This window comes from Agaribacter flavus, from assembly GCF_042646125.1.
Classification (GTDB): domain Bacteria; phylum Pseudomonadota; class Gammaproteobacteria; order Enterobacterales; family Alteromonadaceae; genus Glaciecola; species Glaciecola flavus.
The window spans coordinates 1-53,075 of record NZ_JBHRSW010000036.1; the positions used below are offsets into that span (position 1 = coordinate 1).

Sequence of the window (53,075 nt, forward strand, 5' to 3'; positions counted from 1 at the left end):
CTTAATCAATGACCTCATTTTAGGGGCTCAACTTAGTAAAAGAAGAACGGTCTATTTTGATCGCTTACACTACGCGATTGGTTCGGTTGACCGAAGCTGGCGCGAGGTTTCTTCATGATTCTGAAAAAGTACTGGAGGTTTTGACAGAAGCAGAAGCAGCAGGGGTGTACAGTAAGCCAAAAGGTGTGTTAACTGTAACCGCTCCAGTTTTGTTTGGACAAAAGCATATTATTCCAATTGTTCAAGAATACTTGAATAACAATCCCGCGGTTTCGGTGAAAGCTATGTTCTATGACCGAGTGACTAATTTACTTGAAGAGGAACTAGATGTTGCAATTAGAATTGGACATCTAAAAGATTCTACTCTGTATGCAACGAAAGTAGGCGAAGTGCGACGAATTGTATGCGCATCGCCCAGATACATAAAGAGAAGAGGTGTCCCTAAGTATCCTTCAGAATTGTGCGAGCATGACATTATTTACCCCACTACCTTTGAAAGTAAGACGGTATGGGAATTTCAGAATAGTGGTGCCGGTACGACTGAGACTGTCAAGTTATCGCCACGATTGCGCTGCAACCAAAATATAGCTGCTTTGTCAGCTGCACTTGATGGATTTGGCATTACCAGACTAATGTCATACCAGGTCGGGGAAGAGCTTTCAAAAGGAACCCTGCGTCCTATGTTGACAGCTTATGAAGGTTCGCCACTACCGGTAAGCGTTGTCCATGTTGAAGGCCGGAGAGCGAATGCAAAAATTCGCTCATTTATAGACTTGGCTGTAGAACGACTGCGAGAAAACCCGTTTATTAACATATCCCAACAATAGACTTGTTTTACAAGTCTATCGAAAGTGTCGTTGTTCCCCGTTTGGGTGTAGCGCTGCAAAGTAATACTTTACCCTCGTCGGCGATAAATGATGGCACATTTGAATAGGTGACATCACCATTGTTTACACCACAACTGCACGCACCACAATTACCTACTCTGCAGCTATACATAGGCTTTAGCCCCTGTTTTTCTGCAAATTCAAGTAGCGAGCCTTCTTCTTGAGTCCACCTTGCTTTTATATTGCTTTTTGTAAAATGAATTTCCGTCTCTTCCGCTGTCTCTAACCCCTCGTTATTTGACTCTTCAATGCTACCTTGCCCAAAGAATTCATAAAAAATGTTAGAAGGTTTAATACCCATACCTGTCAAGCCTGAGTATAGTTGACGCATAAAGGGTTCAGAACCGCAAAGGTAAAAATCGTAGTGATCGAAAGGCAAAATTTGTTTGAGTAACTCAATATTTACTCTCCCTGAGTTTATTTTTACGTCCATATTCCTGTTATTTGGAAGAGAACGCGAAAAGATGATGTGTGTGTTTAACCATGAATAGCGAGTCGTGTATGTATTTAGTTCGTTCAAAAATGCAAGGGTTTCAGGGCTTTGCGTACCGTGTATGAACCACACTTTTTTTACTTGTTTATCTCTTTCGTACTTCTTTACCAGACTCTCTAGCATGGCTAACATTGGGGTTATACCCACTCCCCCCGACAGGAAAACAATCGAATGCTCATTTTCCGCTAAAGTAAACTGTCCTGCAGGCTGACCAGCTTGAATAGTGTCACCAACATGAAGTTCATCATGTAAAATACGCGAAACCGTTCCGTTCTTTTCTCGTTTTACGGAAATCCGGTAGCTATCATCGGCTGGAGCTCGCGATAAGGTATAACTACGATTAATTAGCTCACTCGTTCCTTCTTGCTTTACACCAATAGGTAAAAATTGCCCTGGCACGTATTGCTTCAATGTTGAGTTGATACTTTTTGGAGCGAGGTAAAAAGAAGTAATATCACGACTTTCTTTTCGTTTATTAATTATTGTAAATAAACCTGAGCTTTGTTTTGTCCCTGTATCATTAGGCCAAGTACCAGTGTTGGTTAGGGAGGGGGACATTTCTTCCAATTCACCGGTCATTTCCAAGTAATCAGGAATAAAAATGCTATTGCGTATCTTTATTGATATAACGCGTTCTGCACCTTCAACTTTTGCGCTGATGGCTTCGTCCCAAATAATAGAGGCATCTCCTGAAATAAATACGGCCTCACCATTAGAAAAATTTGGGAAAAATAGTCCTACTCGGCCATCTGATTTAATGTTGCCAAGCGTATTGAAAAATCTGTTTCCACTAAAGTCTGGAAAATATAGTGTGTCACCATCAATTTTTACAAAACCAGGTTTTCCACCTCGATGGGATGCATCGATGCCACATCGCTCATCCTCTGAAAAAATTTTTGTGCGTGATGCAATAAAGAATGTATCCGCTTGTGAAACGAGTCTCCTTGTTTGTTTTGAGGGTGAGCTATCAAGGCCTAGAGAACTGGGTATATTCCTTTTTGTGTTTATTGCTCCATTCAGATGACGTTTTTGGATATATTGCGGACAATTCCCAAAGCTTTGTTCTACACTGATAGAAAATTCTTCACTTCCTATATGTTTAATGCGCCCATTCATTCTGTTGCGTCTTCGCGTGTGTAATTCCACCCCAACTAAACCTATTTTTTTATCTTGAGTAAAATCTAAGTTGAGCGTTTCTTTCAAATTGGGGATTGAGGAAATAGTGAGTGTTTTGTCATTAGGGGATTGAATAAAACCAGCCTTGCCAAACAATGGAAGAGCCTAAGGATAGCCCTCATGGTCAACCATTGCGACAATGACCATATTGAGGTTCTCAAAGAACTCGCGATGTTGATTCGGCATTGCTGGCCTGACAAACCCCTCACTATATTGCGCAACCATGTCAGCAACGCCTAATTTTTCTTGTACTGCTATTTCAGCCCGATGAAATTGGGATTTTTTGTTGTCTGACATGTTTGTCTCCTAACAAAGGCAATATCTATTCAGTGGGTTCTGGTGAGCGTTTCATGCCAACAAATCTAGGATGTGCTTCTATCTTCGCCAACCAAGCTTGTATAGATGGATACGGTTCTAGTGATACCCCACCCTCTGGCACATGAGAGATGTAACTGTAGCCTGCCACATCTGCCAAAGTAATCACATTTCCCGCTAGAAAATCTCTATCTTGAAGTATGGGCTCCAGTACCGAAAACAGCCCAAGCGTTTTTTGTTTAGCCCCTTCATAGTCTAGTCCCGCACCGAATACTTTAACTAAACGTACGGCGCAAGGGCCATAGGCTATTTCTCCCGCAGCAACTGACAACCATCGTTGTACTTCGGCAGCTTTGACTGGATCTTCAGGGTACCATTCATACCCATCATTGTACTTGTTGTTCAAATAAATAATAATTGCATTTGAGTCAGCAAGTGTAAATCCATTGTCGTCAATGGCTGGGACTTGACCAAACGGACTGATTTTTAGATATTCGGGCGCTTTGTGAGCGCCATTTGCCATATCTAAATCGATCGTTTCGTAAGGAATATCTAAGAACGACAGCATCAGTTCCACCCTGTGGCAATGACCTGATAGTGGGTTTCTATATAACTTGATGGGGCTGTTTTCTTTTGAAAATTTAGCATTCATAGTTGTTTACTCTTAAGTTGTTTATTAAATTTTGTAAAACCGGTTTTCTCAATTAAAACCCAAGCTCGCTCAAGCTTGGAAAATCATCTGGTCGTCTACCAAGTGGCCAATCGAATTTTCTTTCTCCCTCAGAGATCGGATGCTCATTAATACTTGCTATTCTTTGTTTCATTAGACCGTCTTCATTAAATTCCCAATTTTCGTTTCCATATGCTCTAAACCATTGGTCTGAATCATCTCGGAACTCATACGCAAATCTCACCGCTATGCGATTATCTGTGTATGCCCACAATTCTTTTATTAAGCGATAGTCTAATTCGCGCGTCCATTTGCGCTGTAAGAATGCTTCTATTTCTTCCCTGCCTTGAATGAATTCAGCGCGATTGCGCCATGGGCAATCTTCGGTGTAGGCGAGAGCGACTCGCTTCGGATCTCTGGAGTTCCAGCCATCCTCGGCAAGGCGAATTTTTTCCTTTGCAGAGCTTTCTGTAAAAGGTGGGAGCGGTGGTCTTGGCATAAGAAAATCCTTGAGTATGTGGTTAGATTGAGACCACTATATCTGGAAATATCTTAGAAATAATTGATAAATTATGAAATTAATTGTTTCGATACTGGTAATAATGGCGCTTGTACTTTTAGAAAGAGCTGGCTTGGATAGTCACATTTTAGTTAGTGCTGTTTTGCAATATTCATCAATAAAACTTTGATGCGATGGTAAGGAATTAGCGCGTTTTAGTTCACGATCTTTCATCATATTGATGAATTGCTTAAGTTCAGCATCACTCATGTTGTCCACGATAGGATGATAATATTTAGGGATTAAGCCCTGTCCTATCAAAACCTGCATCCAAGAATCTTCAAAGAGCTCACCATTTTTAAGACATATATGTCCTGATTCTTCAAATAAACGCAATCTATGATGCAAATTCTTAGGCAGCTTTATGCCTTTAAAATAACGCCAGTAAGCACTGTCGTCTCGTTCAGTTACAACGTAGTGCATAATGATAAAATCGCGAATTGCCTCGATATCAACAGCGGTTTGCTGATTAAACTCATCTACATGACTCTGGAGAATACCATTTGAAGGGAATAATTTGAGTAGCCTGATTATAGAGCGCTGAATAAGGTGAATACTCGTGGATTCCAATGGTTCGAGAAAAGCTGAGGAAAGGCCAATCGCTACACAATTCTTATTCCAGTGCAGACGACGGCTCCCAGTCTTAAACTCAATCAATTTTGGTGACGTTAGGGGCTGCCCATCAATGTGTTTAAAAAGAAGCTTTTCTGCATCGTTGTCAGACATGTATTTACTACTATAGACAATTCCATTTCCAACGCGATTTTGCAGAGGAATGCGCCATTGCCACCCACAAGAATGAGCGATTGAGCGAGTGTAAGGCTTTGGTGGCTCAACTGAGGTCGATTGCAAAGCAATAGCGCGGTCATTGGGGAGCCAATTTGACCAATCTTTATACTCTGTTTTCAAAGCTTGACCAATAAGCAGTCCACGTTGACCTGTACAGTCAATAAACAAGTCTCCAGGCAGTTCTTTACCCGAGCTGAGTTTCAAAGCTCGAACCTTACCATTGTCTTTGTTCAATTCAACGCTCTGAATTTTGCCCTCTATTCTTTTCAGTCCTCGTTGTTCACATATTTTCCGTAGATATAGCGTATATTTACTTGCGTCAATATGGTATGCGTAGTTAATTCCATTGTTTTTTACCCTAGCAAATTTTCCTAGGCTGGCAGCAACCTGTTCAACACAAAAATCACCGAATTCGTTAGTCAGACCAAGCTTTTGAGCTTTTACCCAGAAATGTTGAAAATCACATGCCCAGCAGTCTTTACCTGTTTTACCAAAAGCATGGATGTAACTGTGTTCTATTTGTTTCCAATTTTCAAATTTAATTCCCAGTTTAAATGTGCCCTGAGTTTCACGTAAAAAATCAGCCTCGTTTATGTCAAGGATTTCGTGGAAAAACTGAAGCGTAGGGATAGTAGCCTCACCTACACCAATTGTTCCTATCTCTTCAGATTCGACAAGGGTTACATCTATATTTTTAATAAGTTTACACATCGCTACAGCTGTCATCCAGCCTGCAGTGCCGCCGCCTGCGATAACGACTTTAGTTGTGTTAATTTTCAAAATTGCTTCCTTGTTTAGTGCTTTACCTGAATTAGCTTTTAAAATTAAAAAAGCTCGGAATAAAAGCAAGCCGAGCTTTTTAAATAGCAACCTAAAATTGCACTGATTAATTGTTATTGTGGCACAGGGAACATCCTAATATTGTCCAACTGGAAAGTCTGACCGGCTGGTATGTCAAATTGTAGCTGTACATCTGCATTTTCCCAATCAAATTCAGGATCATAAGCATACGGCGTACCTTGCCAATCAGTAGCGACTGAAACAGTATTCAAGTGATAAGCATAGGTGTTCCAAGCCGTTGCTGAAGCCTCAGCAAAGCCTGCTTTTCTGACATATGCAGAACCGTTTTCGTCAACTATTCTAACATTTATCACTGATGGATTGGCACCAGCAGGATCAGAGTAGCTAGGGTTTCTCAAATCAAATTGAACGATATACCGCATACCTGGCTTAACAGCACCTTGCAACAATTGCGATGAGTCTAGGATGAGCTGGGCTCCTTCTGGGCCGGCAGTCACCTCAAGACCGTATTGCAAGTCATCAACATTTTGCACTCTATTGGCTTCTTCTGTTACTGCAAGCGTTCCATCTCCAATTACTTGCCATCCGCCTGCTACGCCTTGGCTGAATTGGCCTTCTGACACTAGATCTCTAGCACGAGTATATTCGTACTTGACCATAGAAAAATCATCAAATGAACCTTGATCAAGACGGAAAGTTAAGTCAAATATTGAATCTGTTTGGAAAAACTCGTCAGCATTAACATAAGTAAGAGTATGCTCAAACCAATCAGCCGTTCCCCTAGTTGGGGAAGTTTCAATCTGAAATGAGTCAGCCGCGTCTGCATTCTTATTGAAAGTGACCCTTGCGCCGCCCCAAGCGGCACTCTGTTTTGCAAAGAAGTTGATATAATAATCATCTCCTTCTTCTATTTTTCCTTGCTCTATACCTTCTTGTTCTAGCTCTAAGAAAGTACCACCTTGTGCGTTATTTAAACCGTATTCTCCTGAATATGCAGCTTCAGAAGTCACGCTCAATATACTTGTATCACCGCTAAAAGCAGTGCCATCCAACGAGCCTCCTTCGAATCCATTTGAGTCAGGGTTGCCGACGTGGAATAGATTGGGGTTAGCTCCTGTTAGTACAACACGTAGCTCTCGTTCATCTGAGGTTAAACCACCATCAGTTAACCTATATGTATACGAAAGTACCTTTTCTTCGCCAGGTGCGAGATTTAGGAAGCCGTATGGATCAACGCGCACTGCATTGGGGTTTGATAGATCAACACCAAATCCAGTACTTCCCTCTGCTGGAGTGAAGTCTATAATCTCAATCGGATCACCATCTAAGTCAAGTACACCTTCTTTTAAATTAAAGGTTACAGCTTCACCTGAGGTTTGTAATGATTGGGTTAAAACAGGCTCCTCGAATTCCGGTGGATTAAACAAATCAGCCCCTTTTATTGTGACGAAGAAGCTACGATCCACAAAATTTGTACCATCTGTTACTTGGAATTTGAATTCGAGTTCAACATTGTCCCCTCTCTCAAGTAAATCAGCATACGGGGATGGGTCAACTGTTACGTTATATTCAATAATTCCCCTTTCCTCTGTCCATACTCTTGTAGAATTACTGTCATTGAATACGCCAGCAGGTAAACCCTCCGGAGGCGTCATACCAATGACATTTAGTCTTTCAATTTGATAATGAATGGGTTGATAGGTATTTTCGAGGGCACCAATATTTAGTATAAGGTCTTGAACATCTTCAATGTCTTGATCGAATATTCCCTCAATAATATTGAATGTAATTGGCGACGATTTTTCAGATATTGGCATCATGACTTGGTCTATTGGCATTGATTCGCCAGTATCTGGGTCTAAAATGGGATCGCCGTTGCTATCTAGCTGAATAAATTGGGGTGCTTCGTCCTCTCCGTCAATTATTACTTTAAGTCGACGCGCAACCTCAGTTTCTCCGTCAGTGACGACATATGCCATGTGAAGTTGAGATGTTTCCCCCGTTACGAGTATTGGTTCGAACTCAGTCGGTGTAACGCGTAAAAAGTTCTCGAACAGCTCAAAACCATAAATAATACCGTTTGTGACGGGTAGATTTTGAAGCTCCCTAATTTCCAGATCTTGTGCAGGCGTAGTGTTTATGACATTACCTTCTTCGTCTAGGAAGCCTAAAGCTTCGTAGATTGGATTACATATTTCCGGATAATTAACTGAGTTGGTTGCAGTCAGTGAGCAGTCTGGGCCTTGCCACACAAATTGAACTTTTTCTACCCTAAGTACCGAAGCATTATCGGCATCACTTATTCCCGTCAGCAAATCAATATCGAAAAAGTCAACTGGATCTGAGCTGCTGGTTAATAAGTCAGGAAACTTATCTTCGCTCTCTTTAAACCGAAACTCCCATTCAAGTTGTTCATTATCATTTAGGTATGTGCTACTTAAACCCTCTACAACCAGAGCCGTTGGATCCAAAACAGGGGGAGAGTTGTTTTCTACTCTCACGATTTCGTTGTCTGTACCACTACCACAACCATAGAGTGCAGTGATTACTGCTGGTACTAATAAGTTTTTATATTTAAATTTCATCTTGATAATCCTTCACTCTAAAAATTAACGCGTAAGCCAACACGGAAGGTGCGGCCATTTGTTTGCAGTAGCTGAGTTCTGCTTTTGTTGACATTGTCTTCTAGTGCGTTACCTTCGTTGAATGGAATTTCATTACCTTGATCATCTACATCTCCCAACAAATGTTCTCTACTTGTGTAGTAGCGTCTAACACCTTCATCGGTGAGATTGATGGCTTGAAATGATATGAGGACATTCTCGTTGACTTTATAGTTTGCTGAGAAGTCGAAAGTACCATTGCCTTCTTGCCAAACAGCTCCCTCACGCGAAAATCTATTGACTAATTCGTCGGATTTTCCGCGGTAAGCTAAACGAATTTGATGCCCGTCTTGTTCCCAAAATACCGTTGCATTGTAACTATGCTTTGGTGTCCAAGCGCGCGGAAATTGCGGTAGTATTTTACCTGCTTCTATTGTGGATTCCTGTTCGTCAGTAGCACTTTCTTGGTAGGTGTAATTCATTGTGGAACCTAGGCCAGACCATATTCCCGGTAAAAAGTCATATACTTGGGAGTGAGAGAACTCAATACCTGTAATCGTTGCGCCTTTTCCGTTGATTGTCTTTCGAGCATCAAAAATTGCGCAATAATTAATTAAATCGGAATCATCGTAAAACCATTCTTCACTCACTTGACCGACAGTCGCTCTGCGAGGCATACAACCAGCATTGCCAATCGCTTCATATCCAGTTGGGAATTGCGCAAAGTATTCTCTGATTTGTTCCTCGGAGCGAATCAGATTGGCTGCATCGTAGCCTTCTAGATCCTTATCACGTAAATCATCTGCATAAACAATAGATGTCTCATTCTCAATAAAATCAGACATGTCTTTATGAAATACTGCAACCGAAAGCAAACTACTTTCGTTAAAATACCACTCAAGAGATAGATCTAAGTTAATTGACTCTTGCGGCAACAACTTAGGGTTATTTAGTGTAATATTTGAACCACGTGTTGTTGTTGCAGCGTCACCCCAAATACCTTCATTTAAATTAAACCCAGGTTTGAGGCTATCAATAGGCGGGCGTGACATCGTTTTAGATGCTGCAAAGCGGCCAATCAAGTCATCGGCGAGCTGATAATTAATGTTTAAACTCGGTAAGAACAAATCATAGGTATTTGAGCCAACTGTAGTAAATGTTCTGATGCTGTCGTCTCTGTTTACTGAGGGGTCATCATCAAAAACATTTTGCACCAAAGTTGTAATGTCACTATGACGCCAGTTCCACCACCAGCCTCCCTGAGAAGCATTCTGTGTTGTCCTTGGATCAAAACATGGGTAACCAGCCGGATCCTGGGGTAAACGCGTGGGATTGTCAGGATCAGTTATGCGGTCCCATCCGTTGCCATCTATTCTATTAAACCTTAGCTGCCCAGCGGGGTATGGGGCAAACAAATTGTCTGTGTTGCAGGTGTCCAGTTCTGGGTTTCTAAGCTGTCGCCAAACAAATGGGTCATACGTCCTGTTGAAGGTACTGCTATAAAACCTAGCCCCTGAGCTGCCAAATGTTTCAACATCGGTGCGCACGTACCTAATACCAACATCACCTGTTAGTTTACCACCAACATACTCAAAGTTGGTTTTAAAATATGTTGCGAAGTTTTCCAAGTTCACGCGGCGTGTTCTGGAATCATCGACCTCTAAATTGTTTCCATCCAAACCATAAGCAAGTTCGAGTAATTTTTCCTCGTCGACCAATGTCCAGCCATCAGTAATGTTGTTCCGAGAGACACCAAAAGCAGCCATAAAGTCGTCTACAGGAAAGGGTTCGTCCGAAATAAAGTTATCCGCGGTGATTGAGCCAATGTTAGCACCTGTAATGATAGCTTTCAGACCGATTGGATTACCCTCAGAGTCGAAGCGAGTAATTGCAATTGGTTGGGTTGTTGTTCTGAATTGGCCTAGTTGGTCGTCGACAAATTTTTCTCGTTTGGAATATTTTGCACCAAACTCAAAACTAGTGATGCCCGCGAAATCTACTTCCCAATCGAAGTCTAAAAATGCTGTACGCTGTGTATCGTCGACTTCCTGTTCGCTAAGTGCCATCCAATTTACACCTTGCGAGGCTATGTCATCTGGATTAAACGCTGAGCGTGAGAATTCATCACCGGTTACTTCGGGATCATTAAGTGAAACAAACCCGTCACCAAATACTAATTCACAAATTCCGGATGTACAGTCGTAACCCGCTGGTTGTATACCTGTGTGTGGTGTTCCGTACTCGCTAGCCCGCGCTTTTACTTGTGCCCAAACCTTGTTATTGAGCAGATTCATAGTAACGTTATTTGTAGGCTCTAAGTGAGTATTTGAATAATTTAGCCCTACCTCCATTGAAAATGAATCGGAAAAGTAGTGAGTGACATTTAAGTTGGCTACTTTATTGACAGTGGTGCCGCCGCCGTTTCTTCGTTGCATCCCTCCATCACCAAATCTTCCCAATGACTTGAGAAGGGTTCTGCTTTCTGGGTCAAAAGTAGCCCAATCTTCTTGAGGATCTGAAAATGTTGGAATGCTATCTGGGAAAACATTCACAGCATTAACGTTTACCACGCCTTCTTGGTAGTTTTTAAGATCGACTCTAGGCCTAATATTTACACTGTGATTGGTATCGATAACATCTTGATTCGCCCAGTTCAGGTTTAATACGATATCAGTCTCGTCAGTAGGTTGATACTGAAATGTCGCATCTACGCCTTGACGATTCCTTTGGTTGGTATACAAACCATATTCGACGTCTGTTGGAGCTAGCGCCATGAAATTTGTGATTATTTTACCTTCGAGGTCTCGCGCTATATCAACCTGCTCTGCGGTGTATCTGCTTATCCTAAGTTCGTCTCTTCTGATTGAACTGGTTTCGTCATATGCAGTGACTAAGAGGCCAAAGGTATTGTCGTTAAATGTTTTGGAGAAAGTGCCAGATATTTTGTAGTCTTCTTCTTCTGAAAAATCATTGTAACGCCCTTGAAGAGTTAGTCTCTTTATATCTTGGCCTACATTGAGTGGCTTGACAGTATTAAGTTGAATTGATGCGCCCAACGAACCTTCATCATGGTCAGCACTGGGTGTTTTGACAACATTGATACTGGATAGTACATCCGAAGAAAATGCACTTAAATCGACTGATTGATTGAAATCAGAACTCGTCAAAGTTACACCATTTAGCGTTATTACGTTTTGGTCAGGGTTTGCGCCCCGTACTGTAACTCTCGTACCTTCTCCGTCTTGACTCTGTATAGAAACACCAGTAACGCGGGACAACGCATCGGCAATATTTTGGTCTGTAGATTTACCAATATCCTCAGCAAAAATTGAGTCTGATACGTTTTTACTGAAGCGTTTTTCGTTCATCGCTTTTAATAAGCTACCTTTAAATCCAGATACCTTTATGACTTCAACGGTATCTTTTTCCTTTTTGCTCGAATTATCAGGACTCTGATTAACTTCTGTGTTGGCTACTTCTTCTTCGGCGGCTTGCTGATCAGCATAGACGCCTGATGAGTTGGCAAGTATTGCCAAGGTTAAAGCGCTTAGCTTAAACCTTGTTCCCGTGTTCTTCATGTGTGTCTCCCTTAGGGATAATTTTCAATTTACCGTAGTCAGACCTAACGACTAAAGATAGATATTTTTGTTCAAAGTAGGTTGAATGTTAACAATTAGCAAACAACTAAATAACACAATACACCCATTTCAACGAAGGGATCCAGAGGCTATATTTGATCTTGCTTACTGTGGGATCTTTGAAAATTTAGGTTAGTTTCGAGTTGAACAAGTAGCATTTTTGATTAAATCAATGAAATTTCAAGGGAAAATGTTTTACTCTTGAAATGGTTGTTCACCAATAAAATAAAAAACTCATGGGTAAAAAAATTAAATATCATAATCAGTAAGTTAAAAATGATAAATTTCAATATTTTCATGCAAAGTTTGAAAAAATATAATGTATACATTAACTTGGTGAAAAAAAATATTAAACACTGTCATACAACAATGAAGATGTGCATTTGGGTTAATTTGCAATACGGTGGCAAAAACAAAATGAGCGATTCAAATATCAATAAATGTAGTCAATGGCGAATGTGTGTTTTAAATACTTCTCTTAAAAAGTTAGGGTTCACGAATTGTATTTTTAATAAGACAAGCAGCGCTGAATTGTGCTATTTTGCCCAAAGCGAATATTTTATATTTGCCGACTAAACAGCCTCAAATATCGCTGAAAGTATTCAGCAAAATACTATTTGAACATGCGGGAATAATATAGAGAGTGTGAAAAAGTAGCTAAGGTTTGAAAACGAAAAAGTAATCTTTGCATTATTTTTATAGAAAACTAGACGCATTAAATAATTAGTGCTAAATTATTAACAATTCACCAAAGTAACTACTTCTTTTCTGGGTGATACACTTTTCCATTGGCAAATATCTCCTTAAAGCGATTAAGCCATCAAACTTGCAAAGATTAAGCTTCTAACAAATCGAAACAACATACAGAGAACCTAAGTCGTACGTGCTTGTACATTAAAAAGACCCCCCAACATGAATTTAACTGAACTTAAACAAAAACCTATCAGCGAGCTAGTTGAGCTAGCCGAAAAAATGGGCTTAGAAAATTTAGCCCGCGCCCGTAAGCAAGATATCATATTCTCAATTTTAAAAGCCCACGCTAAAGGCGGGGAAGATATTTTTGGGGATGGTGTATTGGAGATCCTGCAAGATGGATTCGGTTTTTTAAGGTCGGGAGACTCTTCTTATTTAGCCGGTCCCGACGATATTTATGTGTCTCCTAGCCAGATTCGCCGTTTCAATTTGCGAACGGGTGACACAATCTCCGGAAAAATTAGGCCTCCGAAAGACAGTGAGCGCTATTTTGCATTGCTCAAAATTAGAGAAGTCAATTTTGACAAGCCAGAAAATTCTCGAAATAAGATCCTCTTTGAAAACTTGACACCTCTGCATGCTAACTCTCGTTTGAGAATGGAGCGCGGAAATGGTAGTACCGAAGACATCACTGCGCGTGTACTGGATCTTGCTTCACCGGTTGGATGTGGTCAGCGTGGTTTGATTGTTGCTCCTCCAAAAGCAGGTAAAACATTACTTTTGCAAAATATTGCGCAATCGATTGCGGCTAACCATCCTGAGACGCAACTAATGGTATTGCTTATTGACGAGCGTCCTGAAGAAGTGACGGAAATGCAACGTTTGGTGCAAGGTGAGGTGGTCGCCTCAACCTTTGATGAGCCTGCCAGTCGCCATGTCCAAGTGGCTGAAATGGTAATCGAAAAAGCAAAACGACTGGTTGAACATAAAAAAGACGTCGTTATTTTACTAGATTCTATCACTCGCCTTGCTCGCGCATACAACACCGTTATCCCTTCATCCGGTAAAGTGCTGACGGGTGGTGTTGATGCAAATGCCTTACATAAACCTAAGCGTTTCTTTGGTGCGGCTCGTAATGTTGAAGAGGGTGGAAGCCTAACAATTATTGCCACGGCGCTTATTGATACTGGCTCTAAAATGGATGAGGTCATCTATGAAGAGTTTAAAGGCACGGGTAATATGGAATTACACCTGAATCGCAAAATTGCTGAAAAGCGTGTTTTCCCAGCGATTGACTTCAACCGTTCTGGTACGCGTCGAGAAGAATTGCTGACCTCACAAGATGAACTTCAGAAAATGTGGATATTACGTAAAATCGTCCATGAAATGTCTGAAATAGACGCAATGGAGTTTTTGATCAGTAAGCTGTCAATGACGAAAACCAACGACGAGTTTTTTGAATCGATGAAAAGGCAAAAGGGATAAAACTACTTTTGCACGGTTACTCTAAAAGGTCAGCGCTTCAAGCTGGCCTTTTTTGTTTGGAAACACAGTCTTGTATCAAATAGTAAAGTACTTTCACATAGCATTGGCAATGACAAGTGTTCTATTGTTTATACTACGGTTTTTGCTGTGTTTACAATGGCCAAGACTTAAACAGCACTTTGTATTTAAATCATTACCCCACTTTATTGATACTGGGTTGGTGTTGTCTGCTGTTTTCTTAATGCACTACATTGGACAATATCCCTTTGCACACCATTGGCTAAGCGCTAAGCTCGCCTTTTTACTTTTGTATATTGTATTCGCTTACCTTGCGTTTAAGTGGGCAACATCATTGGCTTATAAATGGTGCTTTTTTTCGCTATCATTGTGCTCAATCGCCATGGTTGTAAAAGTGGCAATCACTAAAACTATTATTTGAAAGTGATACTTCCATAACAATAAAACACAGGCGCATTCATACCTGACAAGTTTCAAATCAATTTAGCTTGTTTGTGAATAGCAACCTTAGACAACGATAGGAACCAAAATGAAAGCTATTTTCTTATTTTCACTCATACTGTTTTGTGCTTCTGTGCATGCAGATGAAGTAGCCAGACAAGCTGATTTAATTGAGAGCAAAGTGATTAAATGGCGTCATCACCTTCACCAACATCCAGAGTTATCGAATAGGGAATTTGAAACTGCTAAGTATGTGGAAAAACATTTAAGAAACTTAGGGCTTGATGTCCAAACGGGTGTAGCGATAACAGGCGTGGTGGCTGTACTCGATTCAGGTAAGCCAGGACCAACGGTTGCTTTGCGGGCTGACATGGATGCTTTACCTGTCAAAGAGCTGAATGACTTGCCTTTCAAGTCGACTAAAACAGCTGAATTTGAGGGGAATACAGTACCTGTTATGCATGCCTGTGGTCATGATACTCATATGGCAATGTTGATGGGTGCCGCAGAAATTTTAACCGGCATGAAGGACAAACTAAAAGGCAAGGTTAAGTTTATTTTTCAACCTGCAGAAGAAGGCGCGCCGCGTGGAGAGAGAGGAGGGGCTGAAGTGATGGTTGAAGAGGGAGTGCTCAAAAAACCCGATGTTGACGTTATTTTTGGCTTACACATTAGCGCGAACACAGATGTCGGTAAAGTGCGGTATCGGCACGGTGGCATCATGGCAGCCGTTGACCCCTTTAAAATTGTCATCAAAGGTAAACAAGCACACGGCGCCTATCCTTGGAAGAGTGTAGATCCCATTACTACTTCTGCTCAGGTAATCATGGGTTTACAAACTATCGTCAGTCGAGAACTGCGCTTACTTGACGATGCAGCAGTGATCACTATTGGTTCGATTCACGGCGGCAACCGATCCAACATTATTCCGATGGAAGTGACAATGGTCGGGACTATTCGTACTTTGAATGAACAAGCCCGTTCGCACATATACGAAGCCTTGCCCCGTAAGGTTAATAGTATTGCACAGAGCATGAGAGCAGAAGCAGAGCTTACTTTGCCTCTGGATTATAACTATCCGATTACCTACAACGAACCTGCTCTGATGGACAAAATGTTACCTTCGCTAATAAGAACTGCTGGACAAGAGAATGTAATAAATAGCAAGGCTGTGACAGGTGCTGAAGACTTTTCTTTCTTCCAAAAAGAAGTCCCAGGCATTTATTTGTGGGTGGGGGGTAAACCTTTGGACGTAAGTGAAGCTGACTCACCTGCTCATCATACGCCTGAATTCTATGTGGAAGACAGCGGTATGAAATTAGGTGTGAAATTGCTTGCGAACATGACCATTGATTACATGCATGCTAAATAGTCGCGCTACAATTCATATTCTTTTATAATGGTGGGATAATTACGCTCTCGAAATCGCCTCAACTCAAGTAGAACGATGTGTTACGAAGAATAGCGCAAATATACGAGGCGATTCCACAAGTGCACTCAACCTTAACTAAATAGAAGTGAAAAATATGGCTCAAGTAGCAATAGTTATGGGATCACAGTCTGACTGGCCTACCATGCAGCAAGCAGCAAATATGTTAAAAAAATTAGGTGTAAGCTTTAAGGCGCAGGTTGTATCTGCCCACCGTACACCCAATTTGTTAGTTGATTTTGCTGAATCAGCAGAAGATGAGGGTTATCAAGTCATTATTGCGGGTGCTGGCGGTGCAGCGCACTTGCCAGGCATGATAGCCGCGCACACCCACCTTCCGGTGTTTGGTTGCCCAGTTCTCTCAAGCCAATTAAATGGTTTAGATTCATTGCTCTCAATTGTGCAAATGCCAAAAGGGGTCGCTGTTGGTACCTTGGCGATTGGTGAAGCAGGCGCCGCAAATGCTGGCCTTTTAGCCGCTCAGGTTGTCGCTCTAAACAACAAGGCCGTACGTGAAAATATTATTGCTTTTAGACAGCAACAAACTGAATCTGTTCTTGCCAATCAAAGCTTGGAATTAGAATGAAAGTTTTAGTGTATGGCGCGGGCCAATTGGCACAAATGATGTATTTGGCTGCAGCACCGCTAGGAGTAGATGTAAAAGCTGTTGACGTCAGTAACAGGGAAATTCTGCACCCAGTGAGTAAGCAAAAGTTGGAATTGAATCTAGACTATGCCCTAGCCGATGTTGATGTTGTCACTGCTGAATTTGAGCACGTTCCCGAGGAACTATTGTCAATCGCAGAAGAAAGTGGGAAGTTGTCGCCTAATGCTCGTTCTATTTTGACGGGGGCAGATAGGGTTCGAGAAAAAGCGTTGTTAGATAGTTGTGGTATTCCGAATGCTGAGTACCGAATCATTCGCAGGTTTACCGAGCTGGAGGATGTTATTCAATCCTTGGGTGAGCGAGTGATTTTGAAGGCTTCACGAGATGGTTATGACGGTTATGGGCAATGGCGTTACCAGTCTCCCGATGATATGGAAGGGATAAAAACGGCGTTGGCAAGTTTAGATCTGGATACTGTACCTATTGTCGCTGAGAAAATGGTCAACTTTGACCGCGAAATATCTCTAGTTGGCGCTAGAACGAAGGACGGCAAAACGGCGTGTTTTGATATTGCAGAAAATTTGCATCACAAAGGACAGCTTCATGTGTCAATAGCGCCGGCAACACATTTGTCTGATGCGTTAAAAGCGAAAGCTCAGGAAATATTCACAGCAATAACAAATGCCTTGGATTACGTAGGCGTGTTAGCGGTTGAGTTATTTCAAGTGGGAGACAGCTTATTGGTGAATGAAATTGCGCCTCGGGTGCACAACTCGGGGCATTGGACGCAAAATGGCGCAGAAACTTGTCAATTTGAGCAGCATATACGCGCGTGTTTAAATTTCCCCTTGGGTGCGATGCATACAAATAAAGTAACGGCGATGATTAATATCATCGGTTGTACTTCTTTCAGTCGCGATCTCATTAGCATTCCGGGCTGTCATTTACACTGGTACGGCAAGGAAGTGCGAGAAAAGCGCAAGATGGGTCACATTAATGTGACCGCAGAGAGTTATCATGAATTAAGTAACAAGCTTGAGCAGCTAATGACTTATTTGCCTGAGCCTTACTTCCCAAAAATATCTGGGGAAATAGGGCGTTTACGCTCAATTTGATCTCTACCATTTGTACAAGGAATATGTGAATGAAAATGACACCACGATTGCTCACATCCATATTTTTTTTAGCTTGGTTTGGTTTAGGGAATAGCTTGGTTTTTGCGACACAAGCTAATACAACTAAAATGTCTGAGATCGTGAGTGTAAACGACGCATGGGCGCGTGAAACTTTTAAATTCGCGCGCACTGGCGCAGCATATTTATCTATTACCAATCATAGTGAATCAAACGTGGCTGTGTTATCTAGCGTCGAGGTCGATGAATCTGTGGCGTCCATGGTAGAGCTTCACGAAACATTCGTGAATGACGAAGTGATGAGCATGGAGGAAATCGAAGACGGGATAGAAATCGCGCCCAACTCGACTGTTCAGCTCGCGCCAGGTGGAAAACACCTCATGTTTATGGGCTTATCTGAGCCCTTCACAAACGGGCAAAATTTTGAAGCCAAATTACACTTTGAAGATAGCTCAAGTCTGACTATCAGTATTCCTGTAAAGGACGCTCGTTAAAAACAACGATCTCCATGCTTTCTAAACCTACTCAAATTGAAGTTGGGGCTAATGGTGTAACCGGTGCTATGTTTGTGAATACAATAAAAAACAAATACAAAGTAAAACTAATATAGCTCAACTATTCGCAATAGACATTTTCTTGTGTAATATCTAAACAATCTGATGTGATAATCGTCGTGTTCTACTGTGACGATGAAGGAATGGAGCCCATCGTGTATATAGCCCATAGCCGTCTCTATTGATTAACATTGCACAGCGTGAATAATAGCCATCTTATTATCCTCAATGAAAGGGTGCTTAACACGCTTACCGGCGAGGTATTCTTAGATCTTAAGCGTCGAGAATTACTTGCACGGATCGAAAACACACCATTAAATCTGCTGTTATTCATGATGCAACAGCCGCAACAAGTAATCACAAAGCAAGTCTTGTTTGACGAAATTTGGAAAGGAAAATTCGTTACCGAGGAAGTGCTCACTGTAGCGGTTAGTCACTTACGCAAGGCACTGGGGGACTCTCCTAAACAGCCCCAAATTATCAAAACAATCCCCGGTCAGGGGTATCAGTTTATCGGCAAAACACAGAAGTTATCACCGCAGACAATTGTTTTTTTTGGAAAAAAAAGCGATCATTCTTTCCATAGTATTAGCGGTGGGAGTTACTACTGTACTGGTGTTTCAGATGAATCGGCAACAATATCCACCCACTTTTTCTGACGAAACCCTAACCAATCATGCGCGAAACGAGCTCTTGCATGCGCGTTATCTCATTTCGTTAGGAGATTATGGTTCATTAATCGCGGCGAAGGCGGTTTTGGAAAAGATCGTAGACCGACAACCAAATTTTGGCTTGGTATACACCGATTTAGTCAATTTAGAACTAAAACTATTGGATACAAGCAAACAATCACCTGTTGAAATGGTCCCAAAATTTCGAACGATGCTCGAACGACAGTATGAGCTGGAGGGGAATAGTCCGGAACTATTACTCGCATTAGCGAATCTTGAATTTAACCTGTCTTGGGACATCGATTTAGCACAAAAGTACCACGCTGAAGCAGTGTCGCTTGCGCCATTCAATCCTCAAGTACATTTTCAATATGCTCAATTCTTAATGAAAACCAGTCGTTTCAATCAAGCACTGGATCATATATACGAATACATTAAGCTTGACCCTACAGGCTACTCTCGACCTAACACCGTATGGATTTATACTATGATGGGTGAGTTAGATTTGGCTGAAGCTGAGCTCAAAAATCTTGAGGATGTTGATGGAGAATCGGCACAATATAACTTCGCTGCGCTTACTTTTTATGAAGCCAACAACGACGCGCAAAGTGCCTTTAAAACATTACTGAAAATATTGCGAGACAATGATTATTCTGAGCAAGAGATCCACGTCCTAACTCAGCGCTTCGCTCAAACTGGATTGCAAGGCGTGTATCATTGGTTACTGGATGAAAAACAAGAAGCAAGCAACGTAGGTCATGGTACGCCACCTCTTTCCTATGCAAGATATGCCATAAACGCTGGGGAAAAAGAACGGGCAATTAAGTTTATGTTACAGGCCATTGACCAAAGGCAGCGCAATGTCGTGAATTTTACTGTTGACCCCATTTATGAATCGATTAGATCAGCTCCGGAGCTGCAACCTTTTTATACACAGCTAAGGCCTAACATTGATTTTTAACCATTTGTTTTTATTGGTTCTTAATAATTTTTAACGATTCTTAATATTTATTTCTAGGACATCCCAAACTATTCAATCTAGGCTCGAATAATATTAAAGCCTCTGATTTAGCACAGTTTAAAATGCCTCTAAAAAAAGTACTCATAGTTACCGTCTTACTCAATGCTTCGTTTGCGTTAGTTGCCAACGAAACCGATGAACCTTCAGCAAAAGACATTTTAAACAATGTTTTTAAAACGTACTTTCAAGACGCCCCAATAAGTAATTTTGGTGGTAATTCAATTAGCTTCGATTATAGTACCAACTACATGTATCAAGGGTATGAACTATCGCGTGAAATGCCTTTTAGTAATCGTCCAGGAATTACCACTTTTCATTTAGATTTCGATAATCAGTCGCTCACCGAACATTCCTACTATCGATACCTTCAAGGGCTATATGGTACTTTACTCGTGAACAAACAAGGTCAGTCACAACGGGTAAATTTGGCACTAAATGAATATCAAAACCGTGCACAACCTTTTGATGATTTACTCACACAACACGCGATGCTTCAGCCCATTTGGTTACTTAAAGTACTGTCTGACAGTAGTGTGGATATTAACGCCAACAAACTTCAAATCAATCATGAAGAGTTGACTTACAGGTTATGTTTGAGCCACCTCATCCTCAAAGAAATATGCCTTAATATTGATAAACAAAATCACTATATTTTGAGCGCTACTCAAACTATTAGGAGCACAACAATGCGTTTTCTCTATCGAAATCATATAAGAGCGAATGGCAAACTTACCCCTACTTATATTGTTAAATCGCGGGAAAAATCGGCTTATCCCGCAGTATTTATTTACGCTGTTAAGGTGGTAAACGACGACCTTAGTGAGCTAAGTCACCTGTCTCTGCCTAAACAGCTAAAAGAGGCAAAAAAATCCGATACTATGGATGGTCAAATTAGGGTTCAACAACTCAGTGATACCGTTACTTGGATTACTAAAAACGCTGCGGTTTCATTGTTTGTAGAGTTTTCAGACTACATTCTACTTGTCGACGCTTTTGATAGAGGACTGGAGGAGCGTATTGGCGTTTTTAAAAGTATCAGTGATAAGCCAATTAAGCGAGTTTCCATTAGTCATCATCATCACGACCATATCAGGGCACTGCCTAACCTTCTGGCTGGTGGAATTCAGCTAGTAACAACATCGCCAATATTGCAGTACGTATCGGAAACGTTTGACTTAAATAAAGACCAAACTACGAACGCTTTGGTGGTGAACAATCGACTGACGTTATCGGATGAAACGCAGAAGGTCACCATGTACGAGTTGACCGAGATGCAACATGCAAAAAACATGATGCTGACGTACATTCATAAGGAGCAGTTAGTTTACCTTCCTGATCACTATGAAGAGATGTATTTGCGAGAAAATAAACATGCCATTATTCAATTACTTCAATTTCTCGAGCGTGAAAAGTTACCTGTATCAGGATTTATCCAAGGGCATGGCAATGATTTGTATAGCACCGAATTCATTAAAAAAGAGATGACAAAAACAAACTATATCGATGCATTACCACGTGATCTTGGGCAAGAAGTAAAAGATATCAATACGGCTTTACATTATTTGCAGCAGTGAAAGCTGTTGTAAATACCTTCAAGGTTGCCATTGTGCCATTATCCTCAAGTAAAGGGCGCTCGTTAAAGCCTTTGTTTTCACTACTGCAAAGCCGGAATCACAAAAAATCCTAATCTAAGTCCCGTTGTTTTCGTATCAAGTATGTTTAAGTCACCATTCACGGCAAAGTTTCAAGTGTGTCGGTGGATATTGCTATGTAGTGTCCTTGTGAGATAGGCATACCTAGTGAGTTTGGTTCAGTAAAAAAAAACGGGTAAATCATGTGTAAAATTCAGTTGTATGTGGGCATTGCAGCCCTGTCTGGCCTTTTATTTGCCAGCTCGTCTTATTCAAAAATACAAGTAACTGAGTTAGCCTCGGGTTTGAATCATCCATGGGGGATTGCGTTTTTACCCAATGGTGATGCTTTGATCACTGAGCGCAACGGTAGTTTACGAAAGTTAAATAGTGACAACCAACTCAGTGAAACAATAAAAGGTTTACCTGAGGCAGTCTCCAAAGGTCAAGGCGGCACCCTAGGCGTTGCGATCAGTCCGAATTATGCACAAGACAAACGCGTGTATGTCTGTGTAAATGTGGAAGGCGAAAATGGTTGGGGAAGTGAAGTGCATTCGGGTGTTTTGAATGGTGAAGTTTTGGAGAATGTTAAGCCAATATTCGTTGCTTTACCAAAATCAGAAAGCAATTTTCACTTTGGTTGTCGTATTGTTTTCGACAATCAAGGGCATATGTTCGTATCCCTTGGTGACCGAGGAGCCTTCAAAGAACAAGCGCAAAATACTGACAATCACTTGGGGGCGGTTGTTAGGGTGACGACGGAAGGGAAGGCTGTAAGCGATAATCCTTTTATATCGGGAGACGCACCGGAGATATATACTTTTGGTCATCGGAATGTGCAAGGGATGGCAAAACACCCTATTAGCGGCGATATTTGGACAAATGAACATGGACCCAAAGGTGGGGATGAAGTAAATATACTCTCAAAAGGGAAAAATTATGGATGGCCAGCAATTACTTATGGCGTTAATTATGATGGTACGGTAATCAGTGATAAGACGGCTGAAGTGGGTATGGAACAACCTACAAAGTATTGGGTGCCGTCTTTCGCTCCCTCAGGCATGATGTTTTATACAGGAGACGAATTCTCCGAATGGAAAAACAATCTTTTTGTTGGATCTTTAAAATTTAGGTACCTAAAGCGCCTAGTGGTCGAAAATAATCAAATCGTCAATGAAGAAGATTTACTTACCGAACGCGACGAGCGTATTCGTGACGTTGCACAAGCGCCGGATGGGAGTATTTATTTGCTTACTGATTCGGACAATGGCAAAGTGCTTCGCCTCACCAAACAAGGCAGTTGACATAGATAACTAAATTATAGCTTGTAAATCGATTATTTAGCTCCATAATCAAAGTGTTACTAACTTACACTTAATTATCATATCTCTTATGGCAGAAAATGTAGTCGCACTTACGGTAGAAAATTTTAAAGAAGTCATTGTTGACAACAGTCAAAACAAACTTGTTGCTGTGTATTTTTATGCACCATGGGATGAGTCTTCAATGCAAATGCTGCCAATCGTGGAAGCTATTGCAAGCAAAAATACAGAAGGCTTGGTACTTGCCACTGTAAATTGTGATGAGCAGCAGCAGATTACCGCACAATTTGGTGTGCGAGGCTTACCTACTCTAATGTTGGTAAAAGAAGGTCAGCCAATTGATGGTGCGGCTGGGCCGCAAGACGAAGCGCAACTAAATGAACTGCTCGACAAGCATCTTCCAAAACCAGAAGAAGGACTATTGCAACAAGCAGATGAACTAATAGCGCAAGGTGATTACAACCAAGCTTATACATTAGCTAAGCAAGCTTTTGATCTAAATAGTGAAGTGATTGGTGCGCGGTTCAGTTTAGCTGATTGTAGTATCGAACTAGGTCAAGTAGACGCGGCGAAAGCTTTGCTTGAAACAGTTACGATGGTTGATCAGGATGCGCGTTACCACACCTTAATAGGCAAAATAGAACTTGCAGAAAAAGCGGCAGAATCACCTGAATTGAAAGAATTGCAGGCAAAACTAGACGCCGATCCTGAAAACGATGAAATTAAACTACAACTCGCTATTCAACTTCAGCAAGCTCACAAAGTAGAACCTGCACTGGAGTTGTTGCTCAGTATCCTCAAAAAAGACATGAGCTTTGGTGATGCAAAGAAAATCACCTTAGATACTATTAATGCGCTTCCCGATGGCGAACCACTAAAATCTATTTATCGACGAAAAGTATATAGTTTATTGTATTAACGGAGTAAGGGTGTTTAGGTATGGAAGCTTTGTTTATTGCGATTTGCCTTGTAATGATTATTGAAGGCTTAGGTCCCTTACTATGGCCAAATAAGTGGGGGCAATTCATGCGTGACATGGCAGAGCAACCACCCACGGTTGTGCGACGGATAGGTGGTGTGTTGGTTGTCAGTGGGAGTGTTATTTTATGGTTTTTACTCCATTGATAGATTTCTGCAATAAGTAAGATGAAAATCCCATTCACGCTGCGTAGATATTTTGTTAAAATCGCCGCCTAATTTATCCACAGTAAAGTTTCATGGCAAAGAATGTTGTAGTGCTCGGTACCCAGTGGGGTGACGAGGGAAAAGGTAAAGTTGTTGATTTACTCACCGACCAAGCGCGGTACGTAGTGCGTTATCAAGGTGGGCATAACGCCGGTCACACCTTGGTCATAGACGGTGAAAAAACAGTACTACACCTTATTCCATCGGGAATTTTACGTGACAATGTCACTTGTGTAATCGGCAATGGTGTTGTTTTAAGCCCCGAAGCACTGCTGAAAGAAATGCATATGCTCGAAGAAAAAGGCATCCCTGTAAAAGAACGTTTGCGCTTGAGTGAAGCATGTCCTCTGATATTACCTTTCCATGTGGCGCTTGACGTTGCGCGCGAAAAAGCGAGAGGCAATAAGGCAATTGGCACCACAGGACGTGGTATTGGGCCTGCTTACGAGGACAAGGTTTCACGTCGTGGTTTGCGTGTCGGTGATTTGTTTAATGCTGATGAGTTTGCAGTAAAACTTAAAGAAGTCATGGCTTACCATAACTTTATGTTGACCGAATATTATCAGGCACCTGCTGTTGACTATGACGAGGTGCTGCAGGGCGCGTTATCTGTCGCTGATTTATTCCGTTCAATGACCACCGATGTGACGCATTTGCTGGAAACCGCAAAACAAAACGCTGAGCCTATTATGTTTGAAGGCGCACAAGGCACCTTATTGGACATCGATCACGGTACTTATCCTTATGTTACCTCTTCGAATACTACTGTTGGTGGTGTAGCGACAGGTGCTGGATTTGGCCCACTAAGCATTGATTACGTGCTCGGTATAGTGAAAGCTTATACGACTCGAGTGGGCTCCGGTCCTTTCCCTACAGAACTAGATTGTGAGGTTGGTCAACATTTGGGTGTGAAAGGACACGAATTTGGAGCAACAACGGGACGCAAAAGGCGTACGGGGTGGTTTGACGCTGTTGCTATGCGTCGCGCAGTACAACTAAATTCTATTACGGGTTTTTGTTTGACCAAACTAGATGTTTTAGATGGCCTACAAACACTAAAAATTTGTATTGGCTACAAAGACGCTGATGGCAATGTCAGTGACGTACCCCCTCTAGCCGCAGAGGGTTATGATGCCGTAAGCCCAGTCTACGAAGAAATGCCGGGTTGGAGTGATGAAACCTTTGGCGTGCAAAATTACAATGCACTACCAGAAGCGGCTAAAAATTACATCAAGCGCTTAGAAGAGTTGACAGGTGTACCCATTGATATCATTTCGACGGGGCCAGACAGAAACGAAACCATGGTTCTTCGTCATCCGTATCACGCTTAATGCTAGTCGAGTTTAGCGCTTAAAATAAGTTTTTTAAGCTTATTCCGAGTTCAGGTTTTTTAGCAAGCAGTCACGGCAACCTAAGCCGTGACTTTTTAGTATTGCTTCTCACAGTACCAATAATCCTGCCGCGATGTACAGCAGCACCGACGCAGCGCCTACCACCAGTGCATAAGGTAGCTGTGTTTTGACGTGAGTGAGTAAGTCACAACCTGCTGCTAAAGAGGATATTGCTGTGGTATCTGATAACGGTGAGCAATGGTCACCGAAAATTCCACCACCAAGAATGGCGGCTAGTACAAGCTCTGGGGGCAGACCCAAGGTTTCGACCAAGGGCATACCAATTGGAATGAGTATGGCAAAGGTTCCCCAAGATGTGCCGGTGGTGAAAGACATTAAGGCTCCCGCGACAAAAAGCGCCGGCAACACCAAGAATAGAGGTAAGTGCTCACCCACTATATTGGCCACGAACACACCGGTTCCCAAAGCTTTTAGGCTCGCGCCTAAGCTTATCGATAGCAATACTATCGTGACTAGCGGTAACAATTCACTTATACCGCCAAATCCTATTTTCATGGCACTTTGATGCGTTTCTCTACCACTGAGTACTAACATTAAGTAACCCACAATTGAGGCGATAAAAGTCGCGTAGAGCACAGAACGGCTGCCACTACCTGCGCTCAAATTACCATGACCTGTCCACCACATAAAAAACAAAGTACCTAAAATCATCAAGCTCAAAGGCACTAGCATGAAACGTGCTTTTGTTGCTTGGGGGATGTTAATTTGGCTATCAATCCTTGCTAATTCTTGCTCTGCTTGTTTCATTGGACCATGAACTTTGTCGGCGAATATTGTGTAAGCAACCACGGCGAGGGTGAGCAGTGCATAGAAATTAAACGGAACAGACGACCAAAGCATTTTCAGTGCATTTTCTTCAAGTTCATATGCACTGAGAAGGCTCAAAATATATGCTCCCCAGCCATTTAGAAGAATAAGAATACAAATTGGAGCAGAGGTTGAGTCTATGATATACGCCAATCGAGCTCGACTCATTTTGTACTTATCAAACAAGCCCCGCGCCATGATACCTGATGACAATACACTCAAGTTGGATTCGATAAATACAACCGTCCCCGTCAACATTGTGATGCCGCCTGCCTTTTTTTTACTCGAGGCTAAGCCTGAGTTTACGAGTTTATTGACTAAGGCACTGACGCCACCGGAGTCTCGAATGAATGCGAGTAAAGCACCAACAAGCAGACTAAACATTAAGATTCTTGCATTTCCGGCACCTTGCACAGCGCTGACTACACGGTCTACTGCAACCACTGGCGTCAGTAATAGAGGTTGATTGTTCGATATTAGTAATAACAATTCAGCGGCTATAATAGCGAGAAGCAAACCCAAAATGACTTCTTTTTTCCAGAGGACGACAGCAATAGCCAATATTGGAGGAATAATACTTAACCAATCCAAATGTATGTTCCTTGTGGTTTAATGCCGTCCATGCAGGATGGCTTCATAGATTAATGTCATCACGTCACCATATTTACCCGTAGCAAAGTTATCACCGGTAAATGCATAGTGTGTTTCGTTCCCCTCAATGGGGCTGTGCTTCTTATTTGTGAGCAGCACTATTGCTAGATCTAATGATGGATCGATGACCACTGCCGTGCCTGTCCATCCAGTATGCCCAAAAGCGCTTGCCGAGGCGTAAGCTCCAAAATGCCAATACTTATCTTTATTAGTATTTAGTTGCCAACCCAAACCTAGGTTACTTTTTGTAAACGAAGGAGAGGTGAAGCGGGCAATGGTATCTTCGCTAAATAATTTGACACCTTTGTAGCCGCCGCCATTTAACATCAGTTGTGATAATACAGCGAGATCCTTCACAGTCGAAAACAGACCTGCGTGCCCCGCCACCCCTTGCATCGAGTAAAACGCATTTTCATCATGCACTTCGCCTCGCAAAGGATAGTCACGGATGTTTTTAAACCTCACTCTGTTACCACGTGTATTTCCACTTATTTCTGTGCTAGCAAAAGCCTCGGGTTTAAAACCTTTCAACAATGGATTGAACACTGTGTTTTTCAGTTGCAAGGGGGTATATATCTCTGCGTCTACGTATTCGTCGAGGGGCATACCTGTGACACGCTCTACTAGCAAGCCCAAGATCATAAAGTTGAGGTCGCTGTATTGTTGTAAAGCATCATCAATAAAGGTGGTTGGCAAAGCGCTAAGGAGGAGTTCAGTAGTGTAAGATTTGTTGTGAGAGAAAAAAGCTTCACCTAAGGCCTTATCTTTTTTGTAAAACTGCACGAATGCGCGATTGCCCGTTGCATGTGATAACAAATGGCGAACACTATGTGCTCTTCGTCCACCGCCAACATATTCAGGTAGGTATTGATACACTGGCGCGTTGAGTTTGACTTTTTTCTCCTCTACTAATTTCATTAGTGCTAAGGTCGTCGCGAAAACTTTTGTGTTAGAAGCCAGATCAAAAATGGTGTCAGTTGTCATTTGACTGGCTTGCTCGAGTAAATGGCCATTTTTGTTGTAGCGTTCGGCATAGCCATAGGCAGACAGTTTAACGATTTGACCGCCCTTTATAATAGCCAAACTAGCGCCGGGAAAACCCTTGTCAATGTCGTCTTGTATGAGTTTGTCTACTGAGGAAAAATCATACTTTGACTGGTTATTTGTTGCCAAGCTCGGGAAGGGAATAACGACTTCAATAGTACTGCCTTCAGGTTTGATATTTCTAACACTTAGGGTATTCACGCCGTTTTTAGTGCGTCTTTTTAGGCTATATGTATAGTTCTCGTCAACAAAGGGCAGTGTGATATTTAGTTTTTCACCATTGACGTAAATATCTGCAGATTCGGCATCCTGAGGGTATATGTTCAATTGTCCTTTACCTTTGTACGATACAAAAGAGAGTTTGTCATTCGTGTATGGGCGCGAAACTGAATTTATGAGAGGAAACGTCGTATCGATTTGCCCCCTTGTTTGAGCGTGGGCTTTTGTTGGTTCTTGATTTTTACGTGTCGTCTCATATTGAGCCATAATTGGCTCCAATTTATTTGGGAAATATTTTTCTAGTAGTGCAAATACCGCTGCAGCAGTACCTTCATCCGCTGAGCCTGTCACCTTCCAAGGTAAAAAGTGCATTTGAAAAGCAGCAATAGTATCAACTGTTTGTTGATCGGCGATACCAGTCTCAATAATGCCATAACCATAGTTGCGTAAAGCCCGCTGTAAGAGGTGAATGTCGAGTGGATGTTTTGAAAATGTTTGCCAGTATTTGGCCATGGTATCATTGTCATACCAAGCACCGATACCGGCTTCATACAGTTTAAACCAAGGGAAACGTGGGCCAGGATCGTGTTTTCGCGAAGGTGCTATGTCAGAATGACCGACAACAGAAGTGGGTGAGACATCTGGATGCCGTGCCAGCAAGTCTTTTCCTAAACGAATAAGCAGCTCTATTTGTTTGGGGTCAAAATCAGGGTAAACACAGAGTTTATCATTACTATGAAGCGCAGGTCTGGATGGCTCTTCCGTTTCTATACACTCGGGAATATTAACTATTTCAATGCCAATAGACGTATCGTTGAGTCCAGTTCTGCCTTGCCAATAACTGACGCCTGCGTGCCATGCCCGTTGGTCATCGTCAACGAGTTGTATTATTTCTAAAGAGTCATTTGGATAGCTAGGGTCGTTACTTTGGGGGATTAGGTAGTGAGCGCTAACATATCCTTCATCCACCAATAACTCTACAGACCGAGCGTAATCGACCGCCGTAAAGTGCATCACTATGGATTTCACGCGAAAACTCGAGTTTTGCGAAGTCAACTTTTTGTATTGGACAGATGTACACGCAACTACCGAAAGACACAAAGCAATCATGATGAAAATGCGAATATTGCTTACTTGCTTGATCATCCCTTGTGATTCCCCTGAGCTGTGGGCGGCTGAATTTGCGAGTTAAGGGCTTCATTTAACCTACCAGTGTTCGCAGAGAGTAAACGTTTTGCGTCTTCAAAATTACAATTCGCCAGTATCATCAAAATGGCCGCCTTAGCTTGGTTATCTGCGGCAACTAAGGCTTTTTCAGCAGTTGAATGATTACACTGAGTAGCTTGCATAACGATACGAATAGCTCGCGCTACAAGCTTTTTATTTGTGGCATTTAGATCCACCATTAAATTTTGATAAACTTTACCTAGTTTGACCATACTTGCGGTGCTGATCATGTTTAGGATAAGTTTTTGTGCGGTGCCTGACTTCATTCTTGTTGAGCCGCTGAGACATTCTGGTCCCACTTCGGCACATATACCTACACGGGCAATATCAAGTAAAGGTGCGTTGGGATTGCAAACCACACAAACTGTTGGGCAACTCAGTGAGTTGGCATAGTTTAAGCCACCTATGACATAGGGCGTGCGGCCTGATGCTGCAATGCCAACGACTACATCATTCTTTGTCAAATGTATTGATTGAAGATCTCGAACACCTGCTTGCTCATTGTCTTCTGCGCCTTCTATGGCGTGTATTAATGCTTGCTCGCCCCCCGCTATTAAACCAACCACTAAGTCATCTGGGACACTGAATGTTGGACGGCATTCCACTGCATCTAAGACACCTAATCGCCCACTGGTGCCCGCGCCAATATATATCAAGCGCCCACCAGAGCTTATAGCGTCAACCACTAGCTCAACTGCTTTTTCAATTTCGGGCAAGGCAGCTTCAACGGCTAGTGGGACTTTTTTGTCTTCGCGGTTGATACATTGCAGTAACGAAGCTGTCGATAAACTGTCTAAATCCATGGTGTCGGGATTGCGTCCCTCAGATACTAGGGTTTCAAGTTCGTTTATGAGTTGTTTGTTGTCCATTTACGAGCCTTGCTCCCCGTTGGTGTTTTTACCTATCATACATATCAGGGTGCTAATACAGGTACCAATAATTAATTGCCAAGAGAAGCCAAGGTTAAACTGCATAGTTTCGGGTAAGTACAGCGTCATAATATATGGTTGCATCGAGACGGGAATAAGAAAACCTATCAATAGTGCCCAAAAAACACTTTTGGCAGTGCCGCGCTTGGTAAACAGAGCGGTAAAATACACACCCAATAAACCGCTGTAGGAAAAAATCATCACACTCAAAGCAAATGCCAGTAAGGGCATATCAGTATATTGTTGCCAAAAGTAGCACAGTGCGGCCATTAGAGACAAAGCCATTGCTACCGCGCCCATAGCTAACCTGCCTACTTTGACGAGATGTGTCTCGCTTAACGATTGCCCGCGTTTAATCCAAGACTTATAAATATCTTGCACTGCTACAGAGGCCATGGAGTTTAGTCCTGAATTAAGTGTCGAAAGCGCTGCGGCAACAATACCTATTGTTACAACTGCTTTAATGCCCTGCGGCAATTCGCTTAGCACGTAGTACATAAATATTGTCACGGTTTGCCCTTTGAATTCGGGCGTAGGAGTGCCATCTTGGCTCAACATAATATCTGGGCGTTGATAGTAGACAAATAAAAGTAGTCCGATGCAGACGAAAATTAACACCACTGGAATGCCCATGGCGATGGATGAAAGAAGTGCCTTTGAAGCACTATTTGAATCTTTGCACGTTAACATGCGTTGTGAAACGTCTTGGTCAAGGCCGTATGCAGCAATATTTAATAGCACCAAACCGGTCAATATCGACCAAATTGAAAACGCGCCATTGCTACTAAAATCAACAGAAAAGTCAATCAAAGTGAGTTTTGAAGGAGCGCCATTTCCAGGACTTTGCAATGCTTCGATGATCGTGCTGAAATCTGCTGGAATACTTATCAACAAATAGCCGAGAACAAGTACGGCAGCACTGACATAAATTATGCATTGAAGGACATCTGAATATATAACACTTCGAATACCCCCATACACAGTGTAAACAAAACCTGCACAAGCAATAATACCGATTGCTATCATGACACTACTCGTGTCGACGTCGCCAAACAAGATCATGGCAATAGCAATCGCGGCCATAAATAAGCGTGCGCCACTGGCAAAAAGACGACCCATCAAGTATACCAACCCAGCTTGGTATTTTGCGTTTTCGCCAAAACGTTGTCCTAGCAGCTCGTAAACAGTGTAAACGCGATAATGGTAGAATTTCGGTAGTAAAAATTTAGCCACAAAAATAGCGGCAATGACGGCCGCAATGTTACTCGTTAGGTAGCTTAAGTCACTGCGGTAACCTTGATCGGGTCCACCTAAAAAAGTGGCAGCGGATTGCGATGTCGCCAACACTGATATCCCCACAGCCCAAAGTGACATTTTGTTTCCACCTAAAAAGTAGTCTTGACTGTTTTGAGGCTGCCTATTTAAATAATAGCCTGAGACGAGAAGAATAAGAATATAGGATGTGAAAATTAGCCAATCCACAAGGGCAAACTGATCGATCATAGGTAATCTTCTTCAATATAGCGTCGTGGTACGCGCTGAGACACTCGCGTCATCAACTCGTAGCCGATAGTACCAATGTGCTGAGCTACCTCATTTATTGGTAAATACTTTCCCCACAATTCTACGATGTCGCCTATTTCGACCTCGCTTAAATCAGTGACATCAAAAGTTAGCATATCCATCGATACGCGTCCGACTAATTTCACTCTTTGACCTTTAACAATGGCAGGGGTACCACTCGGTGCGTGACGAGGGTAACCGTCGGCATAACCTATCGCAACGGTGGCAATCAGACTGTCACGTTGAGCTAGCCAAGTCGCGCCGTAGCCAACAGTATCGCCTTTGGGGATTTCTCGTATGGCAATAATGGGCGCGGTGAGTGACATGACGGGTTCAAGGCTGATCAGCTCTTGGTTATAAAATGGCGTTGAGCCATAGGTACTGATACCTATGCGGTTATAAGTTTTTCTAGCCTTCGGTAAATTTATCGCGGCGGCAGAATTTGCAATAGACAGTGCCATATTGGTTTGCTTTACAATTGCTAAGAACTGCTCTGTTTGACGCCAAGCATGTTCTGATTCTGGCTCATCGGCGCATGCTAAATGGGTCATTAATACCCCGTTGTCCGAAAAGACCTTGGCGTACTGGTTTTTTAGCCTTTCAAAATTTGTTGTGGGTAGACCTAACCTGTGCATACCGGTGTCGAATTTGAGCCATTGGTGTCCATCCAAGGCTTCGTCTTCGAACAATTCATCAAACCACGAGACTTGCACTTCGGTGTGCAATACCCAATGTAAATTAAGGGAATGAGTACGGCGTAATTCTTCTTTTGAATAGGGGCCTTGAAGAACTAAAATAGGTAAGGTAACGCCGTTGGCAATAAGCTTAAGTGCCTCATCTAAAAAAGCCACAGCAAACATATCGGCATGAGGCGATAAAACCGTTACAACTTGTTCCGCACCATTTCCATAAGCGTCAGCTTTGACGACTGCAATGTGTTTACTGTTGGGTGACAAACGCTTCACTTTGACGAAGTTATTGACCAATGCGCTCAAATTTACCGTCGCACAAGTACCTCGAGTGAGTGAGGTGAGAGGAGGCTTTTGATCTTTTGTATTATGGTGTTGTTCAATCTTAGCCATTGTATCGCGCGGTAAATGTTTGGGCTTAGTTCGTCTACAATCAACTCACCCTTGTTATTATACCTATTAATTTACGCGCGAATGCATATTTTATCAATGACTGCTTCCACTTATATGTTGCAAGATAATACTTTGCGGTAAGTGGCTGACTTGAATAAAAGCTTGAAATACTATCCATACTGACATCAGTTTACCGCCATTGAAAGCACCTTATTCAAGTTAGTATTGTAGGCTGACGGGTCAAATACGAGTGGCATTTCCACTATTTTATTTCCATCTACGTCAAGCACGAGAACGCGAGGAAAGCCTGTGAGATTAAATTTTTGAGCAAAATTTTGACCCTCTTCTGAATCAAAATCTAAGCGTGCATAAACAAAATTGTTTTGAATGGTCGATGCAACCTCTGTATTGCTGAATACTTGTGTGTCGAGTTTCCTGCAGCTCGGGCACCAAATTGCTGAATAATCTGCCAGAATTAGCTTGTTTTCAGCTCTAGCTTTAGCTAGACCATCTTGTAATGTATGGACTTCATATGGCAATGCTTCTAAAGCTTGCTCTCCTAAATGGCTCTGTATTGTGCGATTACCAAAATATACCACTGATATCACAACTAAAAGTAATAGTATGTTTTTTACCGTTTTGTTCATTACTTGTACACTCTAGTTTACTGCCTGTGTCTTGATTGCATTTCCCAAATTTTGCCCAATTAATACGGCCTTAGCTATCTAAATCAGCGGAATAAACAACCTACTAAAACAAAGCTATTATGAGGAAAAAGACGTTATGAAGGATAGACCCATTTTTTTGACGCTTTATTTCAGCCTTTTCCTTACCATTTTCTGATTACATTTTCGTAAATGGCTGAGTCAAGTAGGCTAGGTGACCCAGGTTTCGGGAAGTAAATACGACTGTGCTCCGAAGAATCAATCAGCTTGGCAATGTTGTTGTCAAAATCCGATAGAATCTTATCTGCGTTTTTTACGTTTGTTTTCAACCCGATACTAATGCCTACTTCGAATATTGGTCGAACCGAAATTGATAAAGGTTCTTCACCGTTGGCTGCGAGTAGCTTGTTCATCTCGTCCAACATAACTTTGTCTGCAAGAATGTAACTGACGCGTTGCTCGGCAATTTGCAGGATGTTGTGATAAAAGTCGTCAGCACGCGACCATTTTACCGTACGTTCGACGCGAAGTTTGTCGGTGTTTGCAAATCGTCTTTCAATACCAATTCGTTCATCAACCACTTGTTCCAAACGTTCGATAGTCTTTGCGCTACTATCTACCGAAGCAATGTACAATTGGATATTCGCATAGGGTTGACTGTATACATAATCAATGCGCGGTTGGTCTAAAGAATAATGATCAATATAGCCATTAAATTTATTACTTCGTAAACCGGCTCCAGCCCATACTGGTTTGGTTGCCGTAATATTTACCTTGCTATAAATAAAGCCTGCGGAAGCGAGTTCGATTAAACGCGCCGGTTTTCCATTTTCCGAGATCAGGGTTGGGACTGTATTTCCCACTAAATTTAACGCAGACTTTGCCCAAGCAAAGCCCACTGAACCCGCTACTACCAAGCATACAGCTATAAATTTACCCATGGCTAATCATTACCTTTTCTATAATGTGTCGTGTGCGCGCTCCAAAAGCTGATATTCAAAAAAACGCGTAAAGAAAACATCGCTTTATCTAAACGTAATTTAGGGGGATTTAGATTGCCTGATACTCTTATACTTATATATATGCAAATGCGTCACCAAACAGATTCTCTATTTTTGCACCTTTGGGTGTAAATTCGTCTCTCACCGCAGCGGCCATCTCAAATCGGCCCGCTGTGTATATGTGGAATGCCGATAAATCGTCGTAATCTTCAAGTACTGCTCGATGAACCCAACCTGTGTGACCTTCCCAGCCATTATCTGGGCATTCTACCACGGGTACAAAGCTGAACCTTTTGTTAAACTCACTTAGTGCCTGTAGAGCCTCGTAGTCATATAAATCTTCACGGGTTTTTGCACCCCAGTACATAATAAGCTCACGGTTTGGCTCGACCGCTAGGGTATGATGCAATATTGACTTGGCATACGAATACCCAGTACCGCCAGCAATAAGTAACATTGGCGCGTCAGCCTCTCTAGAGAAGGCTTCACCTAAACCGACTTCTAGCGTGAGCGAACCTGTTTGTCTGGCTGCTTCTAGCACTTCATAAGCGTATGCGTTTTCAGGTGTTGCGCCAATGTGCAGTTCAAGTGGCTCTGCCGCTTCAGGAGAATTTGCTATTGAAAAAGGGCGTTTGTCGTCGTCTTTCATTACGACTTGTAGGTATTGCCCAGCCTTGAATGGCGCGATTTTTTTTGGCTGCAGGCATAATTTGGTGACAAAGGGAGTAAGCGTTTCAATGCTGACAACTTTTGCGTTAGTTAAAGTCATAGTTGTTCCAATGATATTTGTGTTTTTTGTTTTCGCTACGCTCGCTTGAAGTATTGGAGTTTATAAATGCATTGTGAATGCATTTTTGAGGACACCAAACACCAGTAGGCTTTTGTTTTGCATTGCAATACCGTGGTGGAGCATAGCTTTTCATTTTTCGAGCAAATCTAATTTATCCCATATTTCATCTACTCTTTTTACGATATCCTCATCCATGATAATTGGTGTTCCCCATTCTCTATCGGTCTCACCAGGTAACTTGTTTGTTGCATCTATGCCCATTTTTGATCCCAAACCAGAAACGGGGGATGCGAAATCCAAATAATCGATAGGTGTATTTTCTATCATAGTGGTGTCTCTGGCGGGGTCCACTCTCGTCGTGATTGCCCAAATAACGTCATTCCAGTCCCTTGCATTGACATCATCGTCGCATACTACCACAAATTTGGTGTACATAAATTGACGCAGAAACGACCAAACACCCATCATGACCCGTTTGGCATGCCCAGGGTATTGTTTTTTCATGGTAACAATTGCCATTCTATAGGAGCAGCCCTCTGGAGGTAGGTAGAAATCGATGATCTCTGGAAATTGTTTTTGGAGAATGGGCACAAACACTTCGTTTAAGGCTACGCCCAAAATAGCAGGCTCATCGGGTGGACGACCGGTGTATGTACTATGATAAATCGGCGCTGTTCTGTGAGTTATATGCGTGACCGTAAACACCGGAAATTGGTCGACCTCATTGTAATATCCAGTGTGATCGCCGTATGGCCCTTCATCGGCCAATTCACCCGGTTGAATATAGCCTTCAAGCACAATCTCTGCACTGGCTGGCACTTGTAAATCGTTTGAAATAGATTTCACCACTTCTGTTTTGTCACCGCGTAAGAGGCCTGCAAACGCGTATTCAGACAGGGTATCTGGAACTGGGGTAACTGCACCCAAAATGGTTGCGGGGTCAGCACCAAGCGCGACAGAGACAGGATAGGGTTTATCGGGGTGTTGCTCACACCACTCTTTAAAATCAAGTGCACCGCCCCTATGTGACAACCAACGCATGATTAACTTGTTTTTTGCGATTTTTTGCTGCCTATAAATACCTAGATTTTGCCTCTTTTTGTATGGTCCTCTTGTGACAGTCAAGCCCCAAGTTACTAGTGGAGCAGCATCCCCCGGCCAACAACGCTGTATCGGCAACTGGTCTAGATCAACATCTTCACCGCTAATAATGTGTTCTTGGCAGGGTGCCTTTTTGACTAGTTTTGCTGGCATGTTCAGCACCTGCTTAAAAACAGGAATTTTGCTAAACAAATCTTTCAGCCCTTTTGGAGGCTCTGGCTCTTTCAAAAATGCCAGTAATTTCCCGACCTCTCTCAATGCTTCCACTGATTCTTGTCCCATGCCCATCGCCACGCGTTTAGGCGTACCAAATAAATTTGCAAGTACGGGGACGTCTGACCCTTTTGGATTTTCAAACAATATGGCGGGACCACCTGCTCGAAGCGTTCTGTCGGCTATTTCGGTCATTTCCAAGTCCGTATCAATTGGCATCGATACGCGTTTAAGTTCGCCTAAATCTTCGAGTTGAGCAATGAAATCACGTAAGTCTTTATATTTCATAGAGCCTGTAAACTTTTAATTAATTAAGGGTATTGTACGTTATATTTAAGCTTGATTCCCCCAAAGTGTTAGCACGCCATATTTTTACTATAGTTTGCACGGTACTTGGACGATAAAAAGAATATCGTTTCAGCGTTATTGGGTGAATCAATGTCTTACATGGTGTCGCGTCTTAAATATCTGTGTTTTATTTTGTGTTGCAGTTTTACAAGTGCGAACTTATATGCACAGCAGTTGGAAGCGGTTCAACTGTACTCACAAGATGAGCTAATCAAACTGATCAATCAGAATTTACACTTAGAAAGGGTGGTATCTGATCGCTGTCAGTTGGTGAGAGATATTGAAGCGCGCGCGGATGTTTTACAAATACCCGCATACCAATTTTTGTGGGGAGATATGTTGGCTTGGGGAGTGTGTGTTGATGCCGATCCAAAGCTAGGGATCTATCACATTAGAAATGCGGCTGACCAAGGTTTACCAGCAGCACTTGAGCAACTGGGCAGATATCATGCACTCGGTACGTTGGTACAAGAAGACAAACAACGTGCGGTCATATATTTGCGAGAGGCGTCGGCACTCGGAAATTTAAAGGCGCAACTCCAACTGGCTAAACTGTTTATTGATGGTTATGGTAGCCCTTACGACTTTGAAGATTTGTATCACTGGCTTTACAACGCGATTACAAATGATCGGCAAATGCATCAAGAAATTGCAATGTATATGCTAGAGTTAGAAGCACTCATGCATCCAAAAGCCGTGCGCAATGCACGAAAACCGATGGCGTATTAGTTACATTTGGTCAGCATTGATAGAGTCTAAAAATAAATCAAATAAAAAGCACAATTCCTGTATTATTAAATTATTAGAAAAATATGTTTGAATAATATATGAGCAAAGATCCTCACTTCGAACGTGAGAAACAAAAATACGAAAACCCAGTAGCAAGCAGAGAGCACCTGTTATCTATCCTCAAAACGGCAAAAACCAGCCTGTCATTTCTTGATATTTGTCAAGCCGCTGACGCAAAGGACGAAATGAGTCGTGTGGGCATTCAACGCAGGCTCCGTGCAATGGAACGCGAGGGGCAAATTAAGTTTACCAAGCAAAAAAAATACGATGTTCAACAACAAAGCGAACTCGTTCAGGGGCGAGTAATTGGACACCGAGATGGCTATGGATTTTTAAAACATTCATTAACTGAAAAAGATTATTTTATTCCTGTTCATCAAATGAACGCTTTATTGCATGATGATATTGTCGAAGGGACAACCGCCGGTCAAGACAGACGAGGGCGCACCGAGTTCAGAGTCAATAGAGTTATCGAGCCGCGAAAAGAACCGATTGTAGGACGGTTTTACACGGAATATGGAACAGGTATTGTTATTCCCGATGACAATCGAATTTGCCATGAAATTATCATACCTGCTGATGCCGATATGAATGCAAAGCAAGGCAATGTGGTTGTTGTTGATATTGTTCAACGACCTCGTCGCCACTTAAATGCAAGCGGCCGGATTATAGAGGTGCTTGGTGAACATATGGCACCGGGCATGGAAATTGAGACAGCTTTACGTACTTTTGATATCCCGCATACTTGGCCTAAATCGGTTCTGAGTGCCATCGAACAACTATCTGAAGAAGTCCCTGAAGAGGCCAAACAAGGCAGGCGAGACTTGCGCGAATTACCCTTGGTCACGATTGATGGCGAGGATGCTAGGGATTTTGACGATGCCGTATACTGTCAGGCCAATGCTCAAGGAGGCTATACCTTGTGGGTAGCTATTGCTGATGTCAGTACTTATGTACGTCCCGGTAAGGCGCTTGATACAGAGGCAATAAAACGCGGGAATTCAGTTTATTTCCCTGAAAATGTTATCCCGATGCTACCTGAAGTATTGTCGAATGGTTTGTGCTCTCTCAATCCCGATGTTGATCGTTTGTGCATGGTTTGTGAGATGCAGATAACAGAAAGCGGTAAGATCGATACATTTAGTTTCTATGAAGCATTAATGCGTTCGCATGCTCGGTTAACCTACACCAAGGTGTGGGACTTATTGAATGGCGATGAAACGCTCAGAGAGCGATATCGTTCTCTCGTCCAAGACCTCGAAGATTTAAATAATTTATACAAGGTATTGCGACGCGCCAGATCGCAAAGAGGCGCAATAGAATTTGAGACTAACGAGACAAAGTTTGTCTTTAATGCGGAGCGAAAAATTGAACACATTATGCCATTAGTGCGAAATGATGCGCACAAGATTATCGAGGAGTGCATGATTGCAGCCAATGTTTGTGCTGCGCATTTTCTTGAAGAAAACAATGCTGAGGCCTTGTTCCGCGTGCATGATTCTCCTGACGATGATCGATTATCCACGTTCAAGCAATATTTGCGTGAGATTGGCGTGGAGCATGGATTGAGAGAAGAGCCTCAACCGCGTGAGTTTACTCAGGTAATTGAGCAGACCAAACATCGCTTAGATCATGAGTTGATACAAACCATGTTGTTACGCTCAATGAAACAGGCCGTTTATGACGGTGAAAATATTGGGCACTTTGGTTTAGCACTTCATGCCTATGCACATTTTACGTCGCCGATTAGGCGTTACCCCGACCTCGTTGTCCACCGTGCAATAAAAGCGATTTTGAATGCGAAAGCTGACAAAAAAGTTACGACAGGTGCAAAAGCCTACACCGTAGATGAAGTTGAGCAACTGGGTGAGCAATGCTCAATGACCGAGAGGCGAGCAGATGACGCCACTCGGGATGTGGCGGATTGGCTAAAGTGTGAATTTATGCTTCAGCACGTGGGTGAAGTGTTTGAGGGCGTCGTGGCTTCAGTTACCAATTTTGGTTTGTTTGTGCGGCTCAGTGAATATCACATAGATGGACTTATTCATATTACGTCTCTGGCAAAAGACTATTATCACTATGACGAAGTTAAGCAGTGTTTGATAGGTGAGGCGACAGCTTTGAGTTATCGACTAGGGGATCCGCTGGAAGTCAGAGTAGCGGCAGTCAATTTAGACGAAAGAAAAATAGATCTGGTACTCAAAGATTTGCCCAAGGGAGCGCTTAACAAGAAGAAAAAACGCACAATAAGTACTGGGAGCCTTGTGGAAAGCTCAAAAGATTCAGGTGAAAAAGTCAAAAAACACCCAGATAAAGCAAATCGCAAAGCAAAAACACGCTCACGTAAAAAGGCTGGGCCGTCTTCCAAGAGAAACAAAGCTTCACGTAATAAATCAGGAAAAAGGAGGTAATTGAGTTGGCGCAACAAGAACTCATTTACGGCATGCATGCCTTGTCTGCGGTTTTATCAAGAGAACCTGAGCGAGTCATCGAAGTATTTGTCGCAAAAGGGCGAGATGATGAAAGGCTAAACAAGATTATTAATCTTGCTAGGAAAAACGGTATTTCCCTTAACTTTTGTCATCGTAAGACCTTGGACGACAAAGCGAAAGGTGAACAACATCAAGGTGTTGTCGCTAGAGCGAAACCAGCGAAGATCCTAAATGAAAGCGATTTGGATAACATACTGCAAACAACAGATAATGCTTTTCTACTCGTTTTGGATGGTGTGACGGATCCGCATAACCTAGGCGCATGTTTGCGCACCGCGGAAGCCGCGGGTGTTAACGCTGTCGTTGTACCTAAAGATAAATCTGCTACTTTGAGCCCAGTCGTAAGAAAAGTCGCATGCGGCGCAGCAGAAGTTATTCCATTGATCCAAGTAACAAACTTATCTCGAACAATCAAACATATGCAATCCGAGAACGTGTGGGTGGTTGGCACAGCAGGAGAAGCAACACAATCTCTTTACGCTAGTTCATACAAAGGTGCAATTGCATTGGTGATGGGAGCGGAAGGCAAAGGCATGCGCAGGTTAACACGCGAAAATTGCGACGAGCTCGTCAAGTTACCCATGGCAGGTACTGTATCTAGCTTGAATGTATCGGTTGCTACAGGTATTTGCTTGTACGAGTTGGTTCGGCAACGCAGTTTGGCTTGAGTTTATGCTTTGCTGAAATACTAGTGGCTTGGCTGCTTTGCCAAGCTAATTTAGCTTAAACGTTTTTACCTTATTGAGGACTTTATCAAATTCAGCAGAAAGCTGTGTTAAGGCTTCGCTATTTGTTTTACTGGCATCTAACATTCTCATGCTTCCATCTTCAATTTTTTGGATACTACCGTTCACCTGAATAGAAACAGTTGATTGTTCCTCAATAGCCGACGCTACCTCTTCAATCGATGCATTTAGCGACTCAATGTCGTCGAATAACTCGCCAATGTTTTGCTTGTTTTCACTTACTTTTGAAGTTGACGCTTCTGTTAGGTTGAGGCAACTCTCCATCGCGTTTGTCGCTTTCTCAGCGCTAGAAATAAGTGATTCGATCATTTGGTTAATTTCTTCGGTGGAATCCTGGGTACGCTTTGCTAAGTTCCTAACTTCGTCCGCGACAACAGCAAAACCTCTGCCTTGGTCACCCGCTCTGGCAGCCTCAATTGCCGCATTTAACGCAAGTAAATTGGTTTGTTCGGCTATGGCTTCTATTGTTTGCAGTATACTGCCAATGGCTTCCGTATTTCCTGCTACTTCTTGTACAACTGTATGAGACTGTTTTATTTCACCTTCAAGTGCAGAAATTGTACGAGTGATTTCTTCTATGTTTTTACCGTTGGTTTTACCAGAACGATTGATTTTGTCTGTCAGCTCAGCCGAATGTGCCATATCTTTGGCAATAATATTGCTCGCTTCAGTCATTTGTTTTATTGACTCAACAATTTCTGCATTTTGTTCTTGCTGCTCTAATGAGGCTGATTCGACAATTGAGGAGGAGTTTGCCATTTTGCTTAGGCTGTCAGAGGAGGTCATTATTTGCTGCTTGATGTCTCCTAAACATGTTTTCATGTTGAAAACATGACTGTTTAATGCCCTTGAAATCTCTGATAGTTCATCTTGTTTGTTATCACTAATCGTTTGGTTGAAGTCTTTATCTTCATCAATGCGCGATAAATACTGGTTTATCATCTTTACACGGTAACAAATTGACTTGCGTAGCTTTAAGCCAATAAAAATTAAGGGGGTGACGGAGATAAGGAGGACAACGACTAAGGTGATTTCTTTTATTCTCGCTCTGTCACTGCTTAACTGAGAACTATCTTGCAAACGCACAGAGAGTTTGTCGCTAATGGACTTAATATCGCCTATGCGCTTTGTGGCAATCTCAAACCATTTACTAGGGCCAGTAATTTGATCCAAATTTTCTGCCATGGAGAAGCTTTGTACTGCATTTGCAACTTGTCCCCAATGGCTCGAGGCAGAGAGTTTTTTCAATGCTTCTTTGTATTCTTCAGGTGCCCATGTCGTTAAATCATCCAGCTTATTTTGTTCGTCGTTTACAAACTGCATGATTTGAGCATGCCTTATAGGAGACACCTTGCCGTTTTTAAACGCGCCGTTTAGGGCTCCTCGGTATTGTCCCGCGCGTTCTTTCATCCACAATAAATTTAATTTTGCACTCATAAGTGTTGAAGCTTGTTGGTCGTTTATCGACATCGAAATGCGCTGAATATTAGATAATGCAATCTTGTTTACTCTAGAGTAGTAGTCAAACGCACCATTTGAAGGAGTGAGTGCATCAACCTTTTTCCTTACTCTATTTTTCTCCGCAAGAGTCTGCAGTAATTGCTGTCTAAGATAGTTAAACTCGTTGCTTGAATATTGGGACAATTCTTCGGCATCAAAATTCTTGAGTTTATTCTCTGCTGTATCTGCATTTTGTCGAGCCTTGAGCATTGCTTCTTGACCAACCTGACCCTTACTACCTAAAAATCCGGCTGAGGTTCCTCGTTCCACCGCATGTGTGTGCGCCACGCCGTCAAGCAAGCTGGCGATATTTACAATATCGATAACGAGTTGCTGGTTTTTTGAATTTTGTCCATATTCATACATCAGTAAAGCTACAGCCGTGCAAAGTAGGAAAGTGGGGATAGCTATGATGAGTGATATAGCTTGAGAAACATTAACTTTTTTTAGCATTGTCATTGGCCAAGGAACTTCTCACCCAGTAAATCTGAGTTGTTACATTACTGACTTGAAATGTGTTGTAGAGACATATCAAGATACGAAACTTAATTAGATAACGGCTTTGTTGAATTATACTTTAGTATGGTTTTGGGTTGTTGTGTCATGGCTACCCCTTCTAACAATGAGCATACGGATTATAATTTCTTTTAACTATTTGGTTTAATTTTGCAGCAACAACTAAATTAAAAATAAAGTTAAATTTCGCTGTCGTTTTGAACAGAGTTCTGTTATAGTTTCGCGCCCTTTTTATGGGGGTATGGTCTATTTTTCTACAGAAATGTAGAAAAATAGCGGCTTTATGGCTCAATTTGAGTCGGTATATTTAACAGCGGAGCACTAACATGATCCAAATGCAAACTAACCTGGATGTTGCTGATAACAGCGGCGCTCGCAGGGTTCAGTGTATTAAGGTTCTTGGTGGCTCGCATCGCCGTTATGCACATATCGGTGACATCATCAAAGTTACTGTTAAGGAAGCAATTCCTCGCGGTAAAGTTAAAAAAGGTGACGTACTGAATGCAGTGGTGGTGCGTACTAGGAAAGGCGTTCGTCGCGCAGATGGTTCAACCATTCGTTTCGATAACAACGCAGCTGTATTGCTTAACGCAAACAAGCAACCTATTGGTACGCGTATCTTTGGCCCGGTCACACGTGAGCTTCGTGGAGATAACTTCATGAAAATCATCTCATTGGCCCCAGAGGTACTATAAGGAGTCACGATAATGGCTAGAAAAATTCGTCGTGATGATGAAATAGTCGTAATTGCAGGTAAAGACAAAGGCAAGCAAGGCAAAGTTCTTCGCGTTGTTACTGAGTCTGACCGCGTTTATGTTGAAGGTGTGAACATCGTCAAGAAACACCAAAAAGCAAACCCACAATTGGGCGAGCCAGGTGGAATCATTGAGAAAGAAGCATCTATTCATGTGTCTAATGTAGCGATTGTTAACCCAGCAACGGGCAAAGCAGATCGCGTTGGTTTCCGTGACGAAGAAGGAAAGAAAGTACGTTTCTTCAAGTCTAACGGTGAACTAGTTTAATTAATTGGAGAGTACGATGGCGAAACTGCATGATTTCTATAAAGAAACAGTAGTAGCTGAACTTGCTAAGCAGTTCGGGTACAAAAGCGTCATGCAAGTCCCTCGGATTGAAAAAATCACCTTAAACATGGGTTTAGGTGAAGCAGTTGCTGACAAAAAAGTGCTAGAGTCTGCGCAAGCTGACATGGCAGCTATTGCTGGTCAAAAGCCAGTTGTCACAGTTGCAAGAAAATCAGTAGCGGGTTTTAAAATCCGTGAAGGTTATCCGATTGGCTGTAAAGTAACCCTACGTGGCGAACGTATGTGGGAATTTCTTGAGCGTTTAATCTCAATTACAATTCCTCGTATCCGTGACTTCCGTGGTCTTAACCCTAAATCTTTTGATGGTCGAGGCAACTATAGCATGGGTGTTCGCGAGCAAATCATCTTCCCTGAAATCGATTTCGATAAAGTGGATAAAGTACGCGGTATGGATATTACTATCACTACCAGTGCAAATACTAACGAAGAAGCACACGCTTTATTGAGCGCGTTTAGCTTCCCGTTTAGAAAATAAGGTGTAGGGTTATGGCAAAAGAATCAATGAAAGCACGTGAAGTAAAACGTGCCAAGCTGGTTAAGAAGTATTCAGCAAAGCGCCTTGCTTTGAAAGCGGTCATTAATGATGTGAATGCTTCTGACGAAGAGCGTTGGGACGCTGTTCTTAAGCTACAAAAACTTCCGCGTGATTCGTCACTTTCACGTAAGCAAAATCGCTGCCGTGTTACTGGTCGTCCACATGGTTTCCTACGCAAATTTGGTCTTTCTCGTATTAAGCTTCGCGAAGCTGCAATGCGTGGTGAAGTCCCTGGCCTTAAAAAAGCCAGCTGGTAAGGAGTAGCTATAATGAGCATGCAAGATCCTATCGCGGATATGTTTACCCGAATTCGTAACGGCCAACAGGCCTCTAAAGTTGCGGTTTCTATGCCCTCTTCTAAGCTTCGTGTTGCAATCGCAAAGCTTCTTCAAGAAGAAGGTTATGTCGAAGGCTTTAAAGTTGAAGGTGATGTTAAACCTACACTTGAAGTAAGCTTGAAGTACTTCGAAGGTAAAAAAGTAATTGATACAATTCAAAGAGTAAGCCGTCCTGGTTTGCGCATCTACAAAAAGAAAGATGAGCTTCCTAAGGTACTTGGCGGACTTGGTATTGCTATCGTGTCTACCTCAAAAGGTGTGATGACTGACCGTGCTGCGCGTAAAGCTGGTATGGGCGGTGAGATCATCGGTTATGTAGCGTAACGAGGAGAATAGAATGTCACGTGTTGCAAAAGCGCCTGTAGCTATCGCCTCTGGTGTAGAAGTAAATATCGCTGGACAAGAAGTTACAGTTAAGGGTTCTAAAGGAACACTAACTCGAGTATTTAACGACGCTGTAAACGTTGTACAAGAAGATGCCCAACTCACTACCTCTCCAAAAGATGGGTTTGAAAATGGATGGGCACAAGCTGGTACAGCTCGCGCGTTATTAAATTCAATGGTAGTTGGTGTTACTCAAGGTTTTGAAAAGAAACTTCAACTCAATGGTGTTGGTTATCGTGCCCAAGCGCAAGGTAGCAAACTAAATTTGACGTTGGGCTTTTCACACCCAGTCGTCTACGAAATGCCACAAGGTATTACGGTAGAAACACCATCGCAAACTGAAATCGTTGTTAAAGGCATCGATAAGCAGGTCGTTGGTCAGGTCGCAGCTAATATTCGCGCTTATCGTCCACCAGAGCCTTACAAAGGTAAAGGTGTTCGTTACGCAGATGAAGTTGTACGTCGTAAAGAAGCCAAGAAAAAGTAGGTGAGTGAGATGGATAAGAAATCAGCTCGTATACGTCGCGCGACTCGCGCACGTAAAAAAATCAGCGAACTAGCTGTAAACCGCTTAGTCGTTAATCGCACACCACGCCACATCTATGCTCAGTTGATCGCGCCAAGCGGTTCTGAGGTAATTGCGGCAGCTTCTACAGTAGAAAAAGCAATCAAAAGTGAGCTTAAGTCTACCGGCAATGCAGAAGCAGCAGCGGCTGTGGGTAAAGCGATCGCAGAACGTGCTATCGAAAAAGGCGTAAAAGACGTTGCTTTCGATAGAAGTGGTTTTAAATATCACGGTCGTGTGAAAGCACTGGCTGATGCCGCTCGTGAAGCGGGTCTTCAGTTCTAGGAGTTAATAATGGCTAAACAAGAAGTTCAGCAACAAGGTGACTTGTTAGAAAAGCTTATCGCTGTGAACCGCGTGTCAAAAGTAGTTAAAGGTGGACGTATCTTTAGCTTTACTGCATTGACCGTGGTTGGTGATGGCAACGGCCGTGTGGGTTTTGGTTACGGTAAAGCACGTGAAGTTCCAGCTGCTATTCAAAAAGCAATGGAAAAAGCACGCCGCAATATGGTGACGGTAGACCTTAACGGCAACACTCTACAACACCCAATTAAAGGTCGTCACTCAGGCTCTAAAGTATACATGCAGCCAGCATCAGAAGGTACCGGTATTATTGCTGGTGGTGCGATGCGTGCAGTACTAGAAGTTGCTGGTGTACAAAACGTCCTTTCAAAATGTTACGGCTCAACTAACCCAATCAACGTAGTACGTGCGACAATTAATGCTTTGGTAGAAATGAACTCACCAGAGAAAGTTGCAGCAAAACGTGGATTGCCGGTAAACGAGATTTTGGGGTAATCGAACATGGCTAAAACGATTAAAGTTAAGCAAACTAAAAGCTCAATCGGTCGTTTACCAAAGCACAAGGCTACATTAGTAGGTCTTGGTTTGCGTAAAATCGGTCAGGTTAGTGAGCTTGAAGATACGCCGTCAGTACGTGGCATGGTAAATCGTGTTAATTACATGGTTGAAATTGTTGAGGAGTAAAAGATGAGATTAAACACTATTGCTCCTGCACCTGGAGCTAAAAATTCAGGTAAGCGTGTTGGTCGCGGTATCGGTTCAGGCCTAGGTAAAACAGGTGGCCGTGGACACAAAGGTCAAAAAAGCCGTTCTGGTGGTTCAGTGAAGCCTGGATTTGAAGGCGGTCAAATGCCTATTCAGCGTCGCTTGCCTAAGTTCGGTTTTACGTCGCGTATCTCGCGTGTTACTGATCAAGTTACATTGAGCGAAATCGCTAAAGTCGAAGGTGATGTTGTGTCGCTAGAAACTTTGAAAGCAGCAGGTCTTGTTAAAAAAGAAATGTTGCATGTTAAAGTTATCAAAAGTGGCGAAATCAGCCGTGCTGTTACAGTCAATGGCTTAAAAGTCACTAAGGGCGCATTAGAAGCGATTAATGCTGCAGGCGGTAAAGTAGAGGAATAACCTAAATGGCGAAACCAGGGCAAGGTTCAAGTGCAGGTGGTTTAAGTGAGCTTAAGTCTCGCTTGTTGTTCGTACTTGGCGCAATTTTCGTTTTCAGACTTGGTTCATATGTACCAATTCCAGGCATCGATGGTAATGTGTTGTCTCAAATTTTTGAACAACAAACCGGCACGATTGTTGGCATGTTTAACATGTTTTCTGGTGGTGCGCTCGAACGAGCATCAGTGCTAGCACTGGGTATTATGCCGTATATCACTGCATCAATTATTATGCAGCTGATGGCGACGGTACATGAACCTCTGAAAGAATTGAAAAAAGAAGGACAATCAGGTACGCGAAAAATCAGTCAATATACTCGTTATTTGACACTTGTACTTGCTACATTTCAATCCATTGGTATCGCCACAGGGTTACCGCAATTGATTCCAGGTCTAGTAATTGACCCAGGTTTTGCATTTTATTTCACTGCAATTGTTAGTTTGGTCACTGGGACTATGTTTCTAATGTGGTTAGGTGAACAAATTACAGAACGTGGCATTGGGAACGGTATATCGATACTCATTTTTGCTGGTATCGTCGCTGGTCTTCCTACTGCAATCGGACAAACTGCTGAGCAGGCAAGACAAGGTGATGTGAACATTTTGTTCTTAATTGTTATTGGCGCAATTGTGGTTGCACTTACGTATTTAGTTGTTTTTGTTGAGCGAGCTCAGCGTCGTATAGTAGTAAACTATGCGAAGAGACAACAAGGCAGAAAGGTATTTGCTGCGCAAAGCTCTCACCTTCCTTTGAAGGTGAACATGGCTGGTGTTATCCCACCCATCTTTGCATCGAGTATCATTCTGTTTCCAAGCACATTGTCAGGCATGTTTGGTCAAAATGAATCGCTTTCATTTTTAACTGATGTGTCTTTAGCATTGTCGCCTGGACAACCTTTATACGTAATTCTGTACGCAATTACGATTATATTTTTCTGTTTCTTCTATACCGCGTTGATGTTTAATCCACGTGATACAGCGGATAATTTGAAAAAGTCTGGTGCGTTTATACCTGGTATAAGGCCTGGAGAGCAAACGTCACGCTATATTGATAAAGTGATGACGCGTTTAACCCTAGCTGGTGCTCTCTATATTACTTTTGTTTGTTTAGTGCCTGAATTCCTGCTGCTGTGGTTTAATGTTCCATTTTACTTCGGTGGTACTTCACTTCTCATTATATGCGTAGTGATTATGGATTTTATGGCCCAGGTGCAGACCCATTTGATGTCACATCAATACGGGGATGTTCTCAAAAAAGCTAACCTTAAAGGTTAGGCATTTACGGAGTGATGTAATGAAAGTTCGTGCATCCGTTAAGAAGATTTGCCGTAACTGCAAGATCATTAAACGTAACGGCGTTGTTAGAGTGATCTGTGTAGAGCCAAAGCATAAGCAAAGGCAAGGTTAATCTAAAAATAGTGAGTCTATATGGGTCACATTAATATTTGATTTAATGTGACCACTAGACTTTATTTGCAATTTAGTTACTGGGTAAGTATCCTAACGGGCTTTTTAGGCTAGTAACTTATAATTTAGAGGAGTGCAGTTAATGGCCCGTATCGCCGGCATTAACGTTCCTGAACACAAGCATACAGTTATTGCACTACAGTCAATTTATGGCATTGGTGCAACACGCGCAAAAGAAATTTGCGTAAAAGCAGGTGTATCAGAGTCTACCAAAATTAAAGAATTGGATGAGACAACTATAGATAAGCTTCGTGACGAAGTAGCGAAATTCACTGTAGAAGGTGACTTACGTCGTGAAGTTTCAATGAGCATAAAACGTTTGATGGACCTAGGTTGCTTCCGTGGTATTCGCCACCGTCGTAGCTTACCTCTACGTGGTCAGCGCACTAAAACCAATGCGCGTACACGTAAAGGTCCTCGTAAACCTATTAAGAAGTAAGCGAGGGAGATAACCTATGGCTAAAACACCTACCCGTGCACGTAAACGTGTAAAACGTCAGGTAGCTGATGGTATGGCTCATATCCATGCATCTTTTAACAATACAATTGTGACTATTACAGACCGTCAAGGTAACGCTCTATCTTGGGCTACCTCAGGTGGTTCTGGTTTCCGTGGCTCACGTAAATCTACTCCTTTTGCAGCACAGGTTGCTGCCGAGAGAGCAGGTGTAGCTGCGCAAGAATACGGCTTAAAAAATATTGAAGTATTCGTAAAAGGACCAGGTCCAGGTCGTGAATCTGCAATTCGTGCATTAAATGCTACGGGTTACAAAATCACTAATATCACAGATGTGACGCCAATCCCTCACAACGGATGTCGTCCACCTAAAAAACGTCGCGTATAGACGAAGAGTTGGAGAAAGATCATGGCTAGATATTTGGGTCCAAAACTCAAACTAAGTCGTCGTGAAGGAACCGACTTGTTCCTTAAAAGCGGCGTAAGAGCAATTGACAGCAAGTGTAAAATTGACACTGCTCCTGGTCAGCATGGTGCCCGTCGTGGACGCCTTTCTGATTACGGTGTTCAATTGCGTGAAAAGCAAAAAGTACGTCGTATGTATGGCGTATTAGAAAAACAATTTAGAAACTACTATAAAGAAGCTGCTCGTCTTAAAGGCAACACAGGTGAAAACTTGTTAGTACTTCTTGAGCAACGTTTAGACAACGTTGTATACCGTATGGGATTTGCAAGTACTCGTGCTGAAGCACGTCAACTTGTTAGCCACAAGGCTATCCTAGTTAATGGACAAGTAGTTAACGTTCCTTCATTTAACGTGAAAGCTGAGGATGTGGTTGCGGTTCGCGAAAAAGCGAAAAAGCAAGCTCGCATTGGCGCTGCTCTTGAATTAGCTGATCAGCGTGAAAAGCCAACATGGTTGGAAGTTGACAATACTAAATTGGAAGGTGTGTTCAAACGCATTCCTGAGAGAACGGATTTGTCTGCGGACATAAACGAACAGTTGATTGTCGAACTTTACTCTAAGTAAAGCATAACTAAAGAGGAAACATCGTGGGTTCAGTGACCGAATTCCTAAAGCCAAGATTAGTTGAAATTGAAAACGTTTCTGCTACTCGTGCAAAAGTAACACTTGAGCCGTTAGAGCGTGGGTTCGGCCACACTCTGGGCAATGCATTACGTCGCATTTTACTCTCTTCTATGCCAGGTTGTGCAGTTAGTGAAGTAGAGATTGACGGTGTTTTACATGAATACACTGCTAAAGAGGGCGTGCAAGAAGACGTATTAGAAATCTTGCTAAACCTCAAAGGTTTAGCTGTCAAGCTCGAAGGTAAAACTGAGGCTACACTAACCTTGGTCAAATCTGGTGCAGGCCCAGTACTAGCTGGGGATATTCAACACGACGGTGATGTAGAAATCGTTAACCCTGATCATGTCATTTGTACTTTGACTGGCGATGCTGAAATCAGCATGCGCATTAAAGTAGAAATGGGTCGCGGGTACGTTCCAGCTTCGGCTCGTCGTTCCTCTGAAGATGATGATCGTCCAATTGGTCGTTTATTAGTTGATGCTTCATTCAGTCCGGTAGAGCGTATAGCTTATTCTGTGGAGTCTGCACGTGTAGAACAACGTACTGACTTAGATAAGCTTATTATTGATATGGAAACTAACGGAACACTAGATCCGGAAGAAGCCATTCGTCGCGCGGCTACTATTTTTGTTGATCAGTTAGGCGCGTTCGTAGAACTGCGTGATATTTCTGTTCCAGAGCAAAAAGAAGAAAAACCAGAATTTGATCCAATTCTACTTCGTCCAGTCGACGATTTAGAACTAACGGTTCGTTCTGCAAACTGTTTGAAAGCGGAAGCTATCCAATACATTGGTGACCTGGTACAGCGTACTGAAGTTGAACTTCTTAAAACGCCAAACCTTGGTAAGAAGTCACTTACAGAAATTAAAGATGTACTTGCTTCTCGTGGTTTGTCTTTGGGCATGCGCCTAGAGAATTGGCCACCTGAGAGCATCGCTGAAAAAGACTAATCAGGTTATTAGTAAACTGATTTTTAAAGAAGGATAGAGCTATGCGCCATCGCAAGAGTGGTAGACAGTTAAATCGCAATAGCAGTCACAGACAAGCTATGTTTAAAAACATGGCAGGTTCTTTAGTAAAGCACGAAGTCATTAAAACTACTGTGCCAAAAGCAAAAGAGTTACGTCGAGTGATTGAACCTCTTATTACACTTGCCAAGCAAGACAGTGTAGCCAATCGTCGTTTGGCGATGGCAAGAACTGGTGATAAAGAAGTAGTAGGTAAACTTTTCAACGAACTTGGTCCGCGTTATGAAGCGCGTCCAGGTGGCTATATTCGTATACTTAAGTGCGGTTTCCGCGCTGGAGACAATGCGCCAATGGCTTACGTAGAATTAGTTGACCGTCCAGTAGTTGAAGTAGAAGAAGTCGAAGAGGCTATCGAAGAGTAATCAACTAATACTGATGTAAAAAACCCGGCAATAGCCGGGTTTTTTGTGTCCGTAATTTATTATTAAGCTTTTTCTTAATAATGTGTCTTAATGAGCGATGCTACTGATTCTTCGTCAAGTCCGCCCTTTATTGCACTTGTCGATACCTTGTTTGCATCTATTTTGTGTTCTTTTGCGAGTTTTACTAAGCGTTCCATTGCACTTGGGTAGTCAGCCAGTTGCTCTATGGAAGCAACTATCATGTCTTCAGTCGTATCTTTGTCTTCCTGAACCAAAGCAAGTAATGCGTCTAATACGTACTTTCCGACGTAAGGTACTTCTTTTATTGTAGTTACTAATATTTCGAGAGCTCGATTTGGATAAGCCGTGACTAATTTCTGTGCAATCTGGTCGGCCGAGTCAGGTTCGCTTTTTACCGCTGTTCTAACTATTTCGGTAAAATCTTCGGGAGAATATTTACAGGCAGCCTTGGTTGCTACTTCTGCGTAAGATGGTTCTGCGTTTACAGCTATTGCGACAATGTTAGTTGGAGCTGATACTTTATAATGGTTTGCTAATTTTATTATCTCATCGACAATTACGGGTTTTGCAATGACACTTGCACGAATGATTTCTTCATATTTTTCAGGGTAGGTAAATAACGCTACTTTTACAAAATTACTCGCTTTTTCGGGGTATCGAGCAATTAAGGATTTAACAGCATTCTCTACAGAGTTGTTTGATTTAACTTGTCGTTTAAAAAATACGATGGATTTTTTACTTGGCTTTTCTAATGCATTCTCTTGAGAATCTGTCACAGCAAGTGATGGATTTGAAGCTAGCATCAAAAAAATTGCCATCCAAGAGAGTAAAACTTTTACCACAATCACCACCTTTTTAAGTTCTTTGATTTTTCTCTTTATCGGCACTACATTTTTTTAACAAACCACAATTTACTCAATTGAATAAAAAAATACAAATTTTTCTCTATTCTAGTATTGACCTTTTTAAATAAATCTCTAAAATGCGCCTCCGCTGTCAGGGGTAAACACTTCAGATAGCGATAAGTCAGTCAGAATAACGGTAAT

At 42.3% G+C, this 53,075-nt stretch carries 52 protein-coding genes; 34 read left to right on the top strand and 18 right to left on the bottom strand.

All coding sequences use genetic code 11. The features are described 5' to 3' along the window. Positions 1–140: 140 nt before the first annotated feature. Positions 141–827, top strand: coding sequence for a LysR substrate-binding domain-containing protein (locus ACFOHL_RS14450; protein WP_376920952.1), 687 nt, complete (start codon positions 141–143; stop codon positions 825–827). Between the two features lie 7 nt (positions 828–834). On the opposite strand, the gene ACFOHL_RS14455 is transcribed toward ACFOHL_RS14450, so the two are convergent. The 7 genes from ACFOHL_RS14455 to ACFOHL_RS14485 all read right to left on the bottom strand — a co-directional run bounded on the left by ACFOHL_RS14455 (position 835) and on the right by ACFOHL_RS14485 (position 11,871). Beyond that, positions 835–2,652: an FAD-binding oxidoreductase gene (locus ACFOHL_RS14455; RefSeq protein ID WP_376920953.1), complete on the bottom strand. Its 1,818-nt coding sequence runs from the start codon at positions 2,650–2,652 to the stop codon at positions 835–837. 9 nt (positions 2,653–2,661) lie between these two features. Next, on the bottom strand, positions 2,662–2,853 hold the full coding sequence (locus ACFOHL_RS14460; protein ID WP_376920954.1) for a hypothetical protein: 192 nt from the start codon (positions 2,851–2,853) through the stop codon (positions 2,662–2,664). A gap of 25 nt (positions 2,854–2,878) precedes the next feature. Beyond that, the gene (locus ACFOHL_RS14465; RefSeq protein WP_376920955.1) at positions 2,879–3,523 is read right to left on the bottom strand and encodes a glutathione S-transferase family protein; all 645 of its coding nucleotides are present in this window, start codon (positions 3,521–3,523) and stop codon (positions 2,879–2,881) included. 52 nt (positions 3,524–3,575) lie between these two features. After that, positions 3,576–4,040: a nuclear transport factor 2 family protein gene (locus tag ACFOHL_RS14470; RefSeq protein ID WP_376920956.1), complete on the bottom strand. Its 465-nt coding sequence runs from the start codon at positions 4,038–4,040 to the stop codon at positions 3,576–3,578. Positions 4,041–4,181: 141 nt separating this feature from the next. Then, positions 4,182–5,669 (bottom strand): tryptophan halogenase family protein, encoded by a 1,488-nt coding sequence (locus ACFOHL_RS14475; RefSeq protein ID WP_376920957.1) that lies wholly within the window; start codon positions 5,667–5,669, stop codon positions 4,182–4,184. 113 nt (positions 5,670–5,782) lie between these two features. Next, positions 5,783–8,275 (bottom strand): hypothetical protein, encoded by a 2,493-nt coding sequence (locus ACFOHL_RS14480; RefSeq protein ID WP_376920958.1) that lies wholly within the window; start codon positions 8,273–8,275, stop codon positions 5,783–5,785. Positions 8,276–8,292: 17 nt separating this feature from the next. Continuing rightward, the gene (locus ACFOHL_RS14485; protein WP_376920959.1) at positions 8,293–11,871 is read right to left on the bottom strand and encodes a TonB-dependent receptor; all 3,579 of its coding nucleotides are present in this window, start codon (positions 11,869–11,871) and stop codon (positions 8,293–8,295) included. 972 nt (positions 11,872–12,843) lie between these two features. On the opposite strand from ACFOHL_RS14485, the gene rho reads away from it, so the two are divergent. The 13 genes from rho (at position 12,844) to ACFOHL_RS14550 (ending at position 25,452) form a co-directional block, all read left to right on the top strand. Then, positions 12,844–14,109 (top strand): transcription termination factor Rho, encoded by a 1,266-nt coding sequence (gene rho, locus ACFOHL_RS14490; RefSeq protein WP_376920960.1) that lies wholly within the window; start codon positions 12,844–12,846, stop codon positions 14,107–14,109. A 70-nt stretch (positions 14,110–14,179) separates the two neighbouring features. After that, entirely contained in the window at positions 14,180–14,548 is a 369-nt protein-coding gene (locus ACFOHL_RS14495) for a SirB2 family protein (protein ID WP_376920961.1), read from the top strand. Between the two features lie 108 nt (positions 14,549–14,656). After that, positions 14,657–15,940 (top strand): amidohydrolase, encoded by a 1,284-nt coding sequence (locus ACFOHL_RS14500; RefSeq protein ID WP_376920962.1) that lies wholly within the window; start codon positions 14,657–14,659, stop codon positions 15,938–15,940. 154 nt (positions 15,941–16,094) lie between these two features. Beyond that, positions 16,095–16,583 carry a 5-(carboxyamino)imidazole ribonucleotide mutase gene (purE, locus tag ACFOHL_RS14505; RefSeq protein ID WP_376920963.1) on the top strand — a complete coding sequence of 163 codons (489 nt, stop codon included), beginning with the start codon at positions 16,095–16,097 and terminating at the stop codon, positions 16,581–16,583. Next, positions 16,580–17,719, top strand: coding sequence for a 5-(carboxyamino)imidazole ribonucleotide synthase (locus ACFOHL_RS14510; RefSeq protein WP_376920964.1), 1,140 nt, complete (start codon positions 16,580–16,582; stop codon positions 17,717–17,719). Before purE ends, ACFOHL_RS14510 begins: the two co-directional genes overlap by 4 nt. Before the next feature lie 29 nt (positions 17,720–17,748). Then, positions 17,749–18,231: a copper chaperone PCu(A)C gene (locus tag ACFOHL_RS14515; protein WP_376920965.1), complete on the top strand. Its 483-nt coding sequence runs from the start codon at positions 17,749–17,751 to the stop codon at positions 18,229–18,231. Positions 18,232–18,491: 260 nt separating this feature from the next. Continuing rightward, positions 18,492–18,950: a winged helix-turn-helix domain-containing protein gene (locus ACFOHL_RS14520; protein ID WP_376920966.1), complete on the top strand. Its 459-nt coding sequence runs from the start codon at positions 18,492–18,494 to the stop codon at positions 18,948–18,950. Then, positions 18,916–19,923: a tetratricopeptide repeat protein gene (locus tag ACFOHL_RS14525; protein WP_376920967.1), complete on the top strand. Its 1,008-nt coding sequence runs from the start codon at positions 18,916–18,918 to the stop codon at positions 19,921–19,923. Before ACFOHL_RS14520 ends, ACFOHL_RS14525 begins: the two co-directional genes overlap by 35 nt. Before the next feature lie 122 nt (positions 19,924–20,045). Then, positions 20,046–21,557, top strand: a complete 1,512-nt coding sequence (locus ACFOHL_RS14530) for a hypothetical protein (protein WP_376920968.1) — start codon at positions 20,046–20,048, stop codon at positions 21,555–21,557. Between the two features lie 260 nt (positions 21,558–21,817). Continuing rightward, a complete protein-coding gene (locus tag ACFOHL_RS14535; protein ID WP_376920969.1) occupies positions 21,818–22,918 on the top strand; it encodes a PQQ-dependent sugar dehydrogenase in 1,101 nt (366 codons plus the stop codon). Between the two features lie 88 nt (positions 22,919–23,006). Then, complete coding sequence (locus tag ACFOHL_RS14540; protein ID WP_376920970.1) at positions 23,007–23,855, top strand: tetratricopeptide repeat protein; 849 nt, start codon at positions 23,007–23,009, stop codon at positions 23,853–23,855. A gap of 20 nt (positions 23,856–23,875) precedes the next feature. Beyond that, positions 23,876–24,061, top strand: a complete 186-nt coding sequence (locus ACFOHL_RS14545; RefSeq protein WP_376920971.1) for a DUF2065 domain-containing protein — start codon at positions 23,876–23,878, stop codon at positions 24,059–24,061. 92 nt (positions 24,062–24,153) lie between these two features. Next, a complete protein-coding gene (locus tag ACFOHL_RS14550) occupies positions 24,154–25,452 on the top strand; it encodes an adenylosuccinate synthase (protein WP_376920972.1) in 1,299 nt (432 codons plus the stop codon). A gap of 108 nt (positions 25,453–25,560) precedes the next feature. On the opposite strand, the gene ACFOHL_RS14555 is transcribed toward ACFOHL_RS14550, so the two are convergent. The 9 genes from ACFOHL_RS14555 to ubiD form a co-directional block, all read right to left on the bottom strand. Next, the gene (locus tag ACFOHL_RS14555; RefSeq protein ID WP_376920973.1) at positions 25,561–26,931 is read right to left on the bottom strand and encodes a Na+/H+ antiporter NhaC family protein; all 1,371 of its coding nucleotides are present in this window, start codon (positions 26,929–26,931) and stop codon (positions 25,561–25,563) included. Between the two features lie 18 nt (positions 26,932–26,949). After that, complete coding sequence (gene pbp4b, locus ACFOHL_RS14560) at positions 26,950–29,400, bottom strand: penicillin binding protein PBP4B (protein WP_376920974.1); 2,451 nt, start codon at positions 29,398–29,400, stop codon at positions 26,950–26,952. Beyond that, a complete protein-coding gene (gene murQ / locus ACFOHL_RS14565) occupies positions 29,397–30,350 on the bottom strand; it encodes an N-acetylmuramic acid 6-phosphate etherase (RefSeq protein WP_376920975.1) in 954 nt (317 codons plus the stop codon). The genes pbp4b and murQ overlap by 4 nt, the downstream gene beginning before the upstream one ends. Further along, positions 30,351–31,913, bottom strand: coding sequence for a sodium:solute symporter (locus ACFOHL_RS14570; protein ID WP_376920976.1), 1,563 nt, complete (start codon positions 31,911–31,913; stop codon positions 30,351–30,353). It lies immediately after the preceding gene. Further along, on the bottom strand, positions 31,910–33,055 hold the full coding sequence (gene alr, locus ACFOHL_RS14575; RefSeq protein WP_376920977.1) for an alanine racemase: 1,146 nt from the start codon (positions 33,053–33,055) through the stop codon (positions 31,910–31,912). Before alr ends, ACFOHL_RS14570 begins: the two co-directional genes overlap by 4 nt. Positions 33,056–33,240: 185 nt before the next feature. Next, positions 33,241–33,702, bottom strand: coding sequence for a thioredoxin family protein (locus ACFOHL_RS14580; protein WP_376920978.1), 462 nt, complete (start codon positions 33,700–33,702; stop codon positions 33,241–33,243). A 182-nt stretch (positions 33,703–33,884) separates the two neighbouring features. Continuing rightward, positions 33,885–34,661: a hypothetical protein gene (locus ACFOHL_RS14585; protein ID WP_376920979.1), complete on the bottom strand. Its 777-nt coding sequence runs from the start codon at positions 34,659–34,661 to the stop codon at positions 33,885–33,887. A 133-nt stretch (positions 34,662–34,794) separates the two neighbouring features. Further along, a complete protein-coding gene (fre, locus tag ACFOHL_RS14590) occupies positions 34,795–35,490 on the bottom strand; it encodes an NAD(P)H-flavin reductase (protein WP_376920980.1) in 696 nt (231 codons plus the stop codon). 150 nt (positions 35,491–35,640) lie between these two features. Then, entirely contained in the window at positions 35,641–37,113 is a 1,473-nt protein-coding gene (ubiD, locus tag ACFOHL_RS14595; protein ID WP_376920981.1) for a 4-hydroxy-3-polyprenylbenzoate decarboxylase, read from the bottom strand. Between the two features lie 162 nt (positions 37,114–37,275). Between ubiD and ACFOHL_RS14600 the strand changes: the two genes are divergently transcribed. From ACFOHL_RS14600 to rlmB, 3 genes are all read left to right on the top strand, one after another. Further along, complete coding sequence (locus ACFOHL_RS14600; protein WP_376921000.1) at positions 37,276–37,902, top strand: tetratricopeptide repeat protein; 627 nt, start codon at positions 37,276–37,278, stop codon at positions 37,900–37,902. Positions 37,903–38,000: 98 nt separating this feature from the next. Next, positions 38,001–40,373, top strand: a complete 2,373-nt coding sequence (gene rnr, locus ACFOHL_RS14605) for a ribonuclease R (protein WP_376920982.1) — start codon at positions 38,001–38,003, stop codon at positions 40,371–40,373. Positions 40,374–40,378: 5 nt separating this feature from the next. After that, positions 40,379–41,122, top strand: coding sequence for a 23S rRNA (guanosine(2251)-2'-O)-methyltransferase RlmB (gene rlmB, locus ACFOHL_RS14610; RefSeq protein ID WP_376920983.1), 744 nt, complete (start codon positions 40,379–40,381; stop codon positions 41,120–41,122). A 45-nt stretch (positions 41,123–41,167) separates the two neighbouring features. Here rlmB and ACFOHL_RS14615 read toward each other — a convergent pair whose 3' ends face one another. After that, positions 41,168–43,153, bottom strand: a complete 1,986-nt coding sequence (locus ACFOHL_RS14615; protein WP_376920984.1) for a methyl-accepting chemotaxis protein — start codon at positions 43,151–43,153, stop codon at positions 41,168–41,170. Positions 43,154–43,542: 389 nt separating this feature from the next. Here ACFOHL_RS14615 and rplN point away from each other — a divergent pair, with 389 nt between their 5' ends. The 17 genes from rplN (at position 43,543) to rplQ (ending at position 52,008) form a co-directional block, all read left to right on the top strand. Continuing rightward, complete coding sequence (rplN, locus tag ACFOHL_RS14620) at positions 43,543–43,911, top strand: 50S ribosomal protein L14 (protein WP_124029309.1); 369 nt, start codon at positions 43,543–43,545, stop codon at positions 43,909–43,911. A 12-nt stretch (positions 43,912–43,923) separates the two neighbouring features. Continuing rightward, on the top strand, positions 43,924–44,238 hold the full coding sequence (gene rplX, locus ACFOHL_RS14625) for a 50S ribosomal protein L24 (RefSeq protein WP_376920985.1): 315 nt from the start codon (positions 43,924–43,926) through the stop codon (positions 44,236–44,238). Positions 44,239–44,254: 16 nt separating this feature from the next. After that, complete coding sequence (rplE, locus tag ACFOHL_RS14630; protein WP_376920986.1) at positions 44,255–44,794, top strand: 50S ribosomal protein L5; 540 nt, start codon at positions 44,255–44,257, stop codon at positions 44,792–44,794. Between the two features lie 11 nt (positions 44,795–44,805). Further along, complete coding sequence (gene rpsN, locus ACFOHL_RS14635) at positions 44,806–45,111, top strand: 30S ribosomal protein S14 (RefSeq protein WP_376920987.1); 306 nt, start codon at positions 44,806–44,808, stop codon at positions 45,109–45,111. Between the two features lie 12 nt (positions 45,112–45,123). Next, a complete protein-coding gene (gene rpsH, locus ACFOHL_RS14640) occupies positions 45,124–45,516 on the top strand; it encodes a 30S ribosomal protein S8 (RefSeq protein WP_376920988.1) in 393 nt (130 codons plus the stop codon). Between the two features lie 13 nt (positions 45,517–45,529). Then, the gene (rplF, locus tag ACFOHL_RS14645) at positions 45,530–46,063 is read left to right on the top strand and encodes a 50S ribosomal protein L6 (protein WP_376920989.1); all 534 of its coding nucleotides are present in this window, start codon (positions 45,530–45,532) and stop codon (positions 46,061–46,063) included. Between the two features lie 9 nt (positions 46,064–46,072). Continuing rightward, positions 46,073–46,426 (top strand): 50S ribosomal protein L18, encoded by a 354-nt coding sequence (rplR, locus tag ACFOHL_RS14650; RefSeq protein WP_376920990.1) that lies wholly within the window; start codon positions 46,073–46,075, stop codon positions 46,424–46,426. Between the two features lie 9 nt (positions 46,427–46,435). Next, complete coding sequence (gene rpsE, locus ACFOHL_RS14655; protein WP_376920991.1) at positions 46,436–46,939, top strand: 30S ribosomal protein S5; 504 nt, start codon at positions 46,436–46,438, stop codon at positions 46,937–46,939. Between the two features lie 6 nt (positions 46,940–46,945). Next, the gene (gene rpmD / locus ACFOHL_RS14660) at positions 46,946–47,128 is read left to right on the top strand and encodes a 50S ribosomal protein L30 (RefSeq protein WP_376920992.1); all 183 of its coding nucleotides are present in this window, start codon (positions 46,946–46,948) and stop codon (positions 47,126–47,128) included. 3 nt (positions 47,129–47,131) lie between these two features. Continuing rightward, positions 47,132–47,566 (top strand): 50S ribosomal protein L15, encoded by a 435-nt coding sequence (gene rplO, locus ACFOHL_RS14665; protein WP_376920993.1) that lies wholly within the window; start codon positions 47,132–47,134, stop codon positions 47,564–47,566. 5 nt (positions 47,567–47,571) lie between these two features. Then, entirely contained in the window at positions 47,572–48,879 is a 1,308-nt protein-coding gene (secY, locus tag ACFOHL_RS14670; protein WP_376920994.1) for a preprotein translocase subunit SecY, read from the top strand. A 19-nt stretch (positions 48,880–48,898) separates the two neighbouring features. Next, positions 48,899–49,012 carry a 50S ribosomal protein L36 gene (gene rpmJ, locus ACFOHL_RS14675; RefSeq protein WP_075607266.1) on the top strand — a complete coding sequence of 38 codons (114 nt, stop codon included), beginning with the start codon at positions 48,899–48,901 and terminating at the stop codon, positions 49,010–49,012. Between the two features lie 141 nt (positions 49,013–49,153). Next, positions 49,154–49,510 carry a 30S ribosomal protein S13 gene (gene rpsM, locus ACFOHL_RS14680; protein WP_376920995.1) on the top strand — a complete coding sequence of 119 codons (357 nt, stop codon included), beginning with the start codon at positions 49,154–49,156 and terminating at the stop codon, positions 49,508–49,510. A 16-nt stretch (positions 49,511–49,526) separates the two neighbouring features. Continuing rightward, complete coding sequence (rpsK, locus tag ACFOHL_RS14685) at positions 49,527–49,916, top strand: 30S ribosomal protein S11 (RefSeq protein WP_376920996.1); 390 nt, start codon at positions 49,527–49,529, stop codon at positions 49,914–49,916. A 21-nt stretch (positions 49,917–49,937) separates the two neighbouring features. After that, positions 49,938–50,558 (top strand): 30S ribosomal protein S4, encoded by a 621-nt coding sequence (gene rpsD, locus ACFOHL_RS14690; RefSeq protein WP_376920997.1) that lies wholly within the window; start codon positions 49,938–49,940, stop codon positions 50,556–50,558. A gap of 20 nt (positions 50,559–50,578) precedes the next feature. After that, positions 50,579–51,568 carry a DNA-directed RNA polymerase subunit alpha gene (locus ACFOHL_RS14695; RefSeq protein WP_376921001.1) on the top strand — a complete coding sequence of 330 codons (990 nt, stop codon included), beginning with the start codon at positions 50,579–50,581 and terminating at the stop codon, positions 51,566–51,568. 41 nt (positions 51,569–51,609) lie between these two features. Then, complete coding sequence (rplQ, locus tag ACFOHL_RS14700) at positions 51,610–52,008, top strand: 50S ribosomal protein L17 (protein ID WP_376920998.1); 399 nt, start codon at positions 51,610–51,612, stop codon at positions 52,006–52,008. Between the two features lie 74 nt (positions 52,009–52,082). Here rplQ and ACFOHL_RS14705 read toward each other — a convergent pair whose 3' ends face one another. Further along, positions 52,083–52,871, bottom strand: a complete 789-nt coding sequence (locus ACFOHL_RS14705; protein WP_376920999.1) for a hypothetical protein — start codon at positions 52,869–52,871, stop codon at positions 52,083–52,085. Between the last annotated feature and the right edge of the window lie 204 nt (positions 52,872–53,075).

What these genes read in the sequence shown, in the direction of transcription:
- ACFOHL_RS14460 (WP_376920954.1), bottom strand. Translation starts at nt 2,853, where the DNA reads ATGTCAGACAACAAAAAATCCCAATTTCATCGGGCTGAAATAGCAGTA.
- ACFOHL_RS14465 (WP_376920955.1), bottom strand. Translation starts at nt 3,523, where the DNA reads ATGAATGCTAAATTTTCAAAAGAAAACAGCCCCATCAAGTTATATAGA.
- ACFOHL_RS14470 (WP_376920956.1), bottom strand. Translation starts at nt 4,040, where the DNA reads ATGCCAAGACCACCGCTCCCACCTTTTACAGAAAGCTCTGCAAAGGAA.
- ACFOHL_RS14480 (WP_376920958.1), bottom strand. Translation starts at nt 8,275, where the DNA reads ATGAAATTTAAATATAAAAACTTATTAGTACCAGCAGTAATCACTGCA.
- ACFOHL_RS14485 (WP_376920959.1), bottom strand. Translation starts at nt 11,871, where the DNA reads ATGAAGAACACGGGAACAAGGTTTAAGCTAAGCGCTTTAACCTTGGCA.
- rho (WP_376920960.1), top strand. Translation starts at nt 12,844, where the DNA reads ATGAATTTAACTGAACTTAAACAAAAACCTATCAGCGAGCTAGTTGAG.
- ACFOHL_RS14500 (WP_376920962.1), top strand. Translation starts at nt 14,657, where the DNA reads ATGAAAGCTATTTTCTTATTTTCACTCATACTGTTTTGTGCTTCTGTG.
- purE (WP_376920963.1), top strand. Translation starts at nt 16,095, where the DNA reads ATGGCTCAAGTAGCAATAGTTATGGGATCACAGTCTGACTGGCCTACC.
- ACFOHL_RS14510 (WP_376920964.1), top strand. Translation starts at nt 16,580, where the DNA reads ATGAAAGTTTTAGTGTATGGCGCGGGCCAATTGGCACAAATGATGTAT.
- ACFOHL_RS14515 (WP_376920965.1), top strand. Translation starts at nt 17,749, where the DNA reads ATGAAAATGACACCACGATTGCTCACATCCATATTTTTTTTAGCTTGG.
- ACFOHL_RS14525 (WP_376920967.1), top strand. Translation starts at nt 18,916, where the DNA reads ATGAATCGGCAACAATATCCACCCACTTTTTCTGACGAAACCCTAACC.
- ACFOHL_RS14530 (WP_376920968.1), top strand. Translation starts at nt 20,046, where the DNA reads ATGCCTCTAAAAAAAGTACTCATAGTTACCGTCTTACTCAATGCTTCG.
- ACFOHL_RS14535 (WP_376920969.1), top strand. Translation starts at nt 21,818, where the DNA reads ATGTGTAAAATTCAGTTGTATGTGGGCATTGCAGCCCTGTCTGGCCTT.
- ACFOHL_RS14540 (WP_376920970.1), top strand. Translation starts at nt 23,007, where the DNA reads ATGGCAGAAAATGTAGTCGCACTTACGGTAGAAAATTTTAAAGAAGTC.
- ACFOHL_RS14545 (WP_376920971.1), top strand. Translation starts at nt 23,876, where the DNA reads ATGGAAGCTTTGTTTATTGCGATTTGCCTTGTAATGATTATTGAAGGC.
- ACFOHL_RS14550 (WP_376920972.1), top strand. Translation starts at nt 24,154, where the DNA reads ATGGCAAAGAATGTTGTAGTGCTCGGTACCCAGTGGGGTGACGAGGGA.
- pbp4b (WP_376920974.1), bottom strand. Translation starts at nt 29,400, where the DNA reads ATGATCAAGCAAGTAAGCAATATTCGCATTTTCATCATGATTGCTTTG.
- murQ (WP_376920975.1), bottom strand. Translation starts at nt 30,350, where the DNA reads ATGGACAACAAACAACTCATAAACGAACTTGAAACCCTAGTATCTGAG.
- ACFOHL_RS14570 (WP_376920976.1), bottom strand. Translation starts at nt 31,913, where the DNA reads ATGATCGATCAGTTTGCCCTTGTGGATTGGCTAATTTTCACATCCTAT.
- alr (WP_376920977.1), bottom strand. Translation starts at nt 33,055, where the DNA reads ATGGCTAAGATTGAACAACACCATAATACAAAAGATCAAAAGCCTCCT.
- ACFOHL_RS14580 (WP_376920978.1), bottom strand. Translation starts at nt 33,702, where the DNA reads ATGAACAAAACGGTAAAAAACATACTATTACTTTTAGTTGTGATATCA.
- ACFOHL_RS14585 (WP_376920979.1), bottom strand. Translation starts at nt 34,661, where the DNA reads ATGGGTAAATTTATAGCTGTATGCTTGGTAGTAGCGGGTTCAGTGGGC.
- fre (WP_376920980.1), bottom strand. Translation starts at nt 35,490, where the DNA reads ATGACTTTAACTAACGCAAAAGTTGTCAGCATTGAAACGCTTACTCCC.
- ubiD (WP_376920981.1), bottom strand. Translation starts at nt 37,113, where the DNA reads ATGAAATATAAAGACTTACGTGATTTCATTGCTCAACTCGAAGATTTA.
- rnr (WP_376920982.1), top strand. Translation starts at nt 38,001, where the DNA reads ATGAGCAAAGATCCTCACTTCGAACGTGAGAAACAAAAATACGAAAAC.
- ACFOHL_RS14615 (WP_376920984.1), bottom strand. Translation starts at nt 43,153, where the DNA reads ATGCTAAAAAAAGTTAATGTTTCTCAAGCTATATCACTCATCATAGCT.
- rplN (WP_124029309.1), top strand. Translation starts at nt 43,543, where the DNA reads ATGATCCAAATGCAAACTAACCTGGATGTTGCTGATAACAGCGGCGCT.
- rplX (WP_376920985.1), top strand. Translation starts at nt 43,924, where the DNA reads ATGGCTAGAAAAATTCGTCGTGATGATGAAATAGTCGTAATTGCAGGT.
- rplE (WP_376920986.1), top strand. Translation starts at nt 44,255, where the DNA reads ATGGCGAAACTGCATGATTTCTATAAAGAAACAGTAGTAGCTGAACTT.
- rpsN (WP_376920987.1), top strand. Translation starts at nt 44,806, where the DNA reads ATGGCAAAAGAATCAATGAAAGCACGTGAAGTAAAACGTGCCAAGCTG.
- rpsH (WP_376920988.1), top strand. Translation starts at nt 45,124, where the DNA reads ATGAGCATGCAAGATCCTATCGCGGATATGTTTACCCGAATTCGTAAC.
- rplF (WP_376920989.1), top strand. Translation starts at nt 45,530, where the DNA reads ATGTCACGTGTTGCAAAAGCGCCTGTAGCTATCGCCTCTGGTGTAGAA.
- rplR (WP_376920990.1), top strand. Translation starts at nt 46,073, where the DNA reads ATGGATAAGAAATCAGCTCGTATACGTCGCGCGACTCGCGCACGTAAA.
- rpsE (WP_376920991.1), top strand. Translation starts at nt 46,436, where the DNA reads ATGGCTAAACAAGAAGTTCAGCAACAAGGTGACTTGTTAGAAAAGCTT.
- rpmD (WP_376920992.1), top strand. Translation starts at nt 46,946, where the DNA reads ATGGCTAAAACGATTAAAGTTAAGCAAACTAAAAGCTCAATCGGTCGT.
- rplO (WP_376920993.1), top strand. Translation starts at nt 47,132, where the DNA reads ATGAGATTAAACACTATTGCTCCTGCACCTGGAGCTAAAAATTCAGGT.
- secY (WP_376920994.1), top strand. Translation starts at nt 47,572, where the DNA reads ATGGCGAAACCAGGGCAAGGTTCAAGTGCAGGTGGTTTAAGTGAGCTT.
- rpmJ (WP_075607266.1), top strand. Translation starts at nt 48,899, where the DNA reads ATGAAAGTTCGTGCATCCGTTAAGAAGATTTGCCGTAACTGCAAGATC.
- rpsM (WP_376920995.1), top strand. Translation starts at nt 49,154, where the DNA reads ATGGCCCGTATCGCCGGCATTAACGTTCCTGAACACAAGCATACAGTT.
- rpsK (WP_376920996.1), top strand. Translation starts at nt 49,527, where the DNA reads ATGGCTAAAACACCTACCCGTGCACGTAAACGTGTAAAACGTCAGGTA.
- rpsD (WP_376920997.1), top strand. Translation starts at nt 49,938, where the DNA reads ATGGCTAGATATTTGGGTCCAAAACTCAAACTAAGTCGTCGTGAAGGA.
- rplQ (WP_376920998.1), top strand. Translation starts at nt 51,610, where the DNA reads ATGCGCCATCGCAAGAGTGGTAGACAGTTAAATCGCAATAGCAGTCAC.